Source organism: Aquisalimonas sp. APHAB1-3 (assembly GCF_048323695.1).
Classification (GTDB): Bacteria; Pseudomonadota; Gammaproteobacteria; order Nitrococcales; family Aquisalimonadaceae; genus Aquisalimonas.
Window position 1 is genome coordinate 1 of record NZ_JBLWFT010000015.1, and the last position, 57,671, is coordinate 57,671.

The window sequence follows — 57,671 nt, forward strand, 5'->3', positions numbered from 1 at the left end:
CGCTGAGACCCTCCTGCGGCTTGACGCGGCCATCGAGGCGGCAATGGAACACGGCGAGTTCACCGACGAAATCAACCGCTGAACACCCCAACCCCTTACTGCAAGACGGTCATCACCGGGCGCTTACTTTAGTCTGGACCGCTCGAACGTGTACACGGGCATCACCCGCATCAAGGAGCGGGGCATCATGATCGGCGAGAAGCGGGTGCTCGCCCAGGCGATTCATCGGGAGCGAGGCAACAGTCGCATGACAACGCTCCCGTACCGGCTCGAGGAGACTCTCCCCTCGCTTATCCAGACCGGAGGGATGATGGCCCCACAGGACGCGAGCAGCGGCGATGAAGCAACAGCCGGCATGCCGGATGCCGATGAGGCCATGGGAGAGGCACATGACCCCTTCGCCCCGGATCAGGACGATGAGAACGAAACCACGCTGGCAGCCTCGCGTATGTGAGGCCATCATCCCTCCGCCCGTACTGTCCTTCTCGCGCTCCCATACCGTTGAAGGACAGGTTTTGACCCGGCCTCGCCGGGTCTTTTTTTGCCTGCGGCTTATGTCCAGCGCCCCTTATGAACGCGGCCCTTGCCGGGACCACGGTCTATGCCGGCGCGCCCGGCATGCACGGATCCTGGCTAGGCCGAATCCTCTTGGTGACGTCACATAGACGTCTTTCGACACTGGGGCGTGAAGGGCGTCTATGTGACGTCTTTCCGTCGTCACTTTGACGTCACATCGACGTCACATAGACGTCAGTCAGATCGAGTCGATGTCATAGTGACGTCTCATAGGCGTCACTATGCTTCGCTCAGCAGATGCCATTCCCCGTTACGCCGCACGGGTCGAGTGCGCGTTCTCCCTGGTGGGTGGTGGCGGAGCTTTAGGCCGGGTTTTCGAGAGCGCCTGTCAATCCAGTGCTGGTCCAGGATGGATCCGTATTTGTAGCCAACGAGCCGATAAAGGCGGAGTTCCAATGAGTTGCGTCGGTCCGGAGCGGCCTGAACCAGCCGTCAACGCCTCTTGGCGTGGTTGTCGTCGTTGTTGACGAGAGAGGGGGTGGACGTGGGGCCGCATGCACTCACTCCTTAGAGGACGTATCTGCGGTGAAGCGCAATGCAGGGACGTCATCATGACGTCGAAAAGACGTCACCTCGCTCAGGGGATTGCACCCACAGAGCCATAGCCAGAATGGCTTTCATGGAGATGCTCATTGAGCGCGAGCCCATCAGCCGGGCGGGTTGCGATGTGTTTCTACGGAAACCTCATCAAGGCAATTAGGGGGCGAGCAAAAGTATCGGCCTGTAACAAAAATCTGCACCGGCCTGTAACAAAAATCTGCACCGTGTTGTAACGGTACCCCCTCCGTCATTTCGCGCGAACCCCGTTTGTAAAAAGCTGCGGACCCCTTTTGTAAATCAGGCCCTCCCAAATGTGTTCCTGTAGAGACCTTCTCGATGCAATCAGGGAGCGGGCCCCTGGACGTGTGCGTGCACGGCATTCCTTATCCCTGAACCCCTGAAGAGCGCGCCGTGATCTTTTGTGAGCGCCAGCGAGAGACACGCATCCGGGACATTGCCCGTCGCATCGGCCGTAGTCCGGCGACTGTGAGTCGTGAACTGCGGCGCGGGCACTCGCCAGCCACAGGCGCGTATTGCCCGACGCACGCTTCGCGGGCGTAAAGGGCACGGCGCAGCCGCTGCGGGCGGGGCCAGAAATTGGTGGACGGCACATGGCTTCACGGTTGGGTGCGTGATCGGTTGATCCACAGAGCTTGGTCTCCGGAGCAGATCGCCGGCAGACTCAGAACCATGCACCCCGATGATCCCGACAAGCACGTCAGCCACGAGGCCATTTACGCGGCCATCTATGCCCACCCGAAAGGGACGCTGCGCAAGGCGATGATCGATGCCCTGCGTCGAGCCAAGAGCCAAAGAGGCCAGCGGCGAACAACGCCGGCGGGCGGCTCTATGGTTCCGGAGTCGCTGCGCATCCGCCATCGGCCCGAGGAGATCGAGCAGCGCCTGCTGCCCGGCCACTGGGAAGGCGACTTTATCAAGGGCGCGTACAACCGCTCGGCGGTGGGCACCGTCGTCGAGCGCAAGACACGCTTCGTGGTGCTCAGCGCAATGAACGGAACCACGGCTGACGCCGCCCTGGAGGGCTTTTCCAGACAGATGGGCTATCTGCCCGCGATCCTGCGCCAGAGCATGACCTACGACCGGGGCAGCGAGATGGCCTGTCATGCCGAACTGGATCGACGCCTGAAACTCGATATCTGGTTCGCCGATCCGCACGCGCCTTGGCAGCGCGGCAGCAACGAGAACACCAATGGCCTGCTGCGCCAGTTCCTGCCCAAAGGTGCAGATCTCAGCGAAGCCAGCCAGACCCAGCTCAACGACATTGCGCGGCTGCTCAAACAGCGCCCCCGCAAAACGCTCGGCTGGAAAACACCCGAAGAGGCCATGAACGAAGAGCTTCATGCGTTCTCAAAATCCGTTGCACCTGATTTTTGAGTCCAAGCCGTCTGCGCCATAAAAGAGTATTTGCGACATGGATCGCCCAGCCATCACCCACCACGGCGCCGCCGACGGCGTCACCGGAAGCTGTCACCGTCTGCAGATCACCCCGGAGCAGGCGCTGCTCATCGATTGCGGCCTGTTTCAGGGCGAAGACGCGTTGGACGACGACACCCTGGAGCAGCACCAGGTCACCTTCCCGGTGGACGACCTGCTCGCCATGATCGTCACCCACGTGCATATCGATCACATCGGACGGCTGCCGTACCTGCTCGCTGCCGGCTACCGCGGGCCGATCATCTGTTCCGTGCCCTCCGCGCGGCTGTTGCCGCTGGTCATCGAAGACGCCCTGAAAATCGGCTTCACCCGCGACGAGCGCATGATCCAGCAGTTCCTGAGCGTGGTGGGCGAGCGCCTCGTCGCCATCGACTACAATGCCTGGCACACCGTGCTGGACGACGCCGGTCATACCGTGCGAGTCCGCCTCCAGCGCGCCGGGCACATCCTCGGCTCCGCCTACGTGGAAGTGGAAATAGTCGACCACAACGCCGGTACCGATGAGCGCATCGTCTTCTCCGGAGACCTGGGCGCGCCCTACGCACCGCTGTTGCCGGCGCCGCAGCCCCCGTACCGCGCCGACCGCCTGGTGCTGGAGAGTACCTACGGCGACCGCCGCCACGAAAACCGCCGCAACCGGCGTCAGCGCCTCAAGGCCGCCATCGACCGCGCGCTGGTGAACCGCGGCACGGTCATCATCCCCGCCTTCAGCATCGGCCGCACCCAGGAGCTGCTCTACGAGCTGGAAGGGCTCATTCACAACGCCCCGGTGCGCAGCGACGGCACCGACTGGCGTAATCTGGAGATCATCGTCGACTCACCGCTGGCAGCGCGCTTCACCGCCGTCTACCGTGACCTCAAACGCTATTGGGACGCCGAGGCCCACAAACGCCTGCGCGCCGGCCGCCATCCGCTCGCGTTCGACAACCTCTACACCGTCGACGACCACGATGAACACCTGCAGACCGTGGATTACCTCGCCCGCACCGGCCGCCCGGCGGTGGTCATCGCCGCCAGCGGCATGGCCGCCGGCGGACGCGTGGTGAACTACCTCAAGCGCATGCTGGGCGACGAGCGCCACTGCGTGCTGTTCGTGGGCTACCAGGCCGCCGGCACCCCCGGCCGCGCCATCCAGCAATACGGCCCCGCCGGCGGCTGGGTCGACCTCGACGGCGAACGCCACACCATCCACGCCCGCGTGGACACCATCAGCGGCTACTCCGCCCACGCCGGCCAGGACGACCTCCTGCGCTTCGTCCGCCGCATGCGTCGCCCGCCGCACACCATTCACCTGGTCCACGGCGAGCCGCATGCGCAGCGCGCCCTCAAAGCCAGAATCGAGCAATGGGCAACGGAAGCGGGGCGCGACATCACCGTGCACACGGCCGACTCCCGCAACGCCGCCGCGCCCGGGGATAATCGCGACTGACGTCGCTCCTACACTAGGGGGATGATCGCGGCTTGCGCCGCTCCTACGGTGTGATGGGGAAGTCGGCGGTGCTGTAGGAGCGACGTCAGTCGCGAAGTCCAGTGCACAGGGTTGCGCCATTGCTCCAAATCACGTTCGGTCTCTACGATACGAGGCAAGTAGCTTGAAGCAATGAGTGGGGATCATGATGACGGAAGTCGATCTCGACGACCTTGCATCCTCTGTCGAATACGTCAGTAACCGTGTTGCCTTCGACGCCGCCGCGTTCGTTCATCGCGCGACCGGCGAAATCGGCTGGTACGGTGAAGCAATGGATGATGACGTCCGAGGCGAAGCCTGGCCCAGCTTGGAAGAGGCCGACGACTCCGACGACTACATCGCTGTCCCGGAGAAAAGCGATCTCATGCTCACCGGGAAACCCCTGGCCCTGCGCTTCGCGTACCAGCATCTGTCCGACGACGACGTGGAGGAAGTCGAGCGGTATTTCGCCCGCAAGGGTGCCTTCCGGCGGTTCCGGGGGCTTCTGGACGAGAGGGATCTCCTGACCGCCTGGAACCAGTACGAGGACCGGATCCTGAAGGGCGCCCTGGAAGAGTGGTGTCAGGAAGAGGGCCTGATACCCGTACGCCGCTGATAGATCTCAACCCCAGGTGCATCTTGATGCACCGAAACTTTCCGAGTTCGTCAGCGACCGCCGCGCATACGACAGCCTGGTCTCACGCCTGCTTGTCGATACGGAAGATTTCCTGCCTTACCGCCAACGTATCCTCAAAGAGCGACGCGACGCATGATCCACCGAATACATGGAAGCATTGCGAACGGGAGAGTTGGTATGAACCGCGCGCAGGTCATGCCCACGGAGCGGTTTCTGGCAATGTTGAGCACCGCACCCATGAGCAATGATGGTGGACGTGAACGTCCACCCTTGTATGTTGCTGCTCAGACGCTAATGGTTTGAGAAGGTTACCGGGAGGCCGTTCCACCCTTGAAGCGGCGCTGTCCGACTTCGTTCGTAGATCGGCCCCCGCCTCATTGCTCACCTCGAGGAGTATCCAGAAGCCGACAAGTGCCGGACTTCGCATCACAAGGTCGAGGCAGCAACAAATGCGAGGTCGGGGAGCCGGTAACCAGTGTGGCCTATTGGTGAGCGGAGGTGAAGACGATGAGCAGCCACATCGGGATCGACATCGGGGCACGGTCGGTTGAGGTGGTGGTGCGCCGTAACGGCGGCCACACGCCCGCCAAAACCTTTCAGCAAACCCCCCAGGGGCACGAGGCGCTGGTGGGGTATGTACAGAGCCATCACCCGCAGCGGGTCGTGCTGGAAGCCACGGGCGTGTACTACCTCGACGTGGCGGTGGCGCTGGCTGACGCGGGGCTGCCGGTGGCGGTGATCAACCCGAAGAGCTTCCACCACTTTGCGGCTCTGAAGCTCAACGCCACCAAGACCGATGCCGTCGATGCCGCACTCCTGGCCGAATTCGCCGAGCGCATGCAGCCGGCGCTATGGGCGCCTCCCAATGACAAGCGACTGCAGCTGCGAGACATCGCCCGCCAGATCAACCGTCTCATCGGCGCACGCACACAAGCCAAAAACCGCCTCCACGCCCTGCAGGCCAAGCGCGCGACACCGCGCTTGCTCATCGACGATGAGCAGCAGGGAGTCACCGCCCTCGAGCAGCGCATCGAGCGTCTGCGCACCGCCGCCGAGGAGCTCATCGACGCCGCCGACCCAGCGCTCGCTCGCCACATGCAACACCTCTCGGCCGCCAAGGGGATCGGCACCGCCTCTGCCCTAGCGCTGCTCGGTGAGCTCTGTGTGCTGCCTCAACACCTCAAAGCGCCGCAGGTCAGCCGCCATGCCGGGCTCGATGTGCGGCTGTGCCAGTCAGGCACCAGCGTCCAACGCCCAGCCCGGCTCAGCAAAGCCGGCAACGCCTACCTGCGCGCCGCACTCTACATGCCCGCCATGGCAGCCATCCGCCATGACCCAAACGCGCGCGCCTTCTACAACGCACTGCTCGCGCGAGGGAAGAAGAAAATCCAGGCCATCTGCGCCGTGATGCGGAAATACCTCACCGGACTCTGGGCCTGCATGAAAACCGATCAGCCCTTTGACTCAGCCAAACTCTTCGGACCACAACACCATCAGAAAACTTGACCGGAAACGGAGTATCTACGGAGGCCTCGGCAACCGGTTTGGCGTAGGGTGGACCTTCAGGTCCACCACAAAAAATCCAACCCATGGCACCACCCCCAATAACAATGATACTGTAAATATATACACCAAATCACACCCGACCAAGACGAGGTTCCCATGGCGGTCAAGGCGCTCTACGTATCGGATAAGGACCCAAAGCAGATGATGTTCGAGAGAAAAGCGGATGCCGACGCACGCGACAAGGATCTCAGCGTTGCCGAGGCGCTGGACGCGTTCCTGCGTAAACAATTCCCCAAAGTCGACGACGCCGTCCTGGAAGAAATCGCCTACGCCTTGGGTGACCGCCGAACGGCGCTGGCGGCGCTGGCCCACAAACTGGATCTGGACGCCCTGGACAACGCACCGGACCCAACCGCCACCGGCAGCCAGCCAGGCTCCGAAGGCGCGGCCGGCAAAAGCAACGTCACCACCATGGCGAAAGACGTCGCGAAGGGGTCGTAACGGCCACCACGCCCACCGAATCCATGGTGGACGTAAACGTCCCCCCTACGTCGGAACGGGGCACCCGAACCGTAGGGTGGACGTTCACGTCCACCATCCCATGCCTGCCACCAGCCTCGTAGGGGGACCTTCAGGTCCACCATCCATCCACCTGCTCGTGGTTGAGTACAAAGAGCACACAATGTGCTACACTTCGCCCCCATGAAAGCCATCACATGGAACCCAGCGAAGAACAAGCTTCTCCAAGAGGAAAGGAACATCTCGTTTGAGGATGTGGTTCTGCACATGTCGATCGGAGGTATCCTGGATACGTTCGAGCATCCGAATCAGGAGCGGTATCCGGGCCAACAAATCCATGTGATCGAGATAGAGGGGTATGCGTACCTGGTGCCCTTTGTGGAGTCAGAGGATGAGATTTTTCTGAAGACGATCATCCCGAGCCGGAAAGCGAGCAAAACCTACGTGGGAGGCCCGAAATGAGCAGGTTGGATAAAGAAGAGCAGGAAATTCTGGATGCATTCGATGCAGGAGAGCTGCAGCGAGCGTCAGACGTTGAGGATAGGAAAGCGCGGCATCAACAATACGCCGAAGCGATGTTCAAGAAAGATGCCCGTATTAATATCAGGCTTTCGTCCAGGGATCTCAGGGGGCTCCAGAAGAAGGCGCTGGCCGAGGGTATCCCCTACCAAACGCTTGTGGCCAGTATCCTCCACAAGTATGTCGAAGGCCGGCTGCATGAGGATCGGTAGGCCCGCCACTAGCCGTAGGGTGGACCTTCAGGTCCACCAAAGGCACTGCTAAACTCCACCAATGACCACGAACACACCGCATCCGGAACTGGAGCCCGTCCGCGAGCGCCTCGCTGAGGACGACGACGTGCTCGTGGCCATCGCCTTCGGGTCACTGGTAAAAGGCTCAGCCACAACGGACAGTGACCTCGACATTGCCGTGCTCTGCCCGAAACCGCTCACAGCGGACCGCCGCCGTCTGTTGATCCACGATCTCGGACAGCTCATGGGGCGGCCAGTTGACTTGGTCGACTTGCGCAGCGCGGGTGTTCCCATACTCCGGGAAGTGCTTCGTCACGGTCTGCGCCTCGTCTGCCACGACCGCCGCGCTTACGACAGCCTGGTCTCACGCCTGCTTGTTGATACGGAAGATTTCCTGCCTTACCGCCAACGTATCCTGAAGGAGCGACGCGACGCATGGATGCAGTAATCGTTGCGGAAAAGCTCGAGGCCCTGCGTCAGTGCATAAAGCGTATCGAGGACCGGCGCGTGCAGTCGGCCGATGCGCTCTATCACGATCTCGATCGCCAGGACATCCTCAGCGTCAACCTCACCCGTGCTGTTCAATTGTGCGTGGATATGGCGGCACACGTGGTGTCGGATACCAGGCAGCCCGCTCCGCAGACCATGGGCGAGACATTCGATCTGCTCTGCGCCGAAGGCATTATTGAGCCGGCGCTGCGCGACCGCATGCGAGCAGCCGTAGGTTTTCGCAATGTGGCCGTGCACAGCTATCAGGCGATCGACTGGAATATCGTCCACACGATCACTCACGAAGGCCTGGCGGACTTCAAAGCCTTCGCGCGCAGCATCGTCGCCATGCTCGACCACCCCGCACCCCGGTAGGGTGGACCTTCAGGTCCACCATCCTTATATCTGCGGCTCCCCCGGATGCTCGCCCAACGCGAGAGGGATCAACCGGCGCACGGTACCGGGCCGCGTGCGTTGACGCTTGCTGCATCGCTGGTGTATTCATTATGAATGCTTCTGAATATTATGAGGCTCGATATGGCGAATACCAGTCTGACCCTTGGCTCCCACTGGGAAGCCTTCATCAGAAATGAAGTGGCCTCCGGCCGATACAACTCGGCCAGCGAGGTTGTGCGTGATGCCCTGAGGGAGCTTGAAGAGCGGCAGGTCAAGATGGAAGCACTTCGTGCCCACTTGGGGATGGGTGAGTGCCAGGCTCGTGCGGGCGAAGTTGTCGATGATTTTTCAATGGATGAACTGATCAGGAAGCTGGACAGGGATGGCAGGGACGTACCGGATAACACGACGCGCTGAGGCGGACCTCTACGACATCGCTAGGTACACCGAGGCAGAATGGGGGCGAGATCAACGGACCCGGTATCTCAAGGCACTTGAGACACGCTTCGGCTGGCTAGCAGGCAATCCGGCGTTGGGCCAAGCACGGGAGGATGTGGCTGCCGGATACTATTGTTACCCGCACGGCAGACATCTCATCTTCTACATGTGCACCGCGCAGGGAATCGACATTATCGGCATTCCGCACCAGCGCATGGATCCGGGCTCATTCCCATAGCACACACGCCATCCTTGCGGTGGACCTTCAGGTCCACCATCAATCCGCCACAACCACCGAAATGCTATCCTTGACCCTCAGCCGAGCACGTTTCCGGAGTCATACCCAATGCGGTTGAGCGATCAAGCGAGAGAGATCATACGGCGCACAACACAGGAAGTGTTCGGCCCGGATGCCGAAGTGCTGATTTTTGGCTCCCGCGTTATTGATTCCGTGCGGGGTGGCGATATCGACCTGCTCGTGCGCCTGCCCCGCGTTACGGAGGATACGCGCAGGAAATCGCTCCAACTGACCGCGCGTCTGCAGCGTCGCCTGGGCGATCAGCGCATTGATGTGCTCGTTATCGATCCGCAGACCCCGCCCACCCCGATATACACGGAAGCATTGCGAACGGGAGAGTTGGTATGAACCGCGCGCAGACCATGCCCACGGACCGGTTTCTCGCAACGTTGATGATTGTTGCTCAAGAAGCACAACACCTCGCGTACAGCCAGTCCCGTGTGTTCGGCGAGAACATCAACGCTGAATGGGTGCGTTCTCTGGAGAACCAACCAGAACTGGCGGAAAGATTGGAAGCCTTTGTTTCGCGGTTTGGCCGCATGCAGGACACGATCGGCGGTAAACTCTTTCCGCGCTGGCTGGCCGCGCAGGCTGAGGAGCCGGGAACGCACATCGAAGTGCTCAATCGAGCAGAGCGCTTGGGCGTGCTGGAAGACGTTGAGCGATGGTTGGAAGCGCGAGCGCTCCGTAATCGGCTCGTGCACGAGTACATGGAAAACCCAGAAGAGTTCGCGGCCGATCTCATCCTGGCCGGCGAATATTGCGACATGCTGTTCGATACATACACGCGCCTACGTGATTTCGCCGCCGAACGGATGGGGATCGAGAACGAACGCCTCCCTGGGCTCCGTACACCACACCTTTGAGCAACGATGGTGGACGTAAACGTCCCCCCTACGGAACGTGTAGCCACGCGTAGGGTGGACCTTCAGGTCCACCAACCACCACCAAATCCCCCACCATCTCTGCCAAAATGAGCCATCCATAACACTTCGGAAGGTCAACCATGCTGCCCGACAACGCTCCCCTCGACGTCGAATCCCTGCTCGCCGACGCCGTGCGCGAAGCCCTGCGGCACGAAGACCCTGGCCACTTCATGCAATGGATCCAGAGCACCCTTGGTGACTACATGGCGGCGGAGTTCCAGGGGCCTGACCAGGCCGAAATGCGGCAGGCCATGGCCGTGCACATCGGCCGTGCCGTCTGGAACGTCATGCCGCTGCCGGGCAACCACCTGCGCCCGCAGCCACTGCCCGAGCCCGGCCGCAACGACCCCTGCCTGTGCGGCTCCGGGCGCAAGTTCAAGAAATGCTGTGCCAACGCCCCGAGCCTGCCCGAAGGCCTGTTCGACCCGGACATGATGGCCGGGCTCGTCGCAGAGAGCTGCCCGTGAAACGCCTGCAGGCCCTGGCCGCCGAGGGCCGGGCCAACCTCAGCGTGCTCCTGGCCGCCGCAAACGACCTCAACGACGACGGCTACCCGAAAAAGGCCGTGGCCCTCCTGGAGCCGGTATTCGACCCCGCGCAGGGCCATGTGCCCACCAACACCACCGCCAGCATGGCGCTATGGTTCCTGTGCGACTGCTACGACACCCTCGGGTTCGGGCGCAAGAAGGAGCGCCTGCTGGATGCTATCGCGAACCAGCCCGGCGCCTCCCACCTGCGCGGCGCCGCCTGGGCCCGGCTCGCCGGCATCTACGCCGACCGCCGCCAGCTCGACGCCGCCACCGCCGCACTCCAGAAGGCACAGCGCGACACGCCCGACGATCCCGGCCTGGCCTCACTGGAAGTCGTCATATGGACGGATGCCGGCGAAACCGATCTGGCCCGGGAGCGGGCCGGCTTCTGGCGCCGGCGCCTGCTGCGCAAGGGCTACGCCGAAGACCAGCACCCCATTCCCTTGCTGCGGCAGGCCGAGACCGATCCGGCCAGGGCCATGACGGACTCCGTCGCCGAGAGCGACCCGGAGATCGACAGGCTGCTGACCATCGTGGACCGCATACAGGGCCGGCCGGCCCCGGAATACACCCTCACGCAAGACGATGAGGAGGGGCCCGCCGAGGCGGCCGGCGACGAGCCACTGGATCGCGACGGCCTGCGCGCCACGCTCCGGCAGATGGGCGCGCCCGAAGACCAGATCGAAGAGCTCGTCGCCTCCGTGGAACATCGCCTGGAAGAGGGCGACGCCGCCGCTCCTGACCCGGACGCAAACTCGGCCACCCTGACCGCCCCGGAGCCCGTCCGTGCCACCACCGACGCCTGGCGGCAGTCCATCGACGCCCCGAAACCGTTCTCGACACAGCCCCAGCCCATGGACGACACCTGGGACCCGTGGGCGCCCGACACCGCCGACAAGTGGCTCGGTTTCCTCGAAACCCACTCCGGCGCGCTCGACAGCATCGAGATCATCGACGACCTGCTCACCATCCTCGGGCACCACCCCATGAGCGGCGCCACCAGCTTCGAGACAACCGTCGCGGCGCCGCTGATGGATCGGGTCTACGCGATCGTCTCAGCCGCCACACATGCGGGCCCTGAACCTGGCCCCCATCTGCCCTGGATCGACCTGCGCAACCGCCCGGTGCTGCGAACTCTGGTGCGCCGCTGGAACCACCTGCTTGATGAAGGGCGCACAATCGACGCCCGTCTCCAGGGTGATCAACTGCTGGCGCTCAACCCCGACGACAACCACGGCATCCGCGGCCCCATGGTCGTCGACGCCCTCCACGCGGGCACCGACACCCGCGTCGTCAACGTGACGGCGCGATACCCCAATGACCACCTCCCTGAAATCGCCTTCGCCCGCGCACTCGCCCTGTACCGCCTCGACGGTGGTCACGACGCCGACGCCGCCCTGCATGAAGCGATTCACAACCACCCGCTCGCCGCCGACTACCTCGCCCGCGCACGCGTCCGCCGCCCCAAGGGCGCCGAAGACGCCCACTTCACCGTGGGCAGCGAAGAACAGGCCTGGCACCACCGCGAAGCCGTGCGACCGGTGTGGGAACAAACCCCTGGCGCGCTGGACTGGCTGAAGGGGGCGTTGAAGGATATGAATGAGTGAAACCGGGGTGGTGGACGTAAACGTCCACCGTACAGGGGCCTCGGCAACCAGACCGGCGTACGGTGGACCTTCAGGTCCACCAACACACCCAACCCGGCGTCGCACCAGGCCATTGCGCCGGAACGTGGTACGGTTACAGCCCTTTGTGGCACGAACGTGCAGCGTCGTCGATAACACGACAACAAGGGTGTGCCGGACATGATCGGGTGCCGACAGGGCGGAGTCTGGATGTGGGCGGCGGGGCTGCTGGTTGCAGTCATGCTGCTGCCGTCGGCCGCGGCTGCACCGGTGAACCCTGAGCCCGGCGTGATCGATCTCCGTCAGTGGCAGCCCGAGCAGGATGAGGTTGCCGTTGATGGGGCATGGCTGATCGCGTGGGAAGAGAGCGATCAGTTCGAGCCCTATACGCTACCCGGTGTCTGGAACGGTCGCGTGATTGTCGGCGAGCAGCGTGACGGCACCGGGCTTGCGGTTCTGCGTGCCCGCCTGTTGCTTCCGTCTACGGATATCCCGCTCGCGCTGCAGATCCACAATATAAAGTCAGCCGCCTCCGTGTATCTGGACGGCGAGCGCGTAGCGACGCGAGGTGTGCCCGCAGCGGACGCCGACGCAGAACGTGCGGACCTCAGCGGTGTGCGCGTGCCGCTCCCCAGCAGCACCGTGGTGGAGTTGCGCATCGTTGCGTCCAACCACTTCCACCATGAGGGGGGTATCGACCGCTCCATACGTATCGGCGATGCGCGCGCCTTGGAGCGCCAGGCCCAGGTCGATGCGGCCTGGAGCCTGCTGGCGATTGGCAGCATGGGCGGACTGGCCGTCTATCTGCTTGCCCTGGGCGGGTGGCGGCAGATCTCCATGCCGGGGGCGTTGTTCGTCGGGCTGCTGGTGATCGTGGCCATGCGTTTCGCCGCCGTGAGCGGGTTGCTCTATCAGGTGCCGTGGCTGACTCCCGGCATGATCATCCGTGCAGATTACCTGCCTGCCTTTCTGCTGCCGGGGGTTTACGCGCTGCTGCTGGGCAGCCTGTTCCCACGGGACCTCTGGCCACCGGTGAAATGGGGGGTCGTGACCATCTCGGCGCTGCTGGCGCTGACGGTGTTGCTGCCGCCGAGCGTGTTTACGGCGCTGCGCGATGTAACGGCGCTGTTCGTCATTGTCAGCGTTCTGCTGCTGATGCTTGCGGGTGGGAGCGCCGTCATCAACCAGCGGCCCGGCGCCCGGGTAGTGTTTGCCGGGGCTGTTGTGCTGGGGGCAACGGCAGTCAACGATGCCCTGGTTGCGATGCGCGCGCTGGAATCAACGAACCTGATCGTCCCCGGAATGCTTACCTTCCTCGCCATGCACGGCGTCGCGGTCGGGGGGCGGGTGTTCGACGCCATCGAAGAGAACCGGCGGCTGTCGGACTCGTTGTGGAAACTGACCCGGTCGCTGGAGAGCCAGGTGGCCGATCGCACAGCGGCGCTGCGCCAGGAGTCGGCACTGCTGGACGGTGCTCTGGAGAGCATGGCCCCCGCCATGCTCGCGACCACCAGCAGTGGAAGCCCCCAGGCCTGGAACACGGCATTCATCGACCTGTTCCGGGTCGACGAGGCCGCGCTGCGGCGTCGAAGCCGAAGCGCCCTTGTCGATGGCTTGCAGGCCAGTCTCGGGCCCGATGTACCCGTTGACGACATGGTCCCCGGTCCCGATTTCGCCGGATCCCGCGTACGACAGGTGGCCCTGCCCGGGGGGGAGACCGTGGAAGTGATCGGGCACCGACGCGCCGACGGGGGCTGGGTCTGCACCTTCATCGACGTGACCGCGCGCAGGCTGTCCGAGATCGGTCCGCAGGGGGGCGGTGTCGGCACCTGGGAGTGGGATTTCACGACCCGGCGCTTCCACGGTTCATCCCGCTACTGGTCGTCCCTCGGCTACGACCCGCGCAGCATGGATCGGCTGCACGTGAACAGCATTGACGACATGCTGGCGATGATTCATCCGGATGACCGCGATGCCGCGCGGCAGGATTTCGACCACGCCCGTTTCAACGCGGGTTTCGTCGCCGCGCGCGAACTGCGGATCCGCCGCAGTGATGGTCAGTGGTTGTGGGTGCTCGTGCGGGCTTGTGTGGTCCGTGACCGCAGTGGCCGTCCGATCCGCCTTGTGGCCGCTCACAGCGATATCCACACCCTGGTGGAGGCACGTCAGTCCCTGGAGCATGCGCGCGACGAGGCGCGTCGTGATGCCACAGAAAAGGGGCGCCTGCTCGCCGTCCTGAGCCACGAAATCCGCACGCCACTGCACGGCATGCTCGGGCAGATCGACCTGCTGCGCCGGGAGACCGTCATTCCCGAGTCGGCCGAACCGCGCCTTGCCCTGGCGCAGCGCACCGGGCGGGAGATGGTCACGCTTCTGGAGGATATCGTCAGCATGTCCGGCGTTGAAGCCGGGCGGCAGCCGCTGCGGCAGGAGCCGTTTGAACCGCGCGACCTGTTGGACCACCTCGTCGAGCTCGTCCGCCCGCGGGCGGCAGCGCTGGATATCACGGTCACGGGCCGGGTGGGTGCCGCAGTACCGGACGAGCTGCAAGGAGACATCCCGAAACTGCGTCAGGTTCTCATGAACCTTCTCGATAATGCGGTCAAGTTCACGGCGTCCGGTGGTATAACCCTGACGATGGAGCAAGGTGGGGAAGGGTGGTATCGCTTCGCGGTTGAGGATTCCGGCCGGGGCATGTCACAGGACGATGCCGCACGCGTGTTCGATGCGTTCTACCACTCCGCGGACTCCCCGGGTGCCGGCCTGGGTTTGTACATCGTCGGGCGCCTGACGCGGTTCCTCGGTGGGCGGGCGCATGCCACCTCGGTTCCCGGGCAGGGGTCGCGTTTCATCCTGGATCTGCCGCTCGAACCGGTCGTATCGGGCAGCGCGGCCGCGGACGAGCCGGTCGCGCGTCCCGTGGGCGCCAGGGTGCTGCTGGTGGATGATGAGTCGCTCAACCGCGCTACGGTCCAGGAGATCCTGGCGTCGGAAGGGCAGCATGTCACAGCCGTTGCCACCGCAAGGGAGGCGCTTGATGCGGTTGCGGCTGGTGAGGAATTCGACATGATCCTGCTGGATCTGCGCCTGCCCGGAATGGATGGCGTCAGTGCGATGGAGCAGTTGGCTGCCCAGGGGCGGACGACCCACGTGCCCGTGGTGGCGTTTACCGCCGATGACACGCCCGAACAGCACCGTGCGTTCCTGGAGGCCGGCGGCAGCGGCGTGCTGACGAAACCGCTCGATCTGGACGCGTTCTACCGGCTCCTGGCGGGGCATATCGACACCCGGGCCGGTGAGTCCTCCGCCGCTGAGCTGGATGCCCGCTGGGCGGAGCTGGAGGAGCGCGTCGGCTCCGAGACCCTGGAGCGCCTGCTGGGCATCCTCCGGGACAGCCTGCTGGGCATGCGGCAGGAGCTGGAAACCGCACTGGCGGATCGCGATGACGGCCATTGCCGCGAAGTGGCGCACCGGATCCAGGGCAGCGCCGCCAATTACGGCCTGCACGGTCTCGAAGCACGGGCCCGGGCGGTCAACGGCGCGGCAGACACCGCCCTGCACACCGAGAGTCATGAACTCATCGCCGCTCTGGAAACCGAACTGAGGGTGTTGAACCGGAGGCTGGCCGCGTCATGATTCCCGGCTCATCACACATCGGCACCGACTGAGGAGGAGGTATACCGTTGCAGCACTACGACACCGTGATCGTGGTCGACGATGCCCGCGAGAACCGCGAGCTGATCGCAAGTTACCTGGAGCGGGAGGGATACCGCGCCTTACGCGCCGCGGACGGGCGGGAATACCGGGAACTGCTCGCCAACGAAGCACCGGCCCTGGTACTGCTGGACATCGGACTCCCGGACGTAGACGGCCTGACCCTGGCCCTCGAGACGCGGGAGCGCTCCGACGCCGGCATCATCTTCGTCACCGTGCGGGATAGCCAGTTCGACCGCGTCGCGGCGCTGGAACTCGGTGGCGACGACTACCTCACCAAGCCGGTTGACCTGCGGGAGCTGCTTGCGCGGGTGCGCAGCGTGTTGCGGCGACGCCAGAGTGCGAATGGCCACGGCAGCGCGCCGATTCTGCAGTTCGCTGGCTACCGGCTGGATCTGATTCGACGCACGCTGGTCGATGCCGACGGCGAACCAGTGCAGCTCACCACCGGTGAGTTCAGCCTTCTGGCGGCATTGCTTGATGCCGGTGGCGAACCGGTCAGCCGTGACACGCTGCTCGGCGTCATCAGCAACCGCGACGTCGAGGACGTCAGCGAGCGCACCGTCGACACGCTGGTGCGACGGCTGCGGCGCAAGACCGAACAGAACCCCGCCCGCCCCCGGTGGATCGAGACGGTCCACGGTGTCGGCTACCGGATCAACCGCCATTGACGATCCGGTGGTGCCATCCCGGCAGCATGTGAATGGCCGTTAACATCGCGTCAACCCCTGTCTCTTGGATGCCCCCCATCGGCGGCATAGAGTCTGCGCAACCATAAAAAAGCCCGGAGCGGCCCCTGGCGGTTGCGGGCCGTGAACATCGGGTGCGCAGCAATGCAGAAAACGACGCGTTCCGCCAGGACGGCGGCTCGGACCGGTATGCCGGCCTTTTCCTTCGACCGGCCCACTGCCGCAGTCCTCGCCGCCATGGGCACATGCGGCTATCTCACCACCGCCACCGCCGACGAGCTGCAGACCAACCTGGAGACCGACGGACGCACCGACACCACCGTTGAGGTCGACGGTGATCGCAGCTCCGTCACCACCGGGACCACCCGCGGCGACAGCGCGTTCAACTCCTTCAAGCACTTCCGGGTCGCCAAGGGTGACACGGTCGACCTGCACCTTCCCGAGAGCACCAGCAATCTCATTAACCTGGTGCATGACTCCAAGGCGGTCATTGATGGCACCGTCAACAGCCTGATCGCCGACGCCATCGGCGGCCATGTGGTGTTTGCCGATCCGCACGGCATCGTGGTCGGTGCATCGGGCACCCTTAACGTGGGCAGCCTGCTGCTGACCACGCCGACCCAGTCGTTCATGGACGACCTCATCGACCCGGACGGCGCTATCGACGACGACGCCGTCCAGCGTCTCATGGACGGCGAGGCGCCCCAGGACCGTTTTGCGGAAATCCTGGTGGAAGGGCGGGTCAACAGCAGCGCCGACATCCGTATGGAAGGCGTGAACATCGAAGTCTCCGGTGAGCTGCACGCGGCAACCGCCGAAGCGCAACAGGAGCTGTTCGAAGCCAGCGTCAACACCAGCGGGCTCCAGGAGGCGGATTTCGCCTCCGCTGACGGTGGCGATATCGTCATCGGTGCCCGTGACGACCAGGGCACGGATACCAGCGTTGAGATCTCCGGTGACGTTCACGCCGACGGCGATGTGGAGGTCAGCGCCGCCACCACCCACGAGCTGTTCTTCGGGTTGGCCAGTGGCAGCAGCGACGTGATTGTCTCCGGCACCATCACTGGTGATGACATCAGCCTCGAGGCCCGCACTGCGACCATTGTCGACCTGGAAACCCGGGCCGATGAACTCACTTCGGACGTCATCGACGATGGCACTGAGGTGGTCGAGGATTTCATGGAGACGCTGGAGAATCAGCGTCCGGAAGACATCCTTCTGGGGGGCGCGCTTGAGCTCTTCGGCTCGGCTGGCGTCACCGAGGGCGACGCCAGCGTCGAGGTCGCCGACGGCGCCTCGCTGCATGCCGGGGGGGATGTGGATATCGACGCCCATGCCACCCGCAAGGTGAACCGCCCCCGCACACCCAGTGGCGGCGAACAGCTCGGCTTCGGTATCGCTGCTGGAGTGCAGATCGGCGAGACCAACGCCATCGTGCGCGAGGGGGCGGAAATCGAGGCCGAGGGTGATCTGGCCGTGCGCGCGGAAAGCGAAAACACGGTGCTGAACGCCGCCGAGCCAAAACCCGCCAAGGACGCACAGAATGCCGTGCTGGCCGGTATCGCGGTCACCTATGCCGATGTCAGCACCAATGCCGTCATCGAAGAGGGCGCCGAGGTCAGCGCGCGCGATGTCGCAGTGGAAGCCGATAACGCCAACAACTTCACCACCACGTCCAAGGTGGAAGTGGATGGCAAAGAGGGTGTCGCTGGTGTGACCTTTGCGCTGTCGCTGGTGGATACCGAGGCCAACGCCGAACTCGGCGCGGATCTCGACGACGCGCGGGATGTCACCGTTACAGCGACTACCGAATCCGAGGCCAACGCCACCACGGCCAACAGCAAGATCAAGAGCGGCAAGAAGAGCACCTGGGACAAGATCAAGAAGAAAGTCAGCGACGACGCCAAGGGCAAGGTGAAAGACAAGGCTGGCTCACTGGGCATGAAGCTCGCCTCCAAGATTCCCGGTCTCGGTGACAAGCTCACAACCTCCAAGAACGACGGCGATGCCACGAAGAACAAGGAAAAATCGGAGAGCCTCGCCAGCAAGATCGCGGACAAGTTCCGGCTGAGCGGTGCGCTCTCCGTTGCCACCACCAGCCAGACCAGCGAGGCCGCCATTGCCGATGGCACGGAAATCCGCGCCGACGGTGACGTCACCGTGCTTGCGCGGGTGGAAGACGCGGGCATTCGCAATAGCGCTCAGAGTGCCGTGTCCGCGAACACCAAGAAGGGCAGCTCGGACTTCACGACCAGCGCCGGGGTGAGCTGGGCGGATCATCGCCACGATGCCACCGCCACCGTAGGCGACGACGCGGTCATCCGCGCGAATCGGCTGGGCGTGGGTAGCGACATCGAGATCCCGATTAACATCGGCGATGAACTGGAGACCGTGCTCGACGCCGAGGACGTCTTCACCAGCTTCGACTCCTTTGCCGACTTCACTGACATTCTGCAGTGGTTCAAAGCGGTGTACGACACGGGCGAGGATATCCCCGGCAATATCTTCACCAGCACCGCCAACAGCACCGGCACGGCCGAGGACGTGGGGCTCGCCGGCTCCGTGAACGTCTTTAATGCGGACCAGAACAGCACCGCCTGGGTTGGCGACAATGCCGATGTGCGCGTCGATGCCGCCGACGAAAGCTGGACTACCGACCTGGGTGACGACGAGCAATGGGACTGGGCCGGTCCGCTGTCTGTGGACGCGCGGACCAGCATCACCAGCATCAATGTCTCGGGCAATCTCAGCCTGGGGTGGAAGGGCTTTCTCAAGGGCAGTGTCGGCACTAGTGATGGCGACAAGGAAGATGGTGTTGCGCTAGGGGGTGCCTTCCAGTGGACGCAGTACACCGGCGATACCATCGCCGGTATCGGCGATGGCGCCGTTATTGAGGCCGAAGGCGTTGACGTTGATGCCGAAGCCTTCCACCAGATCGTTGCAATCGCCCCCACGGCGGGCAAGGCTGACGACGCTGCTCTGAACGGCACCTTCGCCATTTCACGCATGGATACAGGCACCCGCGCGTCGGTGGCGTCCTCTGCTGACGTGACTGCGGATCGCCTGCGTGTGAACGCTGATGAAGAAGTCTCGGTATGGACCGTGGCCGGGGCGGTCGCCGCCAGTGAGAACGTCGGCATCGGCGCCGGTGTTGCGGTCAATGACCTGAGCACCGAAAGCCTCGCGTACATCGGCGACAACCGCCTCGACAGCCCGTTCCTCGACGACCCCGACAGCCTCAACGGCGCCGGCACCCCGGTAGGCGGGGTATTGCAGGTGAATCACCTCGACGTTGGTGCGCTCACCATGGGCCAGGCGGGCACCTTCGCCGTGGCCGGTGCGGCGGCCGTGGATAGCGACGATGACGACGAGGACAGCGACAACCCGAGCCTGATGAAGCGTGGCAAGGACTCGATCAAAGCGCAGACCGGCAAACTGCGCAACAAGGCCGGCGACCTGGCATCGAAGATCCCGCTGCTGGACTCCGCCACCGACGAGATCCGCGGCAAGCAGGAAGGCAACAAAGAAACCCCCGAAGAGGGCAACGAAGTCAGTGGTGGTCAATCGGCGCCATCCAAGGACAACTCCAGCACCGCGGGCAATCAGAGCGAGGGCGCGAGCCCGGATATCGCCGCCTCAGGAAGTATCGGGGTCAATCTCTCCCGCCAGGAGACACGCGCCGACGTGGGCGATGTCACCATTGAAGCCAGGGACGAGGACACTGCCGTTGACACTAACATTGAGGCCGTAAACGACACGCTGATGCTGGGTACGGCAGGCGCCGGGTCGCTGGTCAAGGCCGGTGGCGAGGATTCCTCGTTCCAAACGGCGCTCGCCGGTGCCGTCTCCGTGAACGTGCTGCAGAATGACACCGCCGCCACCCTCGACAACGTCACACTGAACGACGCCGGTGACACCCGCGTCGAGGCCATGAGCGCCGGCGACCAGGTCTCTCTGGGCCTCGGGCTCGCCATGAACCTCTCCGGGGATGACACCTCGGACGTGAGTTTCACCGGTGCCGGCTCAGCCTCCGTGAACTGGACGGCCAACAGCACCGAGGCCGATGTACGCGACAGCAGCATCATGCAAGCCGGTGGCGACGACAATGACGCCGCCATGGGCGTGCTCGCCTACGACCGCACCCGCATCGCCACCGGCGGCGGCGCCCTGGTCGCCGGCGGTGACGCTGGCGTAGGCGCCGCCTTCACCCTGTCCAATATCGGCAACACCACCGATGCCACGCTGGCCGGGAGCGATGTGGACATGGGCGCGCTCGCCGTGCGCGGGCTGACCCGCAACCGGATCCTTGCCGCAGGCGCCGTGGGCACGTTCTCCGATCAGGACGACTCCGTCACGCTCGCCGGGACGCTGGTATTCAATCTGGTCAACAATACGGTTGATGCGTCCATCGAGAGCAGCGACAACTACCGCAGCACCGTCAACACCGATGGCGAAGTGCGTGTCACCGCCGCCGACCTCGACGAGGACGTGGAAGAGGGGCTGAGCCACCTCAACGACATCAATGGCAGCCCTGACGAGAGCGATATCAATTTCGCCCTGGATGATCTCGACGTGGAGATTCCCGACGGCAGCGATGCCGACGAGGACGACGACAACTTCGACCCGAACCACGAGTACGAACTGCCGCAGAACGCCGCGGAAGTGGCCAGCAGCGGCAGCGCCATCGTCGGCGTCGCCGGTACGCTGCAGGCTGGCCAAGCCAATAACGTCGGTGCCTCCATCGCCGTCAACACCATCAGCAATGAGCACACCGCCCGCATCGACGACGCCGTCGTGGAGGCGGGAGGTGACGTCAGCGTGGACGCCCGGGATACCGGGGTAATCCTGGGTGCGAGCATCGGCGCCGCTGTCACCTCCGGTGACTACGCCGGTATGGGGTCGCTGAGCGGCAATATCCTCTCCGGGACCGCCGAAGCCCGTGTGGAAGGGGGCGTGCGTGACGATGAGCACGACGCCGTGATTCGCGCCAACGACATGACTGTCAACGGTGTGAGCAGTGGCAACATCCTCTCCTTCGCCGGCAACATCTCCGGCTCCGCCAAGGGCGCGGCTGGCGCCGCCGCAGCCATTAATCACACCGGTGGGCTTGGCGACGACGACCAGGTGACCGATGCCCTGGCCGCGCAGACCGTGGGCCGCGTGGCCGATGCCGACGTGGAACTCACCGGTGACGCCGCCATTCGCGGCGCCCGGCAGGGGCGGATTCTGTCCGCGTCCATCAGTGGTGAAGGTGCAGGCAAGGTGTCCCTGGGCGGTTCCCTGAACCTCAACACCCACGTGGACCGGACTCGCGCCGAATTGCTGGATTCCGACTTTCGCGCCGACAACCTCGCCGTGGAAGTGGGCGACGACCGTCTCAACGCCGGTGAGATCTTCGCTGGCTCGGGCCAGTTCGGCGGCGCCGGCAAGGCTGCCATCGGCGGCTCGTTCACCATCAGCACCATCGAGTCCCAGCGCGACGCCCTGGTGCGCGACAGTGCCATCACCGTGGACGACGACGCCCGCGTGGGCTCCGTCTACGACGCCGACATCATCAACATGGCCGTGGGTGGCGGTGGCGCCGGCACCGTGGCGGTGGGCGGCTCCCTGGTGACCGCCACCATCGCCGGCCACAGCCGCTCGGTTATCGAGGGCGGCAGCATCACCGCCGGCGGGCTGGAGGTCAGCGCCGCGGGCGACAGCCTGCGCATCATCTCCGCCGCCGGCAACGCGCAGGGGGCCGGCACGGCGGCGGTGGGCGGCGCTTCCACGGTCAACACCTTTGCCACCGACCGGGAGGCGCGGCTGGACGACGTCAACGCCACAGTGACCGAGGGTATCGACGTTCTTGCCGGGGCGGATACTGAAATCAACACCGGCGCGGGCGCCGGCGGCGGCGCCGGCACCGCCGCCGTGCTGGGCTCGGCCACCATCAACACCGTGGTTGGCAGCGAAACCGCCGAGATCATCGGCGACAGCGACATCACCTCCACCGGGGGCGACCTCTCCGTGCGCGCCGACGACGGTGAGCGCATTATCCGCGGCATCTCCGGCAACGTCGGTGGCGCCGGTACGGCGGCAGTGGGTGGCGCCAACGTCACCAACACCATCTCCGGTGTTCGGGAAGCGCTGATCATGGGCGGCTCCCTGAACATCTCCGAGACCATCAACCTGGCCTCCGGCGGCACCGCGACCATCGAGTCCATCTCGGCTTCCGCCGCCGGTGCCGGTACCGCCGCGGTGACCGGGTCGTTGGCGGCGTCCACCATCGATGGCGCCGAGGACGTCATCCTCCAGGACGCCTCGGTGATTGCCGGCGACGTCAAACTGAGCAACAAGGGCGACATGACCATCCGCACCGCGTCCGGCAATGCCAGTTTTGCCGGTAGCGCGGCGGTGGGCGGCGCATCCAGCGTCAACGTCATGCTGAACCGGCGCCAGGCGCTGGTGACCGATAGTGATCTGACCCTCGGTGGCGACCTGGACGTGCTTACCGCGAACAACGGCAGCATCGAAACACTCGCTGCCAGCGGCGGTGCCGCCGGCAGCGCGGCCGTGGGCGGTGCTTTGTCGGTCAATGTGCTGGAGTCCGAGCTCAGCGCCGGCCTGCGCGCCTCCGACGTCAACGCCGGCCTGTCCGACTGGGACACCGCGCGGAATATCACTGTGCAGGCCCAGGAGAACGGCAGCATCGACGCCGTCACCGGTCAGGCTCAGGTGGCGGAGTCCGCCGCCGTTGGCGGTACCGGTGCGGTGAATTATCTGGGCAACAGCGTGGACGCCTTCGTGGAAGGCGGCGGCGATGCGACCTACAGGGGCACCAACCTGCTCGTGGACGCCCAGAGCAATGCCGCCATCCAGACCGTGGCAGTGGGCGCTTCGGGCGCCAATCGCGCTGCTCTGGCCGGCTCGGCCGCGGTGAACGTGATGCAGACCGAAACCACCGCGCGCATCGGCCGCAACAGCGAAAGCAGCGACGAGTCCGGCGATCCCGACGTCGAGGCCCGCAACAACGTCGGTGTCACCGCGAACAGCAATGACATCGTGCGCGTTGCCGCCGGCGCCGCCTCCTTCGCCACCCAGGGTGGGGCCGGCAGTGCCGGCGCCATTGTCAATATGGTCAACAGCCGCACCCATGCGGGTATCGACGGCAGCGGCACGCGGGTCAACGCCCTGGCGCTGGATCCGGACGACGTCCTGGAAGTGAGCGCCGGGAACCTGCAGGGCGATCCGCAGATCGGCCCCGGTGATGACGAAGACCTGGCCGACAACCCGGACGGCTTCTTCGACGTTGAAGAGAGAAAGGACGAGGACGGCAAGAAGAAGGAGTTCTCCACGTTCGACGGGCTGGACGACCTGGTGTTCAATCCCGCCGAGGACCTAGCCGAGGAGACGGAGGAGGTCACCGGCCTGGCCGTGCGGTCCAGTTCGACGCAGCAGGTGGGCACGGTGTCGTCGGCTCTGGCCGCCGCCATCCCGGACATCTCCACCTTCGGCATTGCCGGGTTCGCCGGCTCCGTGCTGGCAGGCACGAACGTCGTGGACGGGCACACCAGCGCCGTGGTGGATGGCGCCACGATCAACGACAACGCCGCCGGCAATCGCTCCGCGCAGGATGTCAGCATCGGCGCCTCCAGCCACAGCCTCACCGTCGACTACGCGCTCGCCGGTTCCGCCTCCACCTTCGCCGGGGCCGGGGTGTTGGGCGCCTCCGTCATCTCTCGCGACACCGAAGCGGGCCTCTATAACGCCGACGTGGGTAACGCCAACGATCTGGATGTGTTCGCCAACGCCACGCAGCAGGGCACCAGCGTCTCCCTGGCGGCAGGCTTCGGTGCCTTCGGCGCCGGCGGCACGTTCGCTGCCGTCACCCTGCTCGGGGACACCAGTGCCGGCATCAGCGACTCCACTGCGGACGTCAACGCGGTCAACGTGGACGCCCGCAACGACCGCGCCGTGAATCTGCACTCCGGCGCCATCTCTCTTGGTGTTGCCGCGGTGAGCGGCTCGTTCACCTTCAGCCTGGTGGATGGCTCCGCGGACGCCTTCATCGAGGGCGACGGCGACGGCAGTACCGCCATCGACACCAACGGTGGTGACGTGCGCGTCAACGCCGAGACCGACACCACGCTGTTCAACAACGTCCTTGGCGCCGGTGCCGGCGCCGCCGCCATTGCCGGTTCGGCCGCGCTCAACATCGTGACCAACGACACCAGCGCCCGGGTTCAGGGCGCGGAGCTGGGCGAGGGCAGTGCCATTGGTGCGCTGGACATCGGCGCCACCGAGACGGTTGCGGCCAGCACCATCGCCGGATCCGCCTCGGCCGGCGTGATTGCGGGTGCGGGCGCCGCCAACGTGCTGGTGATGCAGGGTGATCTGACCGCTGAGCTGGCCGATTCCGACGTCACCGCCAACGGCGACGTGGATGTGGACGCCCGGCGCGGCGTGCGGGCACGCCAGATGGCGGCGGCCGGCGCCATGGGCGACACCGCGCTCACCGGCGGCCTGGCGCTGGCCGTTCTTGGCAGCGGCAACACCGTCTACGTGGACGAGGACGGCGACGAATACGATCCGGGTGACGACCTGGACTCTGGTGACGACGGCACCCTGAGCCTGTTCGACGACGTCCTCGCTGCCGATACCCTGGCGTCGGACAGCGACAACGAAGAGGGCCACGACGCCAGTCATCGCTTCGAGTTCGATCTCACCGACGCGGAAACCGGCGATACCGAGCGGGTCGATCTGTTCGGCGACGTGGCGGGCGAGGGCGATATCCTGGATGAGTCCGAGCAGGATGAGCTGCGGAGTCAGACCAACCAGAGCGCCAGCGACTACCTGGATAACGACGGCGGCCATCAGACCACGGCCCGAATCCGCGGCAGTCAAGTCAACGCCGGCGGTGATGTCACCGTCTCGGCCGATGAGCGCCTGCACATGGAGCAGTTCACCGGTGCCGTGGGCCTCGGCAACACCGCGGCGGTTGGCGGCGCGGCCGGCATGGCCTTCTCCTGGGCGAACGTGGGCGCGAGCATCGACACCCAGTCCACCGTCGACGCAGACGGTGCGGTGGACGTTGACGCCAATACCGGCGCATTCGACAACGAAGACGACAGCGTCGAACAGCAGGTGCTCACCGGCCAGGGCGCCGTGGGGCTCGGGCTGGGCGCCGCCGTGGCCGTGGCTGAGATGAACAACCAGGTCGCCGCGCAGCTCAACGGTGACGTCACCGCCGCCGGTGCGATCGACGTCACTGCCAGCGACCTGGCCAGCCTGGACGTACAGGCCGATGGTTACACCATCGGCGGCGCCGGCGCCGCCGGTATCGTCATCGGCTACGCCGGCCGCAACACCGACGTGATCGCCTCGGTGGGCAACGGCGTCACCCTGGATGCCGGCGCGGTGAACATCGACGCCCTCACTGGCGGTGGTGTGAGCGTGGAAGGCACGGCCGCCGCGGGCGGCATCTTAGGCTCCGGTGCCGGCGTGGGCATTGGAGCTCAGGATCAGTCCTCGGTGTCCGCGCGCGTGGGTGCCGGCGCTGATCTCGCCGCGGACGGCGACATTACCGTGGACGCCGTCTCCGACACAGCCGTGTTCGCGGAAGCGCTCGGTGTGGCCGTCTCCGGCGGCGTCGGCATTGGTGCCTCCGTGGCCACGGCGCTGCTCGAGGCCGATGTCACCAGCGAAATCGACGACGACGCCAGTGTTGCGACCGATGACTCCCTGGGCGTCACCGCGCGGCTGGGTGCCGCACGGGACGACCGCTCCGACGCGCCCAACGTGCGCGCGAAGTCCACGGCCGCGGGGGGCGGTGTCATTGCCGGGGCCAACGCCACGGTTGCCAACGTCTCCACCGACGCTGACGTCACCGCGCGAATCGGTGATGACGTGATTCTCCCCGATGGTGACGTCTCCATTCAGGCCCTGCGCTCCAGCGCTCAGGAAGTGCTCGCCACCGGCGTCAGCGCCGGCATTGTTGCCGCCGGCGCCAACCTCGCGTTCGCGGAATCCGGCGGTGCCACCGTGGCCGAGCTGGGCCGTGATGCGCGCACCGAAGACGAGCGGGCTGGCGACATCAGCGTGCGCGCCGACGGGCAGGACGTGAACATCACCGACGTGCTCGCGGGCAGCGGTGGCGTGGCAGCGGCCCAGGCCGCCACCAGCGAGATCACCACCGGCACGACCACCCGCGCGACCCTTGGCGGCAACGGCGCCGACCAGCAACGGGTGCTGTCCGCCGGCGATGTGCAGGTGCTGGCACAGCACGAGGACCGGTTCGCCGCCTCGGTGGATGCCTTCCAGGCCGCCGTGGCCGGCATGAGTGGCGCGTCCGCGCACACCCGCCTTGGTTCCTCCGTGGAGGCCGGGCTGGCCGACGGCGTGCAGATCTACGCCAACGACGTGAGCCTGGATGCCCACAACGCCATCGAACAGATTGGTGATGGCAACAGCGTGCAGGCCGGCTCCGGCGGCGTCGCCTCGGGCTCGGCCGTGTTCCACGAGCTCTCCATTGCCGGCAGCAACGGCAGTGGCCGCAGCGAGAGCCGCGTGCGGGTTGGCGACGACGTGGCGGTGCTTGCAGAGGTCAACGGCGACGACGGCCGCGGCCAGATCGAACTGAACGCGCGCAACACCGTGAACATCCGCGACGACGTCCTGCTCGACACCGGCGGCGGCATCAGTGGTGCCATGGCGGATACCGAGCTGGAAGGCGCCATGGCCGCCGACGTCACCATCGGCGACGACACCGCATGGCATGCCGATGACCGCATCGAGGCGGCCGCGTGGGGCCGTTACGTCACGCGCATGCGCTCCCAGGCCAAGACCTACGGCGGTGTCAGCATCGTCGGCGGCGTCGCCGACGTGGATCTCAGCCTGGACGAGTCCATCACCCTCGGCAGCGACACCACCATGAGCTCCTTCGGGGTGATCAACCTGACCACCGGGGAAAGCCCCCAGGGCCGGCAGGACAGCCGCTTCGAGCTGAACTCGCGCACCAACGTCTACAACTACAATGCGGTTCCCCTGGACACCAGCGCCAACGCGTCAGCCACTCTGAACCACACCGGTGACGTCTCCGTGGGCACCGGCAGCGACCTGCTCAGCGCCCGCGACGTGCGCTTCGCGGCCTACGACGGCGTGCGCCGCGTTACCGCCTCGGGCCGGGCCCACAACCCCTACCTGGACGCCCTGAGCGTGGTCAGCGGCAACTCCAGCACCGACGTGAACGGCAGCACCGGTGTCACCCTATCCGGTGACGTTGAGGCCGGCTACCTCGCCGAGCGCATCATCGAGATCACTGAAGATGGCGACGTCATCGCCAGTGACGATGGCCTGCTGTTCGGCGAAGAGCGACTGACGCCCTCGGAGGATCTCTTCGAACCCGGAGAGGACGCCTACGAGCTGGCCAGCGACGAAGAGACCGACGCGATCTTTATCATGCCCATCTTCGCCGCGGCGGGCAGCGTGTTCGTCCACGGTGACACCGTCGACGTGAACGGCAGCGCCGACCTCACCGCCCGCGGTGGCGCGGAAGTACGTGTCAGCAACGCCTCCGAGAAGAGCATCGTCATCGAGGGCATCGAAATCGCCGATCGCACCGGTGGCGAGGTCCGTGCCACGGGGCGCGGCAGCCTGGATGGGCTGAACGGTCTCAGCACCAACTCCATCAGTGCAGGCGCCGAGCCCCAGGTCCTCCTGGACAACTCCTTCGACAACTCGGCGCCGGGCGCCGGCGACGCCGCTCCGGACATCATTGTCGTCGGGGAGATCTCGAACCCGCTCGGGCGTTTCCGGATCGACAACGCCTCGGGTGATTACATCCAGGGGGCGAACGTGCTGGCGCGGGAGATCAGCGCCGACATTCCGCAGGGGTCATTCATCGTCTCGCAGCTGGATGACAGCTGGCAGTCACACGGTTCGCCCACCGCCATCTGGCGCGCGCAGGAGAATCTGCCCACCAATGCAGAGAGCGCCGTCCATCTGCTGGCCAATACGCTGCACGACATCAGTCCCGACAACTCCGAGCTGCGCAGTGTGAGAGGGACCTACGGCGCCGGTCGTTCAATCCATTTCTTCAACCTCAGCAACGACTACAACCCCAACGAGTACGACGAGGACGAAGCCCGCGACAACCACTTCAGCGACGGCAATTTCCAGCTCCTGCATGACGGTGGCAGGTACCTGCACGTACAGCGGGTCAACTCGAGAGTCACGAGTCGCAGCCAGAATGATGACGTGGCGAACGCCGACGCCGACCCGGTTGCCCAGGGTGGCTCCATCTTCGTCGAGGCCGACACCATCGACGTGAACGGCCGCCTGATCAGCGGCCAGCAGCAGGACCAGCTCGGCATCCACCTGACGGAAGACAACGTGGACATTCTCCGCCGTCTGCGGCCCGACGAATTCGGCCGCCTCTTGGACGGCAACATTGTCGAGGTCGGTGGTGAAGACGAGCTGGGCGGCGTGGAGTCGCCCGACGGCCGTACGCCGATTCTCGCCCAGTACGATGTCAACCGGGACGAGATCAACCTCTACAACGTCTCCCAGCCCAGCGGCGCCAACGTGGTGCTTCGCGGGCGCATCATGAGTACCAGCACCCACGGCGCGATTGAAGTGAACAACGGCTACCTGGACGTGGACATCCGCAACGACTCGGACGCGGACCTGGTGCTTAACAACATCGACACCGGCGACGGCCAGGTTGCCAACATCCGCATCGAGGACAAGCAGCAGGATCTCACCACCTGGTACCGCTACGAACTCGGCGGCGACGTGGAGATGCGCAGCACCGACGGCATCAGCACCGACTGGGACAGCGCCGACGTGGTGGCCATCGGTGCCCGGGACGACGACTGGGGTTACGAGCCGGAAGAGGGCCTGCGCTACGAGTGGACGCGGGAAGCACGGCTTGAGCGCGAGAGAACCACCGGGTCGGGTTGGTGGGAAAACGGCGTGACCAACTGGAATTTCGTCGACGGCAACGGCGACACCGTGCAGGACAACCCGTGGGAGCTCGCCTCGGAAGGCCTCACCACCGGCAACAGCAGCAGCGAGCCGCGGTTCACCCAGGAGATCAGCGGCAGCCGGATGAGTTATCAGAACATCAACGTCTCCCACGGGCGCGACTACGGTCAGGGCACGGACAGCGACGATGATCCGCAGAACTGGCAGTACCGCGTCGTGCTGGGCGGCACGATTACGTCCACCAGCAGCGTCAGCGCCGACAACCCCATCGGCGTCCAGTTCTCCGGCAACGAGGCCGGGCGCATCAACGTGGACTCCGGCGGCGACGTGCGGTTCGCGGGCGACCTGCGCAACATCAGTGGCGATACCAACGTCGATGCCGGTGGGGCAATCTCCCAGGCTGACGGCGCCTCCATTCGCACCCGCGATCTGAGCCTGATCGCCGATGGTGACATCGGCTCCGAGGCCCGCAGCATCAACGCTACCCTGGAAGGCGGCGGCACCGTCGACATGGCCTCGGAGAACGGCCACATCCGTGCCAGCCTGCAGGGCGCCGATGTCGAGCTGGAAGGGCTGCATGCCGGCGACGGGCGCGATGTGGAGCTCAGCGCCGCCGGCGACATCGTCGCGGCCGACGGCGTGGGCGACGACACGGTGGTCAGCGGCCGCTCCGTCTGGCTGGAGAGCACCAGCGGCAGCGTCGGCGAGGCCGACCAGCCCCTGGCCGTGCAGCTCGAAGGTGCCACGCCCACGGCGCTGCCGGATGAGCGGGGCCAGCTCGATATCACCGCCGGTGGCGACGTCCACCTGCTCTCCGATGAAGGCAACCTCTTCATCGGCCAGATTGAAGCCAGCGGCGACGTCACCCTTGAAGCGGACGGCATCTACAACGCCTCGGCCGACGACCAGACCGCCAGCGTCGACAGCGACGAACTGGCCGAGCTCTGGGAGTCCATCGGCCTCATCGGCGACGGCACGGATGAGTCCGCAGACCGCACCGTGCGCGCCTACGAGAACAAGGTCGAGCGCTGGTACAACGACTACTTCCAGCTCGCCCAGCTCGCCGGCGGCAGCGACGACCTGGACAACCTGGAGCTGGACGCCGCCGCCCGCGACCTGCTGCGCCAGCGCGCCAGCGAGTTCTGGCTCACCCAGCAGGACGCCGTCACCAACGAGCGCGTGGCCTATAGCGACGCACAGAAAGCCGTGATCGAACAGCGTGCCTCCGAGGCGGCCGGCGGCGGCATCACCGATGGTGGCGTGGACGCCTACGCGGCCTTCCGCATGGCCGACATCCGGGAACGGATGGGCGATGTGGACGGCGTCGACGCCGACAGCCTGCTGGGTGACGATTTCCAGGGCGGCTGGGCCTACAGCGCCACCGACGCCGAGCGCGATCACCTCACCGAAGGCGCAGACGGCTGGTCCGAGCAGCGGCTGCGCAACGCCATCAGCGCCTCGGCGCTAGAATCCGCCCCAGAGGTCAGTCTGCGCGACGACCCCAACATCACCGGGCGCTCCGTGGATCTGGTTGCCCACGAGCAGATCGGCCAGGACGTGGAGAGCCGCCGCATCGACCTGGATGGCGACTTCACCGACGCCGAACGGGCGCTGCTCATCACCGCCGGCCCGGGGGATGTAACGGAAATTCGCGGCGCCGACGGCACCATCGAAGCGTTGGACGTGCGCCGCCGGGACCTCGTCCAGGTGGATGCCCTGGAGGTCTTCGACGCCGTCTCGCTGGGCAACGTCTATGTGGGTGGCGACGGCGAGCTTCGTGTCGGCCGCGTGCGATCCTACACCGACGACATCCGCCTCCTCACCACCGGCGGCCTGTTCGGAGACGGCGGCTCCGATAGCCTGTACGCCGGTGGCGACGTCTTTCTCAGCGCCGGCTCCGGCTCCATCGCCGGCGACACCGGCGGTGCCCTGAGTGTGGACGTCCGCCAGGGCGCCGTCAGGCTGGCATCCGCCGGCGGCGACGTCGCGCTGGCCGACAGCTCCGGCCAGGGCCTGACCATCGGCCAGATCACGGCCGGCGACCAGACCAGCCTGGCCACCGACGGCGACCTCACTGCCGTGGACAATGCCAGCGACGGCGCCGACGAATTCGACATTAGCACGGGCTCCCTGGATCTCGACGTCTCCGGCGACGTGGATGGCGGCGGCCGTGCGCTGCGCGTGCAGCTGAGCGACAGCGGCACGCTCACCGGCGACATCGGCGATGACGCCGGCATCAGCGCCACCAGCGGCGGCATCCGGTTCGGTGAGCTGGCGGTCGGCGGCGGCCTCAGTGCCGATGCGACATCCGGCCGCGTGCGCTTCACCGACGTCGTCACCGCCAACGGCGGCGCCGACGTCACCGCCAATGGCGAGCTGACGTTCGCGGAGGCCGGCGCCCTGAGCGCCGCGTCCGGCGACATCAACCTGCTGGGCGCCGCCCTCACCATGGACAGCGGCTCCGTCATCGATGCCGACGGCGCGGTGACCCTCGTGACTCCGGGCGACATGGTGATCGGCGAGGTCCTCGGCTCAGGCGGCGGTGTCACGGCTCACGGCATCATGGCCGATGCCGGAGGCAGCATCCGTGCCGCGGCCGACGGCAGCCGCCTGCGCTCCGACGACGCCACGGTCGCCCTGCAGGCGGGTGATGGCATCGGCACCGTCGATCAGGCCGTGCGAGTGGACGCCGAGCGCACCGAGGCTGTCTCCGATAACGGCGACATCCAACTGCAACTGCTTCGCCCCGGCGAGGGTGGCGAAGTGGAAGCCACCAACGGCGCCGCCCGGCTGACAGACGCGGGCGCCGGCATGCAGCTTGACGCCGTCACTGCCGTAGACGGCATCCACGTGAATGCCGGCGACGATGCCAGGCTCGGCGTGGTGACCTCCAGCGACGCCGGAATCGAGGCGGACGTCAACGGCAGCCTCGATTCAACCCGGCTCGATACGGCCGGCAACGCCATTCTGAACGCGCAGACCCTCAGTCTCGACGAAGGCGTGGTGGGTGGTGAGCTTCGCACCACCACCACGGGTGACCAGCACTACGGCACCGTGGACACCGGAGGCCGGGCGGCGATCACCACCACCGATACCGGTGACGTGACCTACACCGAGCTCACCGGCGACGACCGGCTGGACATGGACGTTGCGGGCACAGTCACCGCCAGTATTGTCGACCCCGACGCGGATGTGACCCGCGGCGCGTTGGCGTTCCGCGATGCCGTGACCATCAGCGCCGGCGGCGATACGGCGATGGGTGCCATCAGCAGTGCCCGCGCCGATGTTGCGGTCACCGCCGACGGCCACGCGGCCATGGAGCGGGTCCGCGCCGAGCAGGGCGCCCTGGACGTGCTGGGCAACGGCGCCTACGTGAGCGACGCCGCCGTGCGGGACCGCCTGCGGATCGACACCACCGCGGATCCCGCTGATACCGAGCCGCGGGACATGGATACCTGGGCCGACCAGGACGGCGCCACCATCAGCTTTGGTCAGCTCGCTAGCGACTCGGACAGCGTGCACGTGTTCTCGGGCTGGGATGTCAACGGCGGCTCGGCCACGGCGGAGGAGGATGTAATCCTCCTCGGGCGGGACGTGAACTTCGATGCCGTGAAAACCCGCAGCCGCGACGTGGAACTACAGGCCGTAGAGGACGTCACCGGCCAGCGTGTCGTCTCCTACCGGGACATTATCGTCGCCGCCGGCGGCACCCTCTCGCTGGATTCCACCGACTACGGCGGCGAACTCTCCCTGCAGGCCGGGCGCAACATCTTCGTGCGCGTAGGCGGCGACCTGGATCTGGAGCGGATCGAAGCGGGCAACAACGCCGAGCTGTTCGCCGGCGGCTTCATCGACCTGATCTCCGTGGACGCCGGCGGCGAAGTGGTGCTCGAGGCGGACGAGTTCGTCAACGTCGAAGAGCACATCGATGCCGGCGGCAGCGTGCGGACCCGCGCGGGTACCACGCAGACAATCGGTGATGACGTCACCGCCGGGGGCACGGTCGACGGAGCGTCGGGTGGCCGCATGGCCTTCAATGGCGACATCAGCGCCGGCAGTGGGGTGACTCTCGACGCTGGCGGCAATGCGGTGCTGGGCAACATCAGCAGTGCCGGTGCGGATGTGAAGATCACCGCCGACGGGCACGCGGGCATGGAGCAGGTGCGTGCGCATCAAGGTGCCCTGGACGTGCTGGCGGACGGTGTCTTTGTGGGTGACGCTGCGGTGCGTGACCGTTTGCGCATCGATACCACCACGGACCCGGCCGACACCGGATCTGGGGACTCGGACACCTGGGCCGATCGGGACGGCGCCACCATCGGCTTTGGCGAGCTTGTCAGCGAGGCCGACAGCTTGCACGTGTTCTCGGGCTGGGATCTCAACGGCGGCTTGGCCGAGGCGGAAGAAGACGTGGTCCTCCTTGGGCGGGACGTGGATTTCGACACGGTTGAAAGCCGGAGCCGGGAAGTGGACCTTCAGGCGGTGAAGGGCGTCACGGGGCAGCACGTCGTCTCGAACCGGGATACAAGCATCGCTGGCGATTTCATTGACCTGATTTCGGTGGACTCTGGTGGTCGTGTCGACGGGGAGTCGCGCGAGGACACGTTATTCCGTGGCGACATCACCGCCGGCGCCGGGGTTGCTCTGGATGCGGGCGGTGCGCTGGAAGGCCGGGACATCACCGCCGGCGATCACAGCCACCTGCAGGCCGGCGACACCCTGGACATGCGCGCCATCACCGTGGCCGGCGACCTGCTGGCCGTTAGCGTTGGTGATCAGGTGTACGGCACTGCGGACGTTGCCGGCCAGATGACGCTGACCACTACAGGAACCGGCGATATCACCTACGGTGGATTGAGTGGTGGTGAGTGGCTGGACCTGGACGCTGCCGGCACGGTGACTGCCAGTGAGATCGACCCCGATGCCCCGATCAGCCGTGGTGGCGTTGAGTTTGAGGATACGGTCACAATTCAGGCGGGTGACGACGCGGTGCTGGGTAGCGTGATCAGTAGCGCTGCGGACGTCTATGTCACCGCCGACGGACACGCGGGCATGGAGCAGGTGCGTGCGCATCAAGGTGTCCTGGACGTGCTGGCGGACGGTGTCTTTGTGGGGGACGCTGCGGTGCGTGACCGTTTGCGCATCGATACCACCACGGACCCGGCCGACACCGGACCGGGGGACTCGGACACCTGGGCCGATCGGGACGGCGCCACCATCGGCTTTGGCGAACTTGTCAGCGAGGCCGACAGCGTGCACGTGTTCTCGGGCTGGGATCTCAACGGCGGCTCGGCCGAGGCGCAAGAAGACGTGGTCCTCCTTGGGCGGGACGTGGATTTCGACACGGTTGAAAGCCGGAGCCGGGAAGTGGACCTTCAGGCGGTGAAGGGCGTCACGGGGCAGCACGTCGTCTCGAACCGGGATACAAGCATCGCTGGCGATTTCATTGACCTGATTTCGGTGGACTCTGGTGGTCGTGTCGACGGGGAGTCGCGCGAGGACACGTTATTCCGTGGCGACATCACCGCCGGCGCCGGGGTTGCTCTGGATGCGGGCGGTGCGCTGGAAGGCCGGGACATCACCGCCGGCGATCACAGCCACCTGCAGGCCGGCGACACCCTGGACATGCGCGCCATCACCGTGGCCGGCGACGTCGGCCTGGACGCCCTCGACGACATCCATGTGGTGAGCGTGGTCTCGGACGGTGACCAGCGCATCGACGGTCGCGGCGCCCTGGGCTTCGAGGCCCTGGACGCGGGCGGCGACATCGACGCCCGGGCGGCGGACGACGTCACCGGCGAGCGCGCCACTGCCAGCGACGCTCTGATGCTGGTCGCCGGCGCACCGAACCCGTCCGGCGACCTGGCCGAACGAGACGTGCGCGTTGACCGCATGCAGGCCCATACGGCCGACCTCCGCGCCGGCCACGACCTCCGCGCCAACGACGGCGGGGCGATCCGCATGGATGTCGCAGCCGAGGCCTGGTTCACCGGCCGCGACATCCTTGCCTACATCACCCAGAGCGGCGCGGATCTCATGGCCTTTGAAGTCATCGGCGCCAATGGCGCTCTGGCTCGGGACGTGGCCCTGACCATCGACGGCGATGTCGGCCTCATCGGCGACCAGTTCCGCGCAGAGCGTGCCGAGGTGCGCACCACCAGCCGGCACCTGGAGTTTGAGCAGGGGCGCATCGGCGAGATGTTCGTTCTCGAAACCGCGGACGTGGACCTCATGATGAACAACACCTCGCCGGGGATTCAGCCGGTTGACGTGCAGCTCTACGAGCCGGACAACGACTTCCGCCTCATCGCCAGTGGCCCCTGGGCCTTCAGCGATGCCTACGTGAGCTACTTCCGCCCCGGTTTCGCCGTGACCTCGCCCAACCTTACCGGTAACCGGGTGGTCGGGCGCGACGTGGATGGCCGCAGCATCGAGAGCGACTCCAACCGCGGCGTCCGTCGCACGCTTGGCTCCGCTCTTCCCGAGGCGGGCATTCGCACCGGCATGACGTCCACGGTGGCCGTGGCGGACGCAATCGAGACGGACGAAGAGGGTGTGATCGCCATCAACTTTGGCACCGAGGGCGCCGTCTCCGAGGACAGCGGCGTCAGCGATGACGACGACACCGCCGACATCCTGCCGCTGGGCCTGGATCTCACGCGGGCGGACCAGGCACGGGGCGGCAACTGATGGGGGCATGGATGGCAAAGGCGCGGCGGCTGCCGCTGCGCCGGGCGGTGCTGCCCGGCGTATTCGTCGCCACACTCGGTGCCGTGGCACCGGCTCACGGGCAGCAGGGCGCCGGTGCACCCGATGCGGGGTTTCTGCAGGAGGGGCTGCAGCAGGAGCTGGACCGGCGCGAAGAACGGCGGCGCGAGCGGGAGCGCCCCGACGACGAGCCCGTCATCACCGGCGCCGACCCCAGCGGAGAGGGCGACCTGCCGGAGACCGACGACCTCTTCGTACTGGAGGCCATCGAGTTCTCCGACTCCCTGTTCATCCCGCCAGAGCGGCTCCAGCGCATCGCCGACAGCTACACCGACAGGCTGGTGAATTTTGCCGCGCTCAACCGCATGATCGGCTGGATCAACAACATCTACGCCACCGAGGGCATCGTCACCGCGCGGGCCATCATTCCGCCCCAGCGCATCGAGGATGGCGTGCTGCGCGTGGAGCTCGTGGAAGGGCGCGTGGGCGAGGTGGAGACGGCCGGACAGCAGCGCGTGAGCGAGTCTTACGTGCGCGACCGCATCGCCCCGCTGGAGCGTGGCGAGGTGGTGGACGTGGTCGCCCTGCGGGAGTCCATCACCCGGCTCAACCGCACCGAAGACATCCGCGCGGGTGCCTCCCTGCGCGCCGGCCAGGAGGCGGGCGAGACCGACATCCTGCTCCAGGTGCAGGAGCCGCCGCGCTACACCGCACAGGCATTCGCTGATAACCACGGCTCTGAGACCACCGGCGAACGCCGCGCAGGAGTCAACCTGGGTATGTTCAGCCCCCTCGGCTTCGGCGACCGGCTCAGCATCCTGGCGCTCCAGTCCGAGGGTGCCGAGAACGCCTCCGTGGCCTACCAGGTGCCTGTGAACCGCCACGGCGGCCGCGTGGAAGTGCGCCATACCCGGGGCGAAATCGAGATCATCGAGGGGCCGTTCAGCGAGCTGGACGTGGAAGGCGACTCCACCATGACCCAGCTCACCTTCGACCAGCCCCTGCTGCGCACCGACGCCCTGTGGCGGGATCTCTCCCTGCGGGCCAGCCGCAGCGAGTCTGAGACCACCATCGAAGGCCAGCCGCTGAGCGAGTTCACCACCGACCGCGTCGCGGCCGCTTTGCGGTTTACCGGGTTTCTGCCGAGCAGCCAGTGGACCATGCGCCACGGCGCCAAATATGCGCAGATCGAAGACATCGACGGCGGTGAGCGCAGCTACTGGTTTCTCGACGGTGCCGCCAGCCTGAATGCCGTGGCGCAGGGAGACACCCTGTTCACCCTGCGTGGCGCCTGGCAGTGGAGCCGTGACGACGCCGTGCCGTCGCCGCTGCTGTTCCAGGTGGGCGGGCCCAACAGCGTGCGCGGCTACGCCGAGGGCGCGCTCGCCGGCGCCCGTGGCTACTACGTCAACACCGAGGCGCGCTACCTGGGCTTCCAGCGGCTCGCGCCCTATGCCTTTGTCGATCACGGCTACATCAACGACACCAGCCCCAACCGCGAGGCCGCCTTCAGCGGCGGGTTCGGCATCGGCTGGCAGGGGCCGTCGTGGCTGAGTGCCGAGATCGCCGTGGGGGTGCCCATGCGCAACGTCGAGGCCGACCAGGATTCCTACCGCATCGAAGCCACCATCTCCGCCAGCTGGGCGGGTGGCTGAGAATCACCCGAAATCATCGAGAGGCTGCCATGCTGCTTTACAACCGTATCGCCCCGCTGAACAAGGACAAGCACCGGACCCTGAAGCTCAGGTCCGCCGACGGCGAGGCCAACTTCGCCGCCGGCACCCACTACGTGCCCCTGGCCGCCACCGAATTCTTTCAGGCCTGCCGCGACTACCCGGTAATCTTTGCCGGCGGCGCCGAGGGTGGCCCGGTGGCACTGCTGGGGCTGCGGGAGAGCGAGAACCTGTTCATTGCCGATAATGGCAAGTGGGAGCCCAACACCTACGTGCCCGCATTCATCCGCCGCTACCCCTTCGTGTTCGCCAAGGGCGACGAGCGCGACAACTTCACCGTGTGCTTTGACGAAAGCTACCCCCCATTCAACAGCGATGACGGCGAAGCCCTGTTCGACGAGAGCGGCGAGTACACACCGTTTCTCAACCGCATCATCGACTTCCTGCAACGCTACCGCGCCGAGATGCTGCAGACCGCCACCTTCGTCGAGCGCCTTAACGAACTGGAGCTACTCATCGAGCGGGACCTGGAAGTCACCACCCCCGGCGGCGCCCGTTACGCCCTGCGCGGCTTCCGCGTGGTGGACGAAGACCGCCTGCGCAAACTCGCCGACGGCAAAGTGGGCGAACTGCTGCGCGAGGGCTACATGGGCTGGATCTACGCGCACCTGGCCTCACTCAACAATCTCAGCCGCCTCCCGGCCCGGCTCCCCCAAAGCGCCGACCTGGACGACACCCGCCCCGACGGCGAAGGCGCCGACACCACCACAGAACCTTAGGAGGGACGCTCACGCCGAACACGACTCACATGAGTTTCGATGGTAACGACTACTACGGTGCCGGCCCTGGCGGGAGCCGCGAGGAAGCGCATCAGAGCGCCAGCGAAATGCGCGCCACCATCTCTTCGTTGCCTACCCGCTGGTCGATACGTTCATCAGGATCCCCTCTGCTGAGCGACCCAGCGGGCTGCGCGTCAATGCAGTCATGCCCACCGAGGCCATGGAGCCCCACGTGCTCATCGGCATCAGCTGGAGCTGGCTGCAGCGCGGCCATGAGCATCCCCGCAACGTCAACGCGGCGCGAGGGCAGCATTACTGGGCGCAGTAACAGCTATACTGCTAACCCATTCACACTGCGTGACACAACGGGTTGTAAATTGTGGTGGGATCGGCTTCAATGCCGACCTTGCGTTCAGGCTGTTCAGCTGTTGAACACACCACAGGTTGACCATGCCATCTGATGAACTCCGCTATGCACTGCTCAAGGCGCTGCGCGTTTGCCCTGAGACCAATCAGCGCACTCTTGCAGTGGCGCTTGGTGTGAGCGTTGGGCGCATCAATGTGGCACTGAGGCAGTTGGCCGACAGCCGGCTGGTCAAGGTGACGCTCGGCCCGAGCCGACGGCAGCGGTATGAGGTGCGTCGTCTGGGCCTCTACGAGCTCTCCGCTCTGACAGGTGTCGTCCTCGAGCGCAAGCTGCGCCACAAGGCGCTCATAGAACAAGAAATTGACGAGCTCCGAAGTGATCTCGTCGAGACCCGCCAAGCCCTCGGCGAAGGGCCTGATCGTTGACACGATCAACGGGTCGGCTGGTTCACATGGGTGGGTATGGCGCGAATGGGGAGCAATACCTCAGGCGGTAGCGTGCCCAAAGTTCCAATACTCCTGGAAAGCGCATTGTTATGACGGACCACTCGAAACCTCCTCACGAACTGCAACGCTCCGATGCCGCATTCGACGCCCCCGCTCGCTATGATGACGAAATCAGCCTCTACGACCTGTGGGATGTCCTCGAGCGCCGGTGGTACGTCATTCTCGGCGTGCTTGTGCTCACCATTCTCCTGGGCCTCGCCTATGCCCTGAATCAGGAGCCCGCCTACCAGTTCAGGTCAGGTCTTGAGATTGGCAGCGTCGACACCGAAAACGGGCTGATCGAGTCGCCCTCCGAAGCGCGGAACCGGCTGCGCGAAGGCATCATTCCCTCCGTGCGTGTGGAACTGAGCGGCGAGATGGAGAGCGTGCCGCGTGTCTCCGTTGATGGAGGTGACGACAGCGCGCTGATTGTCTTGGGTACCGACGGAGTTGCGGATCGCGAAGACGCCATCCACGAACTCCACTCCCGGATCGCGAACCAGCTCGAAGAAGCGCACCTGGACGTGATCGAAGCCCGCCGCAGCAACCTGGAGCGCCGCCTGGAATCACTGGAAGACGAGCTCGAGTACCTCAACGACGACCGCGTCCTGGCCTCCCGGCGGGAAAGCCACAAGCAGGCGATCGAAGACGCAGAGCATGAGATCGAATCCCTGCGCATCGACCAGAAAGAGGCCCAGGCCTCGCTCACCGCGAGCATCCGCGACCTGGAGCGCCGGAAATCCGCCATTGCGCGCGAGCGTGCTACCGCAGAAGCCGAGCTTGAGCGTATCGACGATCGTGCCGACCTTGTTGAAGGGCGCATCGGCATCGCTGAGAGCCACCTCAGCGAACTCCGCGATGCCCGCACGCAGCTCACCAACGCCTCCGGCGACGATTCCAACCTTGCCTTTTTCCTGAGCACAACCGAGGTCTCCCAAGTCCAGCGACGCCTCGACAAGCTCCAGGATGAGCTCAACTTCGAGTTGGCCGATGAGCGAGACAGCCTGCGCTCCACCATCGCCGAGAAGACGGAAGAGCGCGACCGCGTTGACGACGAGCTGGAATCCCTGCAGTTGGAGCTGGACAATCTTGAGGCCCGCTACGAGCGCCGCATCGATGTTCAGCATCGCACCGTCCGCAGCGAGCAGACCGAGCTTGCGCGCATGGAAGCCGATCTTCAGCAGGAGCGCCGCGACACCGAGCGGCGTATCCGCGACATCGAAGCCGACATCGGCGGTCTTGCACCCACCGAGGCCAGCTTCGTCGGCGTCCGTTCCATCGACCAGATAGGCACCGGCCGTTCACTGATCATGGCCCTGTCCGTCGTCCTGGGCGGCATGCTCGGCCTGTTCGCCGTCTTCTTCTGGGAGTTTGTCAGCAACGCCCGCGCCCGCCGTGCCTAGGCCGGCGTCGTCAGGTTGAAACGAGTGGCGAATCCCGGTAACCCGGCACATGCTTAAGGCTCACGCTGTTTGTTTGCAAACGGAGAGCCTTCATGTCGGAGCAATCGCGGCCGGCCAGTCGCAACAGGCAGGATGCGGAGTTCGAGCGTGTCGACCGCCACGATGACGAAATCAGCCTCTACGACCTCTGGGACGTCCTGGTCCGGCGCTTTCCGGTTCTCGTCAGCGTCGCGCTTCTGGTCGTTGTGGCCGGCTTCGCATACGCAATGATGCAACCCGTGGAGCACCGCTACCGGTCGGGCCTCGAGCTGCCGCGGGTCTACCACCCCGAGAGCGGGCTCCAAACCGTTATCCCCCGAGAGACGGCAATCGCAACACTGGAAGACGTCATCATCCCTTCGCAGCGCGAGCGGCTCTTCGGCGACAGAGCCGGCGGCGCAGGGGCGCAGGTGATCGAGCGGGGAGGGGAGCACGGGCTGGCCCTCGAGACCACCAGCCAGCCGGCCAACGCCAACGCCGTGGCCGCGCTGCACGAGGCCATCATCGCCGCCCTGGACGACCGCCTCGCGTCCCGCTACGAGCGCTGGCTGGCCGTGAGTGCCGAGCCATTCGAGAACCGCATCGCGATGTACGACGAGCAGATCGACGTCCTGCAGGTGCAGCTCGACACCCTGAACGAACGGGTCGAAGGAGCAGATGGCGTGACCACACTGGTATTCGCACAGCAATTGGGCGACCTGCGCCGCGAAATGACCGAGCTGCGCCGCCACCGCGTTGATGCACAGTCGACGCTCACCGCCATCCGCGACGCGAGCCACGGCACAGAGCAGCTTTTCGTGGCCAACGAATCCGACAGCCCAGTCGGCACCGGGCGCAGCCTGATCGTGGCACTCTCGGTCGTCCTCGGCGGCATGCTCGGCCTCTTCGCGGCGTTCTTAACGGAGTTCGTCAGCAATGCCCGAGCGCGGCGCGTGTAAATCGAACATGCACTCGTGGGGTGGATGTTCACGTCCACCAACCCGAATCCAACTAATAAAACGAACCGACAAATGACCGCACCCGTAAAAACCGCCGTCTTCCCCGTCGCCGGCCTCGGCACCCGCTTCCTGCCGGTCACCAAGGCAAGCCCCAAGGAAATGCTGCCGGTGGTCGACAAGCCGCTTATCCAATACGCGGTGGAAGAAGCCGTGGCCGCCGGCATCGAGCGCCTGGTGTTTGTGACCGGGCGCACCAAACGCCCCATCGAAGACCACTTCGACAAGGCCTATGAGCTGGAAGCCGAGCTGGAGGCCAAGCGTAAGCACGCGCTTCTGGAGCTTGCGCGCAGCACACTGCCAGCCGGCGTCATCTGCACCTACATCCGGCAGTCAGAGCCCCTTGGCCTCGGCCACGCCGTGTCCTGTGCCCGCCCGGTGGTGGGCGATGCGCCATTCGCCGTCATCCTCGCGGACGACCTCATCGATGGCCACGGCGAGAAAGTGACCGCCCAGATGATCCGGGAGTTCGACGAGCACAGCTGCTCCATCCTTGGCGTCGAACCCGTGCCCATGGATGACACACAGAAATATGGCGTCATCGAAGCCAACGCCTTCGCCGACGGCGTCTCCTCCGTGCAGCGCATCGTTGAGAAACCCGCGCCGGAAGAGGCCCCGTCCAACCTTGCCGTGGTGGGTCGCTACGTGCTCACACCCGCGATCTTCGAGCACCTCGCCGAGACGCCACCCGACGGCAAAGGCGAAATTCAGCTCACCGACGCCATTGCCACGCTGCTCCAACGCGAGCGCGTCCTCGGCTACGAGTTCCAGGGAACGCGCTACGACTGCGGCAGCAAACTCGGCTACCTCCAGGCCACCGTCGAATACGGCCTGGAGCACCCCGAACTAGGCGCCCAATTTGCGGAATACCTCCACCAACGCCACCCCACACCCGCGTAGGGTGGACGTTCACGTCCACCAATCCAAACCAAACGGCTCACGGACCCAAATGACCCTATTCGCCAAAATCCTCGCGCTCCTCACCCCCAAGGAGAAGAAACGCGGCGCCCTGGTGATGGTCATGGTCATCATCATGGCGTGCCTCGAGACCGCCGGTGTCGCCTCCTTAATGCCGTTCCTCAGCGTGCTCGGCAACCCCGAAGTGGTGCAGACCAATCCCGTGCTGGCCACGGTCTACGATACGTTCGGATTCCAGAGCGTCGACAGCTTCCTGCTCGCGCTTGGCATCGCCGCGTTCACCCTCATTGTATTCTCCGCAGCATTCCGCACGATCACATATTACGCCATGAACCGTTTCATCGAGATGCGGCGTCACAGTATCAGCAAAAAGTTGCTGGAAACCTACCTGCGACAGCCCTACGAGTTCTTCCTCGACCGCCACAGCGGCGACATGGCGAAGAGCATTCTCTCGGAAGTTGATCAGCTTGTGCAGAATGTCTTTCGACCGGGCATGAAAATGGTCGCTTACGGCGTCGTCGCGCTGGCATTAATCATCTTGCTCATTGCTGTCGACCCGCTGATATCGGCCGGCGTGGCCGTGGTCATCGGTGGCACCTACGGGCTGATCTTCCTAGCCGTGCGCGGCCTCCTCGGGCGGGTCGGCCGGCGCCGCCGTGAAGCCAACCGGGAGCGGTTCGAAGCGGCTGGGGAGGCCCTCGGTGGCATTAAAGACATCAAACTCCTCGGCCGTGAGCACGCTTATCTGAAACGCTTTGAGACCCCGTCAACGCTTCAGGCCTCAGCGCAGGCAACCAACCAGACGCTCGCGCAGGTACCGAAGTTCGCCATCGAGGCGGTGGCCTTCGGCGGGATGATTGTGCTCAGTGTGGCACTCATGGTGTCTCACGGCGGCGCAGGATCGGATGGCCTGGGCAATGTGCTCCCCATCCTCGGCCTTTACGCCTTTGCCGGCTACAAAATGTTGCCAGCGGCCCAGCATGTTTACACGGGCATGGCGAAGCTTCGGTTCGGGCGAGCGGCAGTTGATGGAATTCATCACGACCTCGTGAATCGAAGTAACCTTGCTGAGTTACATAAGAAGTTTTCGCAAGCGTTGCAGCCTAAAAATAGTATCGAGCTCCGTAAACTGAGCTATTCCTATCCGAATCAAGAAAAGTATGCTCTGCACAACATCAACCTAACGATACCAGTGGGATCTAGCCTAGGAATTATCGGCCCCTCCGGCTCGGGTAAGACAACGTTAGTTGATGTCGTCCTCGGGTTGCTCGAACCTACTCATGGTGAAATCGTTGTGGATGGAGAGCCCTTAAACGGAAATAGTTTGCGCGCTTGGCAGAATGCACTGGGTTATGTACCGCAGGATATATTCCTCACTGATTCCACGGTGGCGGAAAACATCGCATTAGGTGTGCCACCTGATCAAGTCGACATGGCGCAAGTGCAAAGGTGTTCGCAAATGGCTCAGCTGGACGACTTCATCTCGTCGGAAATGATAGATGGTTATAACACCGTAGTGGGTGAACGAGGCGTAAGGCTCTCAGGGGGGCAGCGCCAACGTATAGGGGTTGCCCGAGCTCTGTATCATGATCCGGCTGTGTTGGTTTTCGATGAAGCCACAAGTGCTTTGGATAATGAAACCGAAGCGGCTTTGATGGAGGCTGTTGAAACTCTATCCAAGCAAAAGACTGTCATCATGATCGCTCATCGGTTATCCACGATAGAAAAATGCGATCAAATTCTAACTCTCTCCCAAGGCGGCCTTAAGAACAAAAGAGCGTTAGTTAACGAATAATGGCTTACAGGCAGAGGCTCTTCTGGAACTCAGAAGACCTTAGGTTCAACCTTCAAGTGCAACACTTGACCCGTTGGGAAACAAATTATCCGTCCCGAATAATCCAATACCTAGTGGCCCGAACTGAGGGATCCAAGTCTCGGCCGTGGATTACGTTGGCGATCACTACCGGGGCCGAACATTTAGGGAAACACTGAACAATTCCCATGGGGCTCCGCGGCGCCATGGGATTTGTTCAGTGTTTCCTTAAACGCGCAGTAGCAACGAGGACGGCGTCGAGCGCGTTAGCGACCGTACGTCTAAGTCCGTAAGGGTCTACTTTCTGCCGTGGCCTTCCATCTGCCCGAGCACCAGTTCGGCAGCGCGGCGCCCTTTAAGCCCCTCTTCAGGGTGGGTGCTTAGGCTTAACCTTCAAGTGCAACACCTGACTCCTTGGGAGGTAGGCTGTTGCGATGAATGCCGAATACCGACACCTCAGCAGTGAAGAGCGCGCCGTGATCTTCTGTGAACACCAACGGGGCACGAGCATTCGAAAGACGGCCCATCGGATTGGCCGCTGCCCAGCGACTGTGAGTCGTGAACTGCGGCGTGGGTACTCGCCAGCCACAGGCGCGCATTGCCCGACGCAAGCTTCGCGGGCGTACAGGGCGCGGCGCAGCCGCTGCGGGCGGGGCCAGAAATTGGTGGACGGCACATGGCTTCACGGTTGGGTGCGCGATCGGTTGATCCACAGAGCTTGGTCTCCGGAGCAGATCGCCGGCAGACTCAGAACCATGTACCCCGATGATCCCGACAAGCACGTCAGCCACGAGACCATTTACGCGGCCATCTATGCCTACCCGAAAGGGACGCTGCGCAAGGCGATGATTGGAGTTGACCCGCTTCGGTGGACATCTGACCCTTTGAGGAAGAGCAGGAGGTCAAGATGCCACGAAGTCGACCACCGTATCCGCCGGAGTTCCGGCAACAGATGATCGATCTGGTACGCAGCGGGCGTAGGCCCTGGGAGCTGGCCCAGGAGTTTGAGCCCTCGGCGCAGACCATCGTGAACTGGGTTGCCCAAGCCGACCGTGATGCCGGCGTCCGGCATGATGGTCCCACGTCGGCCGAGCAGGATGAGCTACGGCGCCTCCGTCAAGAGAATAAACGCCTGCGTGAGGAGCGGGAGATCCTGTCAAAGGCCGCGGCCTGGTTCGCTCGGGAGACCGATTCTGTGCCACCGAGATCTTCAGGTTCGTCGAAGTGAACCGCGCCTTTCACACTGTTGCCACCATGTGCCGGGTGCTGGGCGTCTCCCCCAGCGGCTACTACGCGTGGCGCAACCGTGGGCCGTCCCAGCGGGAGATCACCGATGCGGCGCTCACAGAGCGAATCACAGCCCTGCACAAACGCTCTGATGGCAGCTACGGGGCACCGCGGCTCCATGAAGATCTCAAGGACGAGAACTGGCGCATTGGCTGTAAGCGGGTCGCCCGGTTGATGCGTGGTGCCGGCATTCAGGGCGTGAGCCGTCGCAAGGGGGTGTTCACGACGGTGCGCGATGAAGGCCACCGGGGTGAGCCGGATCTGGTGGAGCGGGATTTCTCCGCCGATGCACCCGACGAACTCTACGTGGCGGACATCACCTATATCCCGACTTGGAGTGGGTTCTTGCATCTGGCGATCGTTCTGGACGTGTTCAGCCGCCGTGTGGTCGGCTGGGCGATGGCCACGCACCTGAACACGGATCTGGTGCTCGACGCCCTGGAGATGGCTCTGTGGCAGCGTCAGCCTGATGGTCTCATCCATCACAGCGACCAGGGTTGCCAGTACACTTCGATTGCGTTCGGCACTCGTTGCCGGGAGAAAGGCGTACGCCCTTCGATGGGTCCGGTCGGTGATTGCTTCGACCACGCCATGGCGGAGAGCTTCTCCGCCACGCTGGAGTGCGAACTGCTGGATCGCCGTCGATTCCGCAATCCCACCGAGGCGCGGTTGGAGGTGTTCCGGTTCATCGAAGGCTGGTACAACCCGCATCGGCGTCATTCCGCAATCGGGCAGATGTCACCCGTGAACTACGAGCGACTGCATGCTGAACGTGTCCATGAACTCAAATCCGAACCTGTCCACTGAGACGGGGTAACTCCAGATCGATGCCCTGCGCCGAGCCAAGAGCCAAAGAGGCCAGCGGCGAACAACGCCGGCGGGCGGCTCCATGGTTCCGGAGTCGCTGCGCATCCGCCACCGACCCGAAGAGATCGAACAGCGCCTGATGCCTGGCCATTGGGAAGGCGATTTTATCAAGGGCTCGTTCAACCGTTCGGCGGTGGGCACCGTCGTCGAGCGCAAGACACGCTTCGTGTTGCTCAGCGCAATGAACGGCACCACTGCTGAAGCCGCCCTGGAGGGCTTCTCCAGGCAGATGGGCTACCTGCCCGCGATCCTGCGCCAGAGCATGACCTACGACCGGGGCAGCGAGATGGCCTGTCATGCCGAACTGGCCCGGGGCTTGAAACGCGATACCTGGTTGGCCGATCCGCACGCGCCGTGGCAGCGCGGCAGCAACGAGAACACCAATGGCCTGCTGCGCCAGTTCCTGCCCAAAGGTGCAGATCTCAGCGAAGCTAGCCAGACCCAGCTCAACGACATTGCGCGGCTGCTCAATCAGCGCCCCCGCAAAACGCTCGGCTGGAAAACACCCGAAGAGGCCATGAACGAAGAGCTTCATGCGTTCTCAAAATCCGTTGCACTAGATTCTTGAGTCCAAGGTGTCTCAATGCCGCGTTACTGACCACAATGAAAGCCCTGTAAACCGCGGACGGATGCTCCTATTTAACTCCGGCCCAATCTGCAGTACTCCGGTGCCACCGCTGTAAGAATCTCGGTCGGCTCCGCCGTCTAGGCGAGTAGCAGTTCACCACTAGCACCGATGCGCAACCCGCAGCGCGTCAGCTATGAGAGATCAATCTGGAATGTATGCTGCCAGCACTTCTCGCCCCAGAAGTGCTGCATGTAGTCGACAACAGCCTCGCCAGCCAGGTTGTGAACCTATCGCTGGTAAAGGCGTCCGGCAATCCGCGGTGGTGGTGGGTGGTTAGACCGGTGGAGGAGGCAAACAGCTGGTTGCGAAGATTGCGCCCTGCATTGCGGCCACTTGTCGCGAGGTCCCATCTAACACTATCCGCTATTGTAGGAAACAATGCACTTACGTTTGCCACCACTCCCATCGCGTGAGCTCGCCGCGGATGTGATGGCCAATACGGAAAGAGTGTAGACTCTCATCTGAGAGTTTGCATGCCAATCATCTTAACTAAACTATATAAATATAGGGTGTTGATGCTTCTTTCCAAGCGGGCCACAAGACACTTTCATTGCCTAGTTTCAAAACCCTATTGTGTCGAGATAAAGCGAATCAGCGGCTTTCTTGAAGATAAGCTAACAACGTATCCTGCTTGGTTGAACACGGTACGGAGTGGTGATTGGGACTTGCATGCAAGGCCATGGCGTGATGTCACAGCGAATAGTTCTAAGTATTCCGGGATTGTGCAAAGGTACTGTGAAGGCCGCCGATGGGTAGATACGGATTTATTCGCGGAAAGGTATTATCCTCGATTAAACAGAGGGGAAAAGGTCAAAGGGGCTCGCACTTTAGAGGAGTTGGAAGCGATATATGTCGAAACGTATGATCGCCTATATGACCAGATAGCAACGAGAGGGATAAAGTCGCCATCTCTAAGAAATCCTTTCTTGGACCCTCTTTTTGTGCACCTGGGACGAAAAGGCGATGTGATCTGGACATCAAATGGGAACCATCGCCTGTACATTTCCGTCGTCGCTAGAGTTTCTACTATTCCTGCATACTGTATATGGATACACTCGAACTATCGCGATTGTCTGTAGCGTGGAGTAAGAGAAAAGCGACTGTTTGATCGAAGTTTTTTTAAATACTTATTAAATTGTCCGTGCAAAAAAATTAAGAATTAATCTATAGATGGAAAAGCATGAATGACTCACAATGCTCTAAGTGGTGGCTCTCTGTGAATGGCAAGAAAGAAAAATATGCGAGAAAAATAATAATGAAAATATCCCGCTCGAAGTGGATAAGAACTGTTGACCCTTATCTAGCGCATTGGTTCAATAAGATGTACTTCTATTGTCGTGTTGGTTATTGGCCCAGCTTTGTGCGACCAAATACATTTAACGAAAAAATATCGGCGATGAAAATCTATAAAAGAGATAGGCTCCTAGCCAAGGTGGCTGACAAAGTTGAGGTAAGGGGTTACGTTCGCGAAATTCTCGGAGATGAAAAAGCCGAGGAAATACTTATTCCACTTCTTGCGGTAGCGGGCTCTCCGGAGGAGATAGATTTCCATAGCATTCCAGGTGATTATATTGTCAAAGCTAACCACGGATCAGGAACCAACATTGTGTGCACGTCAGACGCTCCAGTTTCAAGCGAAATTTTGATTGACATATGTTGGTCGTGGCTAAGAACAGATTATGGCATAGAAAAAAGAGAATGGTGTTATCAAGCTATTGAAAGACGCATTCTCGTAGAAAAGCTCTTGCGGGATGAGTGCGGAGCGATACCGGCTGACTATAAATTTCATTTTTCCAATGGCCATTGTATTTTCTTGCAGGTAGACTTTGACAGATCGATAGATCATAAACGAACAATTATCGACCCTTATAAATGGGAGAAGATACCAGTTGAGTTTGAGTATCCAATGGGGCCTATGCCGAAGAAACCCAAGAGATTGCTAGAAATGCTTTCGATAGCTCGTAAACTAGCCGAGCCATTAGGCTATGCTCGCGTCGATTTGTATAGTGTCGAAAATCACATCTACTTCGGCGAAATAACCAACTACCCAGGATCTGGTATGGGGCCGTTTTATCCGCGAGAATATGATAGAAAATTTGGTGAGAAAATAGAGATAAATAATAAGGGAAAGAATTATTTCCTAAAGTAGTTTAAAGACGGAGTGCAAAGTGCTCATGATTGACATTACGTATCGTGCCGGTACTGGGTCGGCCCAATTGATACCAAGAGTGAAATCTAGTGGATGTTAATGTTCTGCTTGTCGCCGTAATCGCGGTTGGCTTATTTTGCACAGGCATCATTTCTCCCCGACTCATTCCAAAGAAAGATAACTACTTTGTTTTTTGGGGTGTGGCGATTATATTATTTTACTATTTTATTGTCTTTCCCGCGGTGCTGATTTTAAATAATCATGGGTACGTCTATTCTGACTGGGCACCGTTACTCCCTAATACTCTGCGAGACGTTGTCGCGTACATTGGGCTAAGTGGCGTATTTTTTGGCAGCGTCGCCCTGACAGTAGCCCTCGGCCTGGCGACAATGGCCAAGGAACCGCACTGCTATTCAGAGAAGAGAGTCGAATTTCGTAATAGGCAGGAAATGGAACGGTTATGGCGCCGTGTAGGTTTGAGTGTTTTTTTGATTGCACTTTTAGTGCTTTACTTATTCGCTGCTGCATACGGAGGGGTCGGGGGGTATTTAGAAAGTGCAAGAGGGATTAGAACCGGTCGAATTGAGGTTGATAATCCATTCAGTTTTTTGCGGCCTTTCATGGAACTTTTCTTGGTGGTAGGCGTGATACTCTTTGGGTGTCTTCTTCAGAGATTCTCCTTTCTAACGTTTCTCGTTTTTGTTGCGAGTTCTTTTGTATATATGATGATTATGTGGAGCTCCGGGGCTCGCCTTAATTTAATTATCTATCCGTTCGTTATATTCCTGGCCCTAATTCTGCACCTCCGAAAGACATTTCTATTAGCAATTGCTACGCCGGCCATTGCGATTGCGCTTCCCTTTTTCGTATGGGCTCACTCTATTCTATTTCGGACCCACGATAGTGGCGTAATCCATTTGCTGGCATCTTATCTTAGCTACCCAGCTGCCAGTACAATGGGGCATCTTGAAGCGGGAACGTTCCGCGGGATGATCGACTTTCTAATGATGCCGATGTATGTACTTCCTACCTCGCTTCACTCCGACGGATTCACGACCGCTTTTAACTATAATACCTCGCTTATTCGAGAAGGAGGGGGGGCTGAGCATGGCGGAACAATTCCTGTGGACTTGTTGACTTTAGGTGTGATGCAGGGAGACCCAATTTTAGGTTCTATGGCCGTTGGCGTGTATTGGGGGGGGGCTATACTGTTAATATCAGTTCTACTGAGGAAGATTAGACACCAACCGGTGAGGGACTCCATGGCTGCAGCTATTATACTTAAAGTTGTTTTGACTGGAGTGATTTATGCGGATCCAAGTCATTTCGTTAGAACCAATATGCCGTTTATTTTTCTAGTATTGATCCTTGTTGGGTTGCATTTCCTTCGTAAGTGTAGGTCACGGAAAAGCGAGCTGACACCCTGAGTCGCCGTTGAAACGTAAAGATTATGTTACCGACCTACGACGCAGATACGTGTTAGCGGCGGCTGTCTTGCCCTGAGTTTAGAACCAAGGGAAGGGGTGTGAATGAAGATTACCATCTTGTGTCCTTCTTTCGCAGCGGGTGGCGCGGAGAAAGTGGCCGTGAATCTTGCGAATGATTTCGCGAAAAGGGGCCATAGAGTTACGTTTTTAGTATTGAAATCTTCTGGGCCATATGACTCAGATCTCGACCCAGAGATCAAGGTTGTCAATCTAAATACGCGCGCTCGATGGGGGGTTCTCAGTTTGCGTAGGTTTCTTCGGAAAGACGACTCGGAGGCCTATGTTGGTGCTAAGAGAGACATTAATATACTTCTATGTTTCTCATCAATTTTTTTGAAAAAGAATATAGTTCTAAGAGAAGCGAACACTCTTCATGCGGTTGCAAGGCGTAGTTTTTTTAGTCGTTTGGGGCGTTTTTTACTTTTGAAATTGGCCTATGGAAAGTCTTCTGCCGTTATCTGCAATTCGAATGGTACTGCGAATGATCTGGTAAGTAGACGGATTGTTTCTAGAGCTAAGACTCACGTCATTGCGAATCCGGTATTACCCGGTTGGCGTGTTCTAGAAGAAAAAGTTCACGATGCCATTGAGAATGATTGGCTAAATAGCAGCGACGTTCATGTCTTTCTAGCTGTTGGTCGACTTCATCCACAGAAAAATCATAGCCTTCTGCTGGCTGCATTCCAAATTGTGTCTCAGAAACTGCGTTCCGCAAGAATGATAATTATCGGATCTGGCCCCCTCAAAAGTGAACTGTCGTTGGAGGCGGAGGAGCTAGGCATAGAGAACAAAATTGAGTTTATTCCATTTGTAGAAAATCCTTTCCCGTATTACTTGGCGTGCGAAGCGTTCGTGCTAACTTCTAGATACGAAGGCTTCGGGAATGTTCTCGTCGAAGCCTTGTCCACTGGGGCAAAAGTGGTAAGCACTGAATGTGATGGGGGGCCACCAGAAATATTAGGTTATGGAGAGTATGGTGCATTGGTTCCGGTACATGATCATTATCGTATAGCGGAAGCCATGCTGGATGCAGTTTTCGAGACCGGAGCATTCAAAGATTTCGATTCAGAGAAAGTGATATCGCAATCATTAAAATACACAGTGGAAAATATGTCTCAAAAGTATCTTAATGTGCTTAGTGGTTTTCCATAGAAATGAAGATAGCTTACGTTTTTACCCAGTTTCCCGCTAAGAGCGAAACATTTGCGTTAACGGATATTGGCAGCGTTAGACGGCTAGGGCATCAGGTAACCGTCTACAGTATGCGTCGTCCGGTCCAAGAGAACGCAAAGAAGGAAGATCAAAGGCAAGCCCCGGCTGTTCGGTATTCAAGCCTCTTGTTCGCATGTGCTTTTATTCCTTTTTATTTCAAACTTTTGTTGCGTTCGCTTCCTTGGATTTTTAAGGAATCAAGTTCTATAGGCGAATTGCTCAAGTCAGTCTACGTCTGTATTTCATCTCTTTCTATTATAGCGCGCTTAAAAAGAGACGCCCCCGATGTTGTTCACCTCTTCTGGGGGCATTATCCGGCGATTGTTGGATTTATGATAAAGAGTGAACTTGATGGTACACCCGTTACTATGTTCTTAGGGGCGTATGATTTAGAGAAAAATCTCGGTACAACGAAAAGTTTCTTGTCGATGGCCGATGCGATTTTTACGCATACATACGAGAATGTTCAGAGAATTAAGAGGCTTAGGGGATGCGGTGGGGCAAAAGTAAATGTTGTGCATCGTGGTGTAGATCTGAGTGGGCTCGAAAGGTATACGACGGCTGGGAGAAAACGCCTGTCGTTCGTTTCCGCGGGTCGGCTCACGCGTTGCAAGGGGGTTTTCGAAGCTCTCCAAAACTTTAAGTTGATCTTGGAGAAATATCCGGAGAGTTTTTTAGACGTATTTGGTGACGGCCCCGAGAAGGCGAGGATTGAGGATACGATCTTAGGTTTGGGGCTAGAAAGCAGTGTTGCGATGCATGGACACCAGGCTCAAGATACGATATTTAACGCACTTTCTAAGGCGTCGTTTTTATTATGCTTGACGAGCTGTAAAGGTGAGAGGCTGCCAAATATAGTTAAAGAGGCGATGTTTTTAGGAGCGGTTCCTATCACGACAAGGACTCCGGGAATTCAGGAGCTTGTGAGGGATGGCGTTAACGGGGTTTTAGTCGAAAAGGATTTAGGATCTGCTGCGAGGGCCATAACACAGTTAATTGAAAATGATCGAGCACTTGCGGGTATGAGGTGTGAAGGCCGGAAAACTATTGTTGACAGTTTTTCCGGTGATGTTTCTATGCGTAAATATGAGAAAGTGTGGCATGAGCTTGTTGGGGGGGGGGGTAAATGAAGGCGGCGAGCAAGGGTAGGTTCTTATTGAAGAGAGTGTTTTCTCTGATTATTCCGGAGTTTATCAGGGTTTTCGTATATCCGGTTTTCCGTGGAAGGTCGGTTGTGAACCCTCTGCATAAGAGAACGTTAAACGCATTAATAAATAACTCGAAATTATATGAGCGGTTTTCTGAAGTTTCGCTTACGCAGGATAAGTTACTAGCAAAACTGTGGGTTGAGAGGCACGCACCATGGGTGAAAACACCGACAGTTTATCGGGTCGCAAGAACATTTTCGGGGTTGGATCTGGAATCATTTGAGGGTTCCGGGTTCATTAAAACAAACCACAGTTGTGGCTACAATTATTTTTTTAATAAGGGCGCGAAGGTTCCGCCGGATGTCGTGGAGTCTTTTGATCTGGCCCTTACCCAAAAGTTTAACGAAGCGGCGGTGGAGTGGTCATATAAGTATGTGAGGCCTCGGATTTATATTGAAGAGGTTGTAGAAAGCGATTTGCCTGACATTGAGTTGCGTGATTACAAGGTTTTCGTTGTTTTTGGAAAAGCAAAAATGATCCAAGTCGACTGTGATCGCTTTACAAATCATCGTAGATCATTGTTTGATGTGGAGTGGAATGAGTTGAATGTGGAGTTCGAGTATCCAAGTTATGACCTAAAAATTGAGCGACCTGAGCGATTGACGGAAATGTTGGAAGCGGCCGAGCGGATTGCGATGCCCTTCCAATTCTGTAGGGTTGATTTTTACATTGCAAAAGATGAAATTGTGTTTGGTGAAGTATCTCATTACCCTGAGGGCGGGTATGGAAGGTTCAGCCCAAAGTGTTTCGAGAAGGAGATAATAGATGCTACTGAAGAAGGGAGGTTGTTTTTAGATCGGTATTATGTATAGAGCGTGTCGGGTCCGTGTGAGGGTGATAGGTTGTTGAGATATGAAAGTTAATTACCTCCATCAGTACTTCAACACTCCCGCCATGGCTGGAGGTACACGCTCATACGAGATGGCCCGTCGCTTGGTGGCGAAAGGGCATGAGGTGAACTTGATCACCTCTTGGCGGGAGGCGACCGACCAAAGCAGTTGGTTCGAGACGGAAGAATCCGGTGTTCGGGTGCACTGGTTGCCAGTACCTTACTCTAATCGCATGGGGTTCAGGGAGCGGATCCGAGCGTTTCAGAGGTTTGCTTGGAATGCGGCAGCGAAGGCCGCTTCACTGGAGTCAGATGTCGTATTTGCTACGAGTACGCCGTTGACGATTGCGGTTCCAGGGGCGTTTGCTTCGTGGCGCAGGCGGGTTCCTATGGTGTTCGAGGTGAGGGATCTCTGGCCCGAGCTACCAATTGCTATCGGCGCTCTTGAGAACCCGCTTGTTCAGCACGCCGCACGGCGCCTTGAGCGCTTCGCGTACGCGAGGTCGGAATCGATTGTTGCACTGTCGCCCGGTATGCGAGAGGGGATCGAGAAGGCGGGTGTGAGTCCTGATCGCATTTCAATGATTCCGAACAGCAGTGACCTGGATGTTTTCTCACCTGACGAGGAGCGAGGTCGAGCGTTCCGAGAGCGGCATGGCATACCGCAAGACCGCTTGCTGGTGACCTACGGGGGCACATTCGGCCGCATCAACGGGGTGGAGTATCTGGTTCGGGTGGCCCATGAGCTTGTGGGAGATGATCGCGTTTACTTTCTCTTGGTCGGTGATGGGCAGGAGAGAGAGAAGGCAGACTCGCTTTCTCGTGAGCTGGGTGTCCAAGGCGTTAACCTTAGGATGTTGCCGAAAGTCTCTAAGGCGGAAATGGCGGACGTGCTGGCGGCCACTGATGTTGCAACATCGTTGTTCATCCCTCTGAAGGAAATGGAAGCGAACTCTGCGAATAAATTCTTCGACGGGCTTGCCGCAGGGTGTTGTATGGCGGTGAATTACGGGGGATGGCACCCGGAGCTTCTCGAATCCTCCGGCGCTGGCGTTCAGCTCGGCGCTGATCCGGCCGATGGGGCTGAGAAAGTGGCTGCGTTGGCTGATAACCCAGAGTGGGTGAGGCGGGCGGGGGTTGAGGCCCGTCGATTGGCGGAGGAACGGTTTTCCAGGGATGTGCTGGCGGATCAGCTAGAGCAGGTGTTGCTGCGGGCGGCTGGTGAGCCAGCTTGAGGCGCAGAAGAACATTGGGTGAGTTCGGAGGCTGCTGGGCCCTGTGGAACAGCTAGCGTATCTTGTGAAATACCGGGCTCCGATGCTGTTCCGTCTTATGGAAAAGGCGGCGCGAGGTTTGACTGTGGCCCGGTTTGGGCACCGGCTTCAGCAGGCTTTGCAACAAGCAACGGTACACGGCACCGTATCCGGCGAGCCGGCTGTGATGCGATCACTAAAGGTGGCAGATTTGGAGGCCCTGCGCGGATTTCTGGCGGCGCAACCTGAGGACCATGTGCGCCATTTTCACCCCCATCGTTTTGACCGCGCGTCACTTGGTGCGGTGTTGGCATCTCGAGCGTTCCTGAGCTATGGCCTATTCATAGGTGACAGGTTGGTGGCTTATGCGTTGCTCAAGGTAGCGCCGACCGGCTCGGCTTTTATTGGCCGGCTAGTTGCCCCGAGTTACGCTGGCCTCGGGCTCGGGCGTTTCATTGCCCGTTATCTGTACTGGCAGGCCTCTCTCGCCGGCTTGCGAGCGCGTTCAACCATCAGCCGGCGTAATTCAGCCTCGTTGCGGTCACACGAAGCGGTTGCAACCTTCGAGGTTGTGGCTGAACTACCGAACGAGTATTTGCTGATCGAGTTTCCTCCTGTGGCACAAGATGCGCCGGTCTTGGAAGTGAACTGAGTTTCTGGCAATGATGCGGAGTGGTTTGACTATCTTGCAAGCCGCGCTCAAGCGCGGCTTTGATTTTTTTGGAGCGGCCGTTGGGTTGGCGCTCACGTTCTGGTTGATCGGGCTGGCTTGGTTGGTCGCGACCGTGGACACGGGCGCCAACGGGTTCTTCACCCAGCAGCGGGTGGGCCGGCACGGGCGTGTTTTCCGTGTGGTGAAGCTGCGCACCATGCGAGTGGACCCGTCGGTAGACACCACGGTCACCACCTCCGGCGATGCGCGCATTACGCGCGTCGGGCGGCTGCTGCGCCGTGCCAAGCTGGATGAGCTGCCGCAGCTCATCAACGTGCTGAAAGGCGACATGAGCTTTGTAGGGCCGCGGCCGGACGTGCCGGGCTTTGCCGATGCCCTGAAGGGAGAGGACCGCATCGTTCTCACGATTCGGCCGGGTATCACCGGACCCGCGACCTTGAAGTACCGGGATGAGGAGACGTTGCTGGCCAATGCCGAGGATCCGGAGGCGTACAATCGCGAGGTGCTTTGGCCCGACAAGGTAAGGATCAATCGGGAGTATGTGGAGCACTGGTCGTTCTGGAAGGATCTTCGGTATATCTGGCGGACGGTGGTTGGGTGATCGAATCAAATGTTCTGGACGGTCGCGGCTGAAGCCGCTCCTACATCGTGGGAACTGAGGTGGTGGTTTGACGGATTGGCCGCGGTTTGAGGAAGACGAACGGGCAGCGGTGGAGCGGGTGCTGCGCTCCGGCCGCGTGAATTACTGGAACGGCGAAGAGGGGCGGGCGTTCGAGCGGGAGTTCGCTGCATTTCATCAGGCGCCGTTCGGGGTGGCCGTGGCCAACGGCACAGTGGCCTTGGAATTGGCGCTGCACGCGCTGGGCATCGGGCCGGGTGATGACGTGGTGGTGGCGCCGCGTACGTTTCTGGCATCGGCCTCCAGTATTGTGGTGCGTGGCGCGCGGCCGGTGTTTGCGGATGTGGATCGGGATTCCGGCGGCATCACGGCAGAGACGGTGCGCGCGGCGCTCACGCCGAAGACCCGCGCCATTCTCGCGGTGCATCTGGCTGGCTGGCCCTGCGATCTGGGCGCGCTGCGGGCGCTGGCCGATGAGCATGGCCTGGCGCTGATCGAGGACTGCGCCCAGGCCCACGGGGCCACGTGGAATGGCCGGCCCGTGGGGAGCTGGGGGGACGCGGCCGCGTTCTCCTTCTGTACGGACAAGATCATGTCTACGGGTGGCGAAGGCGGCATGCTGCTGCTGCGCGACGAACAGGCGTGGCATCGCGCCTGGAGCTACAAGGACCACGGCAAGGGGTGGGATGCCGTCTACAACACCGAACACCCGCCCGGGTTCCGGTGGCTGCACGAGAGCTTTGGCACCAACTGGCGGCTGACCGAAATGCAGTCCG

The 57,671-nt window shown here is 62.4% G+C and carries 37 protein-coding genes and 2 pseudogenes (1 of these 39 running past the window's edge); all 39 read left to right on the forward strand.

Annotated elements, in window-relative coordinates:
* Positions 1-148: 148 nt before the first annotated feature.
* Positions 149-454 (forward strand): hypothetical protein, encoded by a 306-nt coding sequence (locus ACNSTU_RS15725; protein WP_418212622.1) that lies wholly within the window; start codon positions 149-151, stop codon positions 452-454.
* A gap of 1,061 nt (positions 455-1,515) precedes the next feature.
* Positions 1,516-2,511 (forward strand): annotated as a pseudogene (locus ACNSTU_RS15730) (IS30 family transposase); the annotation flags it as partial.
* A gap of 37 nt (positions 2,512-2,548) precedes the next feature.
* Entirely contained in the window at positions 2,549-4,000 is a 1,452-nt protein-coding gene (locus ACNSTU_RS15735) for an MBL fold metallo-hydrolase RNA specificity domain-containing protein (RefSeq protein WP_418212623.1), read from the forward strand.
* Between the two features lie 184 nt (positions 4,001-4,184).
* Entirely contained in the window at positions 4,185-4,634 is a 450-nt protein-coding gene (locus ACNSTU_RS15740) for a hypothetical protein (protein WP_418212624.1), read from the forward strand.
* 528 nt (positions 4,635-5,162) lie between these two features.
* Entirely contained in the window at positions 5,163-6,161 is a 999-nt protein-coding gene (locus ACNSTU_RS15745) for an IS110 family transposase (RefSeq protein ID WP_418212625.1), read from the forward strand.
* A gap of 156 nt (positions 6,162-6,317) precedes the next feature.
* The gene (locus tag ACNSTU_RS15750; RefSeq protein ID WP_418212626.1) at positions 6,318-6,662 is read left to right on the forward strand and encodes a YebG family protein; all 345 of its coding nucleotides are present in this window, start codon (positions 6,318-6,320) and stop codon (positions 6,660-6,662) included.
* A 183-nt stretch (positions 6,663-6,845) separates the two neighbouring features.
* Positions 6,846-7,142 carry a BrnT family toxin gene (locus ACNSTU_RS15755; protein WP_418212627.1) on the forward strand — a complete coding sequence of 99 codons (297 nt, stop codon included), beginning with the start codon at positions 6,846-6,848 and terminating at the stop codon, positions 7,140-7,142.
* Positions 7,139-7,411, forward strand: coding sequence for a CopG family antitoxin (locus tag ACNSTU_RS15760; RefSeq protein WP_418212628.1), 273 nt, complete (start codon positions 7,139-7,141; stop codon positions 7,409-7,411). The genes ACNSTU_RS15755 and ACNSTU_RS15760 overlap by 4 nt, the downstream gene beginning before the upstream one ends.
* Before the next feature lie 61 nt (positions 7,412-7,472).
* Entirely contained in the window at positions 7,473-7,880 is a 408-nt protein-coding gene (mntA, locus tag ACNSTU_RS15765; protein WP_418212629.1) for a type VII toxin-antitoxin system MntA family adenylyltransferase antitoxin, read from the forward strand.
* On the forward strand, positions 7,868-8,296 hold the full coding sequence (gene hepT / locus ACNSTU_RS15770) for a type VII toxin-antitoxin system HepT family RNase toxin (protein ID WP_418212630.1): 429 nt from the start codon (positions 7,868-7,870) through the stop codon (positions 8,294-8,296). Before mntA ends, hepT begins: the two co-directional genes overlap by 13 nt.
* Positions 8,297-8,458: 162 nt before the next feature.
* Entirely contained in the window at positions 8,459-8,734 is a 276-nt protein-coding gene (locus tag ACNSTU_RS15775; protein ID WP_418212631.1) for a type II toxin-antitoxin system ParD family antitoxin, read from the forward strand.
* Positions 8,700-8,993, forward strand: a complete 294-nt coding sequence (locus ACNSTU_RS15780; RefSeq protein ID WP_418212632.1) for a type II toxin-antitoxin system RelE/ParE family toxin — start codon at positions 8,700-8,702, stop codon at positions 8,991-8,993. Before ACNSTU_RS15775 ends, ACNSTU_RS15780 begins: the two co-directional genes overlap by 35 nt.
* Positions 8,994-9,101: 108 nt before the next feature.
* Positions 9,102-9,401, forward strand: a complete 300-nt coding sequence (locus tag ACNSTU_RS15785; RefSeq protein WP_418212633.1) for a nucleotidyltransferase domain-containing protein — start codon at positions 9,102-9,104, stop codon at positions 9,399-9,401.
* The gene (locus ACNSTU_RS15790; protein ID WP_418212634.1) at positions 9,398-9,919 is read left to right on the forward strand and encodes a hypothetical protein; all 522 of its coding nucleotides are present in this window, start codon (positions 9,398-9,400) and stop codon (positions 9,917-9,919) included. Before ACNSTU_RS15785 ends, ACNSTU_RS15790 begins: the two co-directional genes overlap by 4 nt.
* A 140-nt stretch (positions 9,920-10,059) precedes the next feature.
* Positions 10,060-10,446, forward strand: a complete 387-nt coding sequence (locus ACNSTU_RS15795; protein WP_418212635.1) for an SEC-C metal-binding domain-containing protein — start codon at positions 10,060-10,062, stop codon at positions 10,444-10,446.
* Positions 10,443-12,116 (forward strand): hypothetical protein, encoded by a 1,674-nt coding sequence (locus ACNSTU_RS15800; RefSeq protein WP_418212636.1) that lies wholly within the window; start codon positions 10,443-10,445, stop codon positions 12,114-12,116. Before ACNSTU_RS15795 ends, ACNSTU_RS15800 begins: the two co-directional genes overlap by 4 nt.
* Before the next feature lie 198 nt (positions 12,117-12,314).
* Positions 12,315-15,770, forward strand: coding sequence for an ATP-binding protein (locus ACNSTU_RS15805; RefSeq protein ID WP_418212637.1), 3,456 nt, complete (start codon positions 12,315-12,317; stop codon positions 15,768-15,770).
* Between the two features lie 47 nt (positions 15,771-15,817).
* Positions 15,818-16,519, forward strand: a complete 702-nt coding sequence (locus ACNSTU_RS15810; protein WP_418212638.1) for a response regulator — start codon at positions 15,818-15,820, stop codon at positions 16,517-16,519.
* A 207-nt stretch (positions 16,520-16,726) separates the two neighbouring features.
* Positions 16,727-36,193 carry a leukotoxin LktA family filamentous adhesin gene (locus ACNSTU_RS15815; RefSeq protein ID WP_418212639.1) on the forward strand — a complete coding sequence of 6,489 codons (19,467 nt, stop codon included), beginning with the start codon at positions 16,727-16,729 and terminating at the stop codon, positions 36,191-36,193.
* Between the two features lie 11 nt (positions 36,194-36,204).
* Entirely contained in the window at positions 36,205-37,866 is a 1,662-nt protein-coding gene (locus ACNSTU_RS15820) for a ShlB/FhaC/HecB family hemolysin secretion/activation protein (RefSeq protein ID WP_418212640.1), read from the forward strand.
* 29 nt (positions 37,867-37,895) lie between these two features.
* Complete coding sequence (locus ACNSTU_RS15825; RefSeq protein ID WP_418212641.1) at positions 37,896-38,663, forward strand: SapC family protein; 768 nt, start codon at positions 37,896-37,898, stop codon at positions 38,661-38,663.
* Positions 38,664-38,868: 205 nt separating this feature from the next.
* A complete protein-coding gene (locus ACNSTU_RS15830; RefSeq protein WP_418212642.1) occupies positions 38,869-38,991 on the forward strand; it encodes a hypothetical protein in 123 nt (40 codons plus the stop codon).
* A gap of 122 nt (positions 38,992-39,113) precedes the next feature.
* On the forward strand, positions 39,114-39,455 hold the full coding sequence (locus ACNSTU_RS15835; protein ID WP_418212643.1) for a winged helix-turn-helix transcriptional regulator: 342 nt from the start codon (positions 39,114-39,116) through the stop codon (positions 39,453-39,455).
* Positions 39,456-39,565: 110 nt separating this feature from the next.
* A pseudogene (locus ACNSTU_RS15840) lies at positions 39,566-39,754 on the forward strand (Wzz/FepE/Etk N-terminal domain-containing protein); the annotation flags it as partial.
* 1,256 nt (positions 39,755-41,010) lie between these two features.
* Entirely contained in the window at positions 41,011-41,895 is an 885-nt protein-coding gene (locus ACNSTU_RS15845) for a hypothetical protein (protein ID WP_418212644.1), read from the forward strand.
* A gap of 72 nt (positions 41,896-41,967) precedes the next feature.
* Positions 41,968-42,852, forward strand: a complete 885-nt coding sequence (galU, locus tag ACNSTU_RS15850) for a UTP--glucose-1-phosphate uridylyltransferase GalU (protein WP_418212645.1) — start codon at positions 41,968-41,970, stop codon at positions 42,850-42,852.
* A gap of 49 nt (positions 42,853-42,901) precedes the next feature.
* Positions 42,902-44,665: an ABC transporter ATP-binding protein gene (locus tag ACNSTU_RS15855; protein ID WP_418212646.1), complete on the forward strand. Its 1,764-nt coding sequence runs from the start codon at positions 42,902-42,904 to the stop codon at positions 44,663-44,665.
* A gap of 452 nt (positions 44,666-45,117) precedes the next feature.
* A complete protein-coding gene (locus ACNSTU_RS15860) occupies positions 45,118-45,639 on the forward strand; it encodes a transposase (RefSeq protein ID WP_418212647.1) in 522 nt (173 codons plus the stop codon).
* A protein-coding gene (locus ACNSTU_RS15865) for an IS3 family transposase (RefSeq protein WP_418212648.1) occupies positions 45,591-46,777 on the forward strand; the annotation gives its coding sequence in 2 pieces (ribosomal slippage) (positions 45,591-45,849 and positions 45,849-46,777; 1,188 coding nt in all). The genes ACNSTU_RS15860 and ACNSTU_RS15865 overlap by 49 nt, the downstream gene beginning before the upstream one ends.
* A 25-nt stretch (positions 46,778-46,802) precedes the next feature.
* Positions 46,803-47,405 (forward strand): IS30 family transposase, encoded by a 603-nt coding sequence (locus tag ACNSTU_RS15870; protein WP_418212661.1) that lies wholly within the window; start codon positions 46,803-46,805, stop codon positions 47,403-47,405.
* Between the two features lie 1,276 nt (positions 47,406-48,681).
* Positions 48,682-49,614 carry an ATP-grasp fold amidoligase family protein gene (locus ACNSTU_RS15875; protein ID WP_418212649.1) on the forward strand — a complete coding sequence of 311 codons (933 nt, stop codon included), beginning with the start codon at positions 48,682-48,684 and terminating at the stop codon, positions 49,612-49,614.
* An 89-nt stretch (positions 49,615-49,703) separates the two neighbouring features.
* The gene (locus ACNSTU_RS15880) at positions 49,704-51,041 is read left to right on the forward strand and encodes a hypothetical protein (RefSeq protein ID WP_418212650.1); all 1,338 of its coding nucleotides are present in this window, start codon (positions 49,704-49,706) and stop codon (positions 51,039-51,041) included.
* A gap of 102 nt (positions 51,042-51,143) precedes the next feature.
* Positions 51,144-52,253, forward strand: coding sequence for a glycosyltransferase (locus tag ACNSTU_RS15885; protein WP_418212651.1), 1,110 nt, complete (start codon positions 51,144-51,146; stop codon positions 52,251-52,253).
* A gap of 2 nt (positions 52,254-52,255) precedes the next feature.
* The gene (locus tag ACNSTU_RS15890) at positions 52,256-53,443 is read left to right on the forward strand and encodes a glycosyltransferase (protein WP_418212652.1); all 1,188 of its coding nucleotides are present in this window, start codon (positions 52,256-52,258) and stop codon (positions 53,441-53,443) included.
* Positions 53,440-54,333, forward strand: a complete 894-nt coding sequence (locus ACNSTU_RS15895) for an ATP-grasp fold amidoligase family protein (protein ID WP_418212653.1) — start codon at positions 53,440-53,442, stop codon at positions 54,331-54,333. The genes ACNSTU_RS15890 and ACNSTU_RS15895 overlap by 4 nt, the downstream gene beginning before the upstream one ends.
* A 40-nt stretch (positions 54,334-54,373) precedes the next feature.
* Entirely contained in the window at positions 54,374-55,585 is a 1,212-nt protein-coding gene (locus ACNSTU_RS15900; RefSeq protein ID WP_418212654.1) for a glycosyltransferase family 4 protein, read from the forward strand.
* A 43-nt stretch (positions 55,586-55,628) separates the two neighbouring features.
* Positions 55,629-56,255: a GNAT family N-acetyltransferase gene (locus tag ACNSTU_RS15905; protein ID WP_418212655.1), complete on the forward strand. Its 627-nt coding sequence runs from the start codon at positions 55,629-55,631 to the stop codon at positions 56,253-56,255.
* 10 nt (positions 56,256-56,265) lie between these two features.
* Positions 56,266-56,877 carry a sugar transferase gene (locus ACNSTU_RS15910; RefSeq protein WP_418212656.1) on the forward strand — a complete coding sequence of 204 codons (612 nt, stop codon included), beginning with the start codon at positions 56,266-56,268 and terminating at the stop codon, positions 56,875-56,877.
* 67 nt (positions 56,878-56,944) lie between these two features.
* A protein-coding gene (locus ACNSTU_RS15915; RefSeq protein WP_418212657.1) for a DegT/DnrJ/EryC1/StrS family aminotransferase crosses the window boundary here: on the forward strand, positions 56,945-57,671 show its 5' portion. It continues 425 nt past the right edge of the window; 727 of the gene's 1,152 nt are visible here — the first part of the coding sequence; it begins with the start codon at positions 56,945-56,947; its stop codon lies beyond the right edge, outside the window.

Coding starts and splice junctions, on each gene's coding strand:
- ACNSTU_RS15745 (WP_418212625.1), top strand. CDS start 5,163: ATGAGCAGCCACATCGGGATCGACATCGGGGCACGGTCGGTTGAGGTG.
- ACNSTU_RS15820 (WP_418212640.1), top strand. CDS start 36,205: ATGGCAAAGGCGCGGCGGCTGCCGCTGCGCCGGGCGGTGCTGCCCGGC.
- ACNSTU_RS15900 (WP_418212654.1), top strand. CDS start 54,374: ATGAAAGTTAATTACCTCCATCAGTACTTCAACACTCCCGCCATGGCT.
- ACNSTU_RS15780 (WP_418212632.1), top strand. CDS start 8,700: ATGGCAGGGACGTACCGGATAACACGACGCGCTGAGGCGGACCTCTAC.
- ACNSTU_RS15790 (WP_418212634.1), top strand. CDS start 9,398: ATGAACCGCGCGCAGACCATGCCCACGGACCGGTTTCTCGCAACGTTG.
- ACNSTU_RS15895 (WP_418212653.1), top strand. CDS start 53,440: ATGAAGGCGGCGAGCAAGGGTAGGTTCTTATTGAAGAGAGTGTTTTCT.
- ACNSTU_RS15785 (WP_418212633.1), top strand. CDS start 9,102: ATGCGGTTGAGCGATCAAGCGAGAGAGATCATACGGCGCACAACACAG.
- ACNSTU_RS15885 (WP_418212651.1), top strand. CDS start 51,144: ATGAAGATTACCATCTTGTGTCCTTCTTTCGCAGCGGGTGGCGCGGAG.
- ACNSTU_RS15740 (WP_418212624.1), top strand. CDS start 4,185: ATGATGACGGAAGTCGATCTCGACGACCTTGCATCCTCTGTCGAATAC.
- galU (WP_418212645.1), top strand. CDS start 41,968: ATGACCGCACCCGTAAAAACCGCCGTCTTCCCCGTCGCCGGCCTCGGC.
- ACNSTU_RS15775 (WP_418212631.1), top strand. CDS start 8,459: ATGGCGAATACCAGTCTGACCCTTGGCTCCCACTGGGAAGCCTTCATC.
- ACNSTU_RS15860 (WP_418212647.1), top strand. CDS start 45,118: ATGAATGCCGAATACCGACACCTCAGCAGTGAAGAGCGCGCCGTGATC.
- ACNSTU_RS15750 (WP_418212626.1), top strand. CDS start 6,318: ATGGCGGTCAAGGCGCTCTACGTATCGGATAAGGACCCAAAGCAGATG.
- ACNSTU_RS15855 (WP_418212646.1), top strand. CDS start 42,902: ATGACCCTATTCGCCAAAATCCTCGCGCTCCTCACCCCCAAGGAGAAG.
- ACNSTU_RS15830 (WP_418212642.1), top strand. CDS start 38,869: ATGCCCACCGAGGCCATGGAGCCCCACGTGCTCATCGGCATCAGCTGG.
- ACNSTU_RS15760 (WP_418212628.1), top strand. CDS start 7,139: ATGAGCAGGTTGGATAAAGAAGAGCAGGAAATTCTGGATGCATTCGAT.
- hepT (WP_418212630.1), top strand. CDS start 7,868: ATGGATGCAGTAATCGTTGCGGAAAAGCTCGAGGCCCTGCGTCAGTGC.
- ACNSTU_RS15910 (WP_418212656.1), top strand. CDS start 56,266: ATGATGCGGAGTGGTTTGACTATCTTGCAAGCCGCGCTCAAGCGCGGC.
- ACNSTU_RS15890 (WP_418212652.1), top strand. CDS start 52,256: ATGAAGATAGCTTACGTTTTTACCCAGTTTCCCGCTAAGAGCGAAACA.
- ACNSTU_RS15815 (WP_418212639.1), top strand. CDS start 16,727: ATGCCGGCCTTTTCCTTCGACCGGCCCACTGCCGCAGTCCTCGCCGCC.
- ACNSTU_RS15735 (WP_418212623.1), top strand. CDS start 2,549: ATGGATCGCCCAGCCATCACCCACCACGGCGCCGCCGACGGCGTCACC.
- ACNSTU_RS15795 (WP_418212635.1), top strand. CDS start 10,060: ATGCTGCCCGACAACGCTCCCCTCGACGTCGAATCCCTGCTCGCCGAC.
- ACNSTU_RS15825 (WP_418212641.1), top strand. CDS start 37,896: ATGCTGCTTTACAACCGTATCGCCCCGCTGAACAAGGACAAGCACCGG.
- ACNSTU_RS15835 (WP_418212643.1), top strand. CDS start 39,114: ATGCCATCTGATGAACTCCGCTATGCACTGCTCAAGGCGCTGCGCGTT.
- ACNSTU_RS15845 (WP_418212644.1), top strand. CDS start 41,011: ATGTCGGAGCAATCGCGGCCGGCCAGTCGCAACAGGCAGGATGCGGAG.
- ACNSTU_RS15805 (WP_418212637.1), top strand. CDS start 12,315: ATGATCGGGTGCCGACAGGGCGGAGTCTGGATGTGGGCGGCGGGGCTG.
- mntA (WP_418212629.1), top strand. CDS start 7,473: ATGACCACGAACACACCGCATCCGGAACTGGAGCCCGTCCGCGAGCGC.